Genomic DNA, 57,671 nt, shown 5'->3' on the forward strand with positions numbered 1-57,671 from the left:
AGAAGCTTAAAGAAGAAATATGTACAAAGAATTAGAAAAATTTAAGGCAACAAACAGTTTTACTTTTACTGTAAACGATAGTTTAGAAGAAGCTTGCAACGCGCCAGAAGGTAGTGCAGGAATTTTTGTTGTTTATGCTGTTGAAGGTGGTGTAAAAGAATTGATCATGGTTGGTTCTACAGGAACTGTTCAAAATGACGGAACTTTAAAAAGTAAAAATGGCGGACTTTACGACAAAATCGTAAATGGGCATCAATTTGCTAAAACAGGAAGAAAATATTCTTGGCCAGCTCAAATGAAATTAGAAAACATTTCTGAGCTTGAAGTAGTTTGGTACGAGACTTTCAATGCAGATGCAAAAGCAATTCCAACTGCTGTTGAAGGACAGGTTTTACAAAATTTCTTAGATGAAAATGGCAAACTTCCTAGATGGAATGTAGCTTTTTAAGCAATTAAAAAAACGAAAATAAAAACCTTACTGAAAACAGTAAGGTTTTTTTGTTTCTAGTCAAAATGGAATTTTTCTAGTTTTACGCCGTAAGTTTAAAGCACTTTAGTTAAATAAAATTTAAATTACAGTAAATTTAAGTTTAATCAAAAAATGAAGGGTAAATACTGGTAAATTTAGAAAAATAATGAAATTTTAGAGAATTATTGGTTTTTGATTATTTGCTTTTCTATATTTATCACACAAAAACAAGTAATAATGTTAAAATTTGATTCTTTTTACGACTAATAATTACCATCCATATGTAAAACACTTGTTTAATTTATGTTAAATTTGAGTTTGCGAAATTTACTTTTAGTTGAAGAAAAAACAAATTTAAAATACAATTTAATCTTACGTAATAAATCGATTTTTTAAGAAGTATTCTTAAATGATATGATTTTTACGCCCCAAAGTATTTTTATATGAGCCAAATTTTAAAGAACAAGGTTTTAGATGATTTCATTCTATGGAATAATTTAAAAAACGGGAACGAAAAATCGTTCTCTTTACTTTTTGAGAAATATTACAGAGACTTAATCAATTATGGTAACTCACTTTGTCCATTTGAAGAAAAAGTTCAAGATTGTATTCAAGATGTTTTTGCCGATATCTGGCTTTATCGTAATTCTTTGCAAGATAATGTGATTGTTAAGGCGTATTTGCTTTCTAGTGTTAGAAAAAGAATTGCGAGATTGCATGAAAGAGATCATGTATTTAGAAAAACAACAACGACCGATGTTTTAGAGTTTCTTTTCGACTTTTCTATTGAGAACGATTTGGTTGAGGACGAAGTAACAGCCGAACGTGTTCTGTATTTGAATAAATTATTAAATGATTTGCCTGGCCGTCAGAAAGAAGCTTTGTATTTGCGTTATCATCAAGGATTAAGCGTAGATCAAATAGCTGATTTACTAGACGTAAACTATCAGTCAGCCAGTAATCTTTTGCATCGTGGTTTATTAAGTCTTCGCAAAGAATGGAAAGGTAGTATTCCGCTTTTAGTCCTTATATCTTCAGGGGTTTTTTAAAAATTTAAGGAAAAATCAAAAAAAAATCTTAAATAGATGAGTATATAATAAAAAAACTGTCCTCTATGTTTTTGTAACCCTAATAGTGTGATGCAAAAACGTAATAATTATATTGAAATAGAAGATTTCTTAGCTGATGAATCTTTTCAATTATGGATTTTATCTAAAGTTGATGAACAAGGCTGGGAGGAATGGACTTTAGAAAATCTTCAAAGAGCCAAACTCGTCGAAGATGCAAGACTTGCATTGTTGGCAATGCGAGTTCCAGAATCTAAGTTGTCTTCGAATGAAGTTCACGAAGCCTTACAGCAAACTTGGCGAAAAATTGAACAAAGAGAAGAACTTTCTCAGCAAACTTCAAAAATTAAAAAATTAAAAGCACAGAGATACTGGATTAGCGGTGCTGCTGCAGCTATTCTAGTTGGCATTTTCTCTGTATGGTTTTTTAGAACTGAATTGACTGCAAATGATAATGTAGTTACTTACAACGAACTGGTTCAGGAAAATGATGAAGGTTTGGTAGAACAAACCAACAATACTGAAAAATCTCAGACCATTACTTTATCTGATGGAAGTTCCGTCTTATTACAGCCTAATAGTAAATTAAGTTACCCTAAAATCTTTACCGGAAACAAAAGAAAGGTGTATTTATCCGGCGAAGGTTTCTTTGAAATTAGTAAAAATCCTAAAAAGCCTTTTTTTGTTTATGCTAACGAAATTGTGACTCGCGTTGTGGGTACAAGTTTTCGAATAAAAGCTTATCCAGATCAGCAAAATGTTGAAGTTCTTGTTCGCACCGGTAAAGTTAAGGTAAGGTCTAATGATTTAGTTCGAAATAACGAAAACAAAGAAATTGTCCTGCTTCCTAACCAGGCACTTCGATTTGCTCGTAAAGAATTGGTGTTTAATAAAATAACCAATATTACACAAGATCCGATTCTAGTAAGCAGCATTAGAAACATCGAGCAATTAAGTTTTGAATTTACTGATATTCCTGTGGCACAAATTCTTGAAACTATAGAGCAGGCTTATTTAGTAGATATTGATTTCCCTCACGATAAATTGAAAGACTGCCGATTAACGACCTCATTAAGCGATCAGCCTTTGGCCGAAAAGCTGAAAATAATCTGCAAAAGCATCGGCAATGATACCAATTATGAAATGAATGGAAATCAGATTGTAATTACGACTTCTGGCTGTAACTAGAATTCTTAATTCAATTAAAATAAAGAAAAAAACATCCAAAATTTTAATTAATTCAAAAACTAAAAAAATAATTTGTAATTGCCTATGTGAAAAATGAATGCATAAAAAAAGTGCCGAGAATGCTGTAACATTATCGACACTTAAATCTGAATAAATAACCCTCTGTAAAGGGTGATTTATGATGTTTCTTAAAATACACGTGAATAGTATTAATCAAAACAAACCAAAATTATGAAAAAACCTGTTGTCAAGCAACGATTACTTCACCAAATCATGAAAATAACGCTGTTTCAGTTTGTGTTAGCGCTTGTGTTTTCAAGCGTTACTCTCGCAAATAATGTAAATGGGCAGAAAAAATTAGATACTAAAGTTACTATTACAGTTTATAATCTAACTTTAGACAATGCTTTATCAAAAATCGAAAAGTCTGCTCATGTAAAATTTTCCTATAATTCAAGACTTCCTCAACTAGGAGAGAAGGTTAGTATAGAAGCAAACCAAGAAACTCTGTCAAGTTTACTTAGCAGAATATTGGTTCCTTTTAATATTACTTTTTCTGAAGTAAGCAATCAGATTGTTCTTCAAAAGAATACGATTAATACTTTTTCTTATGGAAACAATCATGATTCTTTGTTTGAGATTTTAACTTTTGGCCCTATTATTAAAGGAAAAGTTACAGACCAGTCAGGAAGTCCGCTACCTGGTGCTACTGTAATGGCAAAAGGCACAAAAACAGCTGTATTAACAGATTTTGACGGAAATTTCACGATCGAAATGCCTGCAAACGTAGACCGTTTGGTTATTTCTTATGTTGGTATGGAAACAAAAGAAATAGGAATTGATAATACTTCTCCAACGGTTGTTTTAACTGAAGCTGGTCAGAACCTAAAAGAGGTTGTGGTTACCACTGGATACGAGAAAACTTCAAAAAGAACATTTACAGGAGCTATTAGTAAAATTTCTGGCACTGAATTAAAAATAGATGGTGTAGTTGACGTAAGCCGAATGATCGAAGGTAAAGCGGCTGGAGTTACCGTACAGAATGTTACAGGAACTTTTGGTACAGCTCCTAAAATTACCGTTCGTGGATCTTCTTCAATTTTTGGAGATACAAAACCATTATGGGTTATTGATGGTGTTGTTCAAGAAGATATTATCAATATGTCTTTTGCAGATTTGGCATCTGGAAATTCAGAGACCTTATTAAGTTCATCTGTAGCAGGCTTAAGTGCAAACGATATTCAAAGTATTGAAATTCTTAAAGATGCATCGGCTACGTCAATTTATGGTTCAAGATCATTAAACGGGGTTGTGGTTGTAACAACAAAGCAAGGGCGTAGAGATTCTCCATTAAAAATTAGCTACGGATTGGAGCAGACTGTAAGAACAGTTCCGAATTATAGCCAATTTGATATTCTAAATTCTCAGGAATCGATGAGTATTTTTAAAGAAATGGAAGCTAAAGGTTATTTGGACTTGCCAACTACTGTAAACGGAAGATATGGAGGTGCTTATAATATTTTAGGAAGAGCTATAAATACCTATAATCCTGAAACTGGAACTTATTTGGTTAATAATGATCCTGTTAGCCGTAATAATTTTTTGAAAAAGTACGAACAGGCCAATACAGATTGGTTTAGCGTTTTGTTTAGACCATCTATTACGCAAAATCACTCTTTGAGTTTTTCTGGTGGAGGTAAAAACAATACGTTTTATGCTTCATTGGGATATTATACAGATCCAGGATGGACTATTGCTGATGATGTAAAACAAATCTCTAGTAACATTAAAGGTACTTTTTATGTAAACGATAAGTTGAATATAACCTTATCTACATTGGCTTCTATTAGAGATCAAGGCGCTCCAGGAAGTTACGAAAGTGAAAAAGATGTTGTATTCGGAAAAGTAACCCGTGATTTTGATATCAATCCTTTTAATTATGTGTTAAACACAAGTAGAACTTTACGTCCGTATGACGATAATGGAAATTTGGAATACTACCGAAACAACTGGGCTAAAATGAATATCGTAAACGAATTGGCCAACAATTATATGGAAATTGAGGTTAAGGATATTCGTTTTCAATTGGATTTAGATTATAAGATTAATCCGCATTTAACTTATAATTTAACAGGTTCAGCTCGTTATGCAAATACAAGTCGTGAGCATAAAATTTTAGAAGGTTCAAACGTTGTTGGGGCATACAGAGCAGGAACAGCAATTGGCGAAGATGGGGTAAACACATTAGTTAGAGATCAAAATATCTTTTTATACCAAGATCCAAACGATCTGACAGCTCCAAAAGAATCAGTCTTGCCAAATGGAGGATTCTTAAGAAAGTTTACAAACGACATGACATCTTACAATTTAAGAAATAGTGTTAGCTATAGAAATATATTTAGCGATAAGCACGAACTAGAAGGTTTGTTTGGGACTGAAATGAGAGTTGTCGATAGAACTAGTGATCAATTTACGGCTGCAGGTTTGCAATACGATAGAGGTTTAACTGCTTTTACAGATCCGAGAATTATTGAGAAAATAATTAATGCTGGAGATTCATACTACGGTTTTAATGAAGAAAAAGAAAGAACGGTAGGTTTCTTTGGTAAAGTAGGTTATACTTATGATAGACGTTATACTGCTTCTGTTACAGGACGTTATGATGGGTCTAATAGACAAGGAGATAGCGATTCATCAAGATGGCTGCCAACTTATACTTTTAGTGGAAAATGGAATGTGGCTGAAGAAAGCTTCATGAAAGATGTTCAATCAGTTAATACTTTAGCATTAAGAGCCTCATATGGTTTAACAGCTACTGCGGGACCTGCAACAAACTCTTTGGCAATTTACAAAAGCGCCATTACAGATCGTTTCGGACTTGATGATAGAGAATCAGGAATTAGAATTGAAGAGTTGCAAAACGGAAATTTAACTTGGGAAAAACAGTTTGAAACTAATATCGGACTTGATCTTGGAATGTTTAATAACAGAGTGCAGCTTACAACAGACGTTTACCGTCGTAAAGCTTTTGATCTTGTAGATTATGTAATTACTTCTGGTATTGGAGGTCAAAGAATTAGACAAGGTAACAATGCCGATATGGAGACTAAAGGTTTGGAGGTTGGTATTACAACTAAAAATATTAATGGTAAAGATTTTAAATGGTCAACAAATCTTAATTTTTCTGTTTATCATCAAGAGATTACAAAATTGCAGAACACGCCAACGGCATTCGATTTAGTTGATTCAAACGGAGGAAATACAGTTGGACACCCAAGAAATTCATTATACTCATACCAATTTACAGGTTTAAACAACCAAGGTCTTCCTACGTTTATATTGCAAGACGGAGCAGAGAATAATATTACAGATGCTAATTTTCAGGATAATTTAAATGTTACTAAATATTTGAAATATGAAGGGTCAATCGAGCCTAATAAATCATTTGGTTTTGCCAATACATTTACCTACAAAAACTTGTCTCTGTACGTATTCTTTGTAGGTTCAGGAGGAAATAAAGTTCGTTTAAATCCTGTATACGATAGTACTTATGATGATTTAACTGTATTTACAAAAGACTTTACAAACCGTTGGATTAATCCTGGTGATGAAAATTATACAAATGTGCCAGTTATTGCAGACAGACGTTTAAATGCTAATTATGGCGGAGACCGTACATTGGCAAGAGCTTATAATACCTATAATTATTCTGATGTTCGTATTGCAGATGGAGATTTTGTCCGATTAAAAAATATCTCATTAAGCTGGGAATTTCCTGCTGATTTTAAAAAGAAAATCGGTGTGAGCACTTTTACATTAAAAGGCTCAGCGGTAAATCCTTGGTTAGTTTATTCTGACAAAAGATTAAATGGACAAGATCCTGAGTTTCGTAATTCTGGAGGAGTTGCTTTTCCTGTAACAACTCAATACACATTTACTTTAAACCTTTCATTATAATAGTCAAAATCATGAAAAACTTAAAAATAGCATTATCCCTATTAATACTTATTTGTATTACTAGCTGCGATGATTTCCTGTCGGAGAAACCAGATAATAGAACAGAAATTGATACGCCAGAAAAAATAAAAGAATTATTAGTAGAAGCTTATCCTCAAATGAGTTATTTCGAGATTGCTGAAACTATGTCTGATAATGTTTTTGATAGCGGATTGCCTACTACGATTATTAGAAATGAGCAAAATTACAATTGGGAAATTAATACAGATGCAACTGATATTGATACTCAAGCTTATTACTGGGATGCTTGTTATAAAGCAATTGCTCACGCAAATAAAGCATTGGAAGCAATAGAAGAATTAGGAAGTCCGGCAAGTTTGAATCCGCAAAAAGGTGAAGCATTGATGGCTAGAGCTTATTCGCACTTTATGCTGGTTTCATTATGGTCAAAACGTTACAATCCAGCAACTGCTGATACAGATTTAGGGGTTCCGTATGTAACAAAACCAGAAACGGAATTGATGACTAAATACAAAAGAAATACACTTGCTGAAGTGTATGCTTTTCTTGAAAAAGATATAGAAGAAGGTTTGAAATACGTGACAAACGATTATAAAGAACCAAAATTTCACTTTAATGTAGCGGCTTCAAAAGCTTTTGCCAGTAGATTTTATTTAGTAAAAGGAAATTGGGATAAAGTAATTGAATTATCTAATGACTTAGGTTCTAGACCGTCAGCAATAAGAGATTTTTCAGTTTACGAACCTTTAAGTGTAGAAGATCAGCAGTTAAAATACGGTGCGAGTGATGTTGGAACCAATCTTTTGATCGTTTCTGCAAATACTATCGTAAGTAGAGTATACCATTTAAACCGTTTTAATTTATCAGGTTTACGTCGTCCAGAAATTTTTGGAACAAGCACAAATCTTTTCGGAAAAGCGTACTATTATAATTTCTATTCTTCAAATGGAAGTATCACATTGTTTCTTCTTAAGTTTTATGAATACTTTAAATATTCTAACGTAACAGCCGGAATTGGAGATCCTTATGTTGCTGAAGTGTTATTAAGTAATGACGAGTTTTTCTTAAATAGAATAGAAGCTCATGTAATGAAAGGAGAAATAGCAACAGCTACAGCAGAATTAGAATATTTCTTAGCAACAAGAACTCCAACATACAATCCGACAACAGATAAATTGACTGAAGCAAAAGTAGTGGCTAAATTCCCTGTAATTGCAGACGAATATACTCCATTCTATACAATGACTCCAGTGCAGACCTCTTATGTAAAAGCAATTGCAGAAACAAGAAGAAGAGATTTTATACACGAAGGACTTAGATGGTTTGATATTAAACGTTTTAATCTAGTGGTGAAACATGAGACATCAAACAAACCAGCTAATATTTTAGCAAAAGACGATAACAGAAGAGCATTGCAAATTCCGTTGCACGCTTCAAGTGCTGGTATCGAACTAAATCCTAGATAATCTTAAAAATGAAAATTATGAAATTATTAAAATATAATAAAATTGCGGTTTTAGCTCTAGTTTCGATAACTCTATTTTCATGTGGAAACGATGATTTGCCAGGAGAAAGCCAATTAGATTTTACCCAACCAGAAAAAACAAGTTTAGATAATTGGATAGACGTTACGTATTTAAACCCATACAATATTAACGTTCAATATAAATGGAATCAAAACACGGTAGACAACAGCCGTTATTTATTTCCGCCAGAAGTTGATAAAGTAAAACCTGCTCTTGAAATAGTTGAAACAATTTGGCTAAAAAGTTATGCTGCAATTGGAGGTCCAGATTTTGTAAAGAAAATTGCTCCAAGAGAAATTGTTTTGGTTGGAGGAGTTAATTTAAATAGTGTGGGAACTAAAACGTTAGGTTTAGCTGAAGGAGGACAGAGAGTTACCTTGTTTGAAACAGATTATGTTGATAAATCGGATCGCGATAACGTAGCACAGTTTATACACACAATTCAGCACGAATACATCCATATTTTAAATCAGAACAAACCTTTTGATGAAAAAACTTGGAAAACGCTAACACCAGGAGGTTATACTGCAGATTGGTACAATTTTGAAATTGAAGAATCAAATGAACTTGGATTTATTACAAGTTATGCAAGATCAAATATTAACGAAGATTTTGCAGAAACAGCAGCAATGATTCTGATTTATACAAAAGAAGAATACGCGGCATTTTTGGATGGTATTGAAAATCCTTTTGCCCTTCAGGCTTTAAAAGCAAAAGAAGCTATTGTGGTTAAGTATTTCAAAGAAGCATTCAATATGGATTTTTATGCTTTAAGAGATGAAGCAGAAAAAAACACAACATCTGTAATAAATTAAAATAAGCATTATGAAAATGAAACAACTATATAAGTATTTATTTGCAGCTGTTTTAATACTGCAATTGACTGCCTGTAATAACAATACAGATGCGGAACAACTATTTCAAGATACGCCAACAGCTCGTTTAAATAAACAAAAATCGGAGTTAAATGATGCGTTACTATCATCACAATACGGATGGAAAACCGTTTATTTTACAGATAATACGGTTTTGGGAGGATATACCCATTTATTTAGATTTGCTGACGATGGTACTGTGCAAATGGCATCAGATTTTGATGCTGATACAGCAACCTATAAAAGTGAATATGCAATTCAAGTAGGAAGCACAGTGAGTTTAACTTTTACTACAAAAAATAGGATTCACCTTTTATCAGATTCAGACAATTATCCAATTCCAGCATTGCGAGCAAAAGGTTATTTAGGAGATTTTCAATTTTTGTACTATGGACAAGAAAATGGAGAAATCATTTTTAGAACCAACAGAAGTAATCAGGAATTACGTTTTGTAAAAGCAACTGCAGAAGATTGGACCGAATTGCCTAAAAATCTTCTGATGGAAAAAAATGTTATTGGAGGAGAAGAAAGACCGCTTTTTAGACTATTAGAAACAAATGATGGTACAACTACACATAAATTTGATTTTTCATTTACAGCAGTAACGCGTTTTGCAAACTCAAATTCTATTGAAAATGGTTATTCTGTAAGCTATGACATGGGAATTGGATATACTCCAACCGGAATCGTTGTAAGTCCAGCAGTTGAAGTAGGCGGACAGAAATTATCAAATTTCACGTACAATGATGCCGATGGAAGTTTTACAGCGACAGGAACGGGTGGTGTGTCCGCAGTTATAGAATACACAGATAAACCCTTGGTTCTTACAGATGACTATAAATTTTTGCTTCCTGGTAAGCCACTTTCTTGGTTCGGATTCTTTGTAGATGATTACACGATAGATTCTCCTACAAACTCACCATTATTCTATGCTGAATTAGAAAAAGTTAACGCAGCATTACCTGCAGGACAGAGAATTGCCTCAATAGAAATATATGCAAATCATTCTATCGGAACTTTTGTTTATTACACTTTCGTGGGAAGAGGAGCTTTGCAACATCATGTAACAGTTCAAGAAGATGCTGCAGGCAAGAAAGCAATCTTGAAACATAAATCATGGAACGGAAATACGACGGTAGCAACACCAGCTTTCTTAGCAAGTATTGATAAATATTTTATGGATCCTGAAGGAATTTATGTAAAAGCAGAAAGCTTCAGGTTATTCTACTCAGATCCTGTTTATACCTTTACAAGTGCTTCAAGTCCATTTAGAATGACAACTTGGAAACTTAATTAATTTTAAAAAGCAGCTCATTTTTTGAGCTGCTTTTATCCAGCATAATTTCTGAATCAAGTATATAACTTCTTAATTTATAGATATTATGATTAAAAAAATAATGACACCTGCGACTATAGCAATATTCTTTTGGCTCATAGGGTTGCTTATTGTAAATGACTATTATTATTCATATTTAAGACCTTATTTATACCTCTCAATAGTAATTGCGATTGCGTGTGTAGTTATTGATAAGATTAAAGAAGATAAAGACGATTAAATAAAGCCAATGAATTTTAAGGCTATGAAAAATATAGTATTGGTACTAATTGCATCTTGAAAAAGATGGTAGAACCACATTAAAGATTTTTAGTTTTGTTTTTTTATTTTGGGGGAAACAGCTCATTTTATGGGCTGTTTTTTGTTTTTTAAGTTTAATCTTTCTTTATGTGAAATTATAATACTTTTTTTCTTATATTTAGGATCGAAATTAATTTTTTTCAAGTCTGAAAACTCAACAGACAATAAAGGATTGAGTTGCCAAAAAACCAAAAAAACTAATAATTATGTTAAAATCAATTTTAAATTTTCAAGGAGTTGAGATTTTGAACCGCGATGAGCAAAGAAGTATTAAAGCTGGAGAGTTAACTTGGGATTGTCAAACAGGAGATGGAGCCGTAATGGGGCAATATATTCATCCTTGTATTGATCTGCCAGTTGAAATTATTCCAGTTCCAGAGTTTGATTTACCTTAATTATATTGTTAGGTAAACTTTTAAGTAATGAAGCCGTTTCGTAATTGGAAACGGTTTTTTTGTTTTATTCTAAAGAAAGGCCCTTATTCACAAATTACACTATTGCTATTTTTTTTAAAAAGGGAAATATTATATATTTGACAAGTCATTTATAGCGTAGATAAAATTTATGAAATTTTCTTTTTTAATAGAAAATGTAAATAATTGATAAAATAAGCTATGAAGAAATATTAACATTAATTTTGAATATGAAATTACTAGAAGGAAAAGTTGCAATTATTACTGGTGCAAGCCGTGGAATTGGAAAAGGAATTGCTGAAGTTTTTGCTAAAAATGGAGCAAATGTTGCTTTTACATATAGCTCATCTGCAGCATCTGCAGAAGCTTTAGAAGCAGAATTAAATGCTTTAGGAGTAAAAGCTAAAGGATACCAATCTAATGCAGCAGATTTTAACGAAGCGCAGACTTTTGTTGATGCTGTTTTAGCAGATTTTGGAACTGTTGACATCTTAATCAACAACGCTGGAATTACAAAAGACAATTTGTTAATGCGTATGTCTGAGGCAGATTTTGACCAAGTAATTGATGTGAATTTGAAATCGGTTTTTAATATGACAAAAGCGATTCAGAAAACTTTCTTGAAACAAAGAGCAGGATCTATCATTAATATTAGCTCTGTTGTTGGAGTTTCTGGAAACGCAGGTCAAACCAATTATGCAGCTTCTAAAGCGGGTGCAATCGGATTTACTAAATCTGTAGCTCTTGAGTTAGGTTCTCGTAACATTCGTTGCAATGCAATTGCTCCAGGTTTTATCGAAACAGAAATGACTGCAAAATTAAGTGAAGATGTAGTAAAAGGGTGGAGAGAAGGTATTCCGTTGAAACGCGGAGGAACTACAGAAGACGTTGCAAACGCTTGTCTTTTCTTAGCTTCAGACATGAGTGCTTACATTACAGGACAAGTTCTTAATGTTTGCGGAGGAATGCTAACATAAGGTACTGAGGTACTAAGTTGCAAAGGTTCAAAGGTTTTAGTATTCAGTCTATTCTGATTCTAGATAGCTGAACTCCCTTAGTCAAATTATTGACTTTTTTAAATCTGACAACTGTAAACTGATACTGAATACTAAATTAATATGACTACAAACACAATTCTTTTATTATTGCTTTCTTTAGTAATTGCTGGTGGGTTGTCGTATTTTCAATATTTTTTCAAAGCCAAAAGTAAATCCAATGTGATTATACTTTTGGCTTTTTTACGTTTTCTAGCTATTTTCGGATTATTGGTTTTATTGATAAATCCTATTATTTCAAAAAAATCTCTCGAAATTACCAAAACGCCTTTCGCAGTTGTAGTCGATAATTCGAGTTCTATTGCCGCTTTAAAATCAGACCAGAAAGCAGTTGAATTGTATCAAAAACTGGTTTCAAACCCAGCTTTAAAAGAAAAATTCGATGTTCAAACCTATCAGTTTGATAATGATTTTAAAACTTCAGACCAATTTGATTTCAAAGGAAATCAGACTAATTTAGACGAAGTTGCCAAAAATCTAAAAAGCATCCACAAAAATCTGATTTTTCCAACAGTGATCATTACTGACGGAAATCAAACTACAGGAAACGATTATGTATATCGTTTTGATCCTGTCAATAAAGTTTATCCTTTGGTTGTGGGAGATACAACTACTTTTTTTGATTTAAAAATCAATCAGTTAAACGTAAATAAATACGCTTTTCACAAAAATAAATTTCCAGTCGAAGTTTTTCTGCAATATGCAGGAGACAAAACCACAAATGCAGAATTTACCATTTCTCAGGGAAACACTGTTGTCGCAAAAGAAAAACTTTCTTTTTCGCCATCAAAGAAAACAGCTTCGCTAAATTTATTGCTGCCTGCCGATAAAGTGGGATTGCAGATTTATAAAGCTAACATTCAATCATCTGCAAAAGAAAAAAATAGTTATAATAACGTCAAAAATTTTGCAGTTGAAATAATCGATCAAAAATCGACTATTGCCATTGTTTCGGCTATAAATCATCCAGATATTGCAGCATTAAAACGTTCTATTGAAGTTAATGCACAACGTAAAGTTATATTGGTTAAACCAAATCAAATTAATGATTTAGATGATGTTTCTGTTTTGGTTTTGTATCAGCCAACGACAGCTTTTAAAGCTATTTTTGACAACAATAAATTAACAGGAACAAATGCCTTTATTATAACAGGAAACAATACCGATTTCAATTTTTTAAATCAGCAGCAGAACAATCTGGTTTTTAAAATGAGTAATCAACGAGAAGATTTTTTATGTGAATTCCAATCAGCTTTCAACTTGTTTGCAATAGATAATATTGGTTTTGAAAATTTTCCGCCTTTGCAAAATCCGTTTGGAAATATCAGCACTAATGGAAATGTGTCTATTTTGCTTTCTTCAAAGATTAGAAACGTTTCTACGAATGCACCTTTATTGGCTTTCGTCGAAAATCAAGGAAAAAGAACCGCTTTTCTTTTAGGAGAAAATAGCTGGAAATGGCGTTTGCAAAGTCATGTTGATAATCAGTCTTTTGAAAAATATGATGTTTTTATAGATAAAATTATACAGTATTTAGCATCGTCGACTTCAAAGAAATCTTTAGTAGTAACACACGAAAGTTTCTATAATTCAGGAGAAGAAATCATTATCAATGCACAATATTTCAATAAAAATTATGAGTTTGACGAAAAAGCCAGACTTACAATTACTGTTGTAAATGCGGCGACCAAACAGACTAAAAATTACGATTTACTAAAAGGAAGTAATTCTTTTTCTGCTAATTTAGAAGGACTTCCAGCAGGAAAATATAATTTTTCAGTAAAAGAATTAAATTCAAATACTTCATACGCAAGTCATTTTGAGATTTTAGATTTTGATATCGAAAAACAATTCGTAAATCCAGATGTTGTCAAATTAGAGCAATTGGCGCAACAAACAGGAGGAAAAGCTTTCTTCGAAAACCAAGCCGATCAATTGATTAATACACTTTTAGAAAACAAAGAATACAAATCAATTGAAAAAAATATCTCAAGCAAAACTCCAATTATTGATTGGGTTTGGTTGTTGATTTTGATTGCTACTTTATTAACTACGGAGTGGTTTGTTAGAAAGTACAATGGATTACTTTAAGTAAGATGCAAAGGTTCATAGAGACAAAGGTTCAAAGGTTATGAAACGTATAACTTGAAACTTTAAACATGAAGCAAAATAAACTATAAACATGGACTTTAGGCTAAAAGTATTTTACACCGTTGCGCTCCGCCTTAATTTTACTAAAGCGGCAACAGAATTGTATATTACACAGCCAGCAGTTTCCAAACACATTCAGGAACTTGAAGAAACCTACAAAACCAAACTTTTTGAACGAAACGGTTCTAAAATAGCCTTAACACCAGCTGGGAAAATTCTATTAAAATATACTAAAAGTATTTTTGATATCTACAGAGAAATTGACTTTGAAATGAGTTCTTTCAACAAAGAACGCCAAGGTTTATTACGATTAGGAGCGAGCACAACCATTTCACAATATATTATTTCACCTGTTTTGGCGAGTTTTCATCAAAAGCAAAAAGATATAAAAGTCAATTTGTTGAATGGGAATACAGAACAAATCGAAAATGCCTTAATTAATAAAGAAATCGAAATCGGAATTGTTGAAGGGCAATCTAAAAATCAATCCATAAAATACATTCCGTTTCTTAAGGACGAGTTGGTCTTAGTCTGCAGCAGTAAAAATCCGTTGGTGCAACAAAATGAAATTTCAGTAAACGATTTAAAATCAATGAAATTCATTACAAGAGAACGTGGATCTGGAACACTTGAAGTTATAGAATTTGCATTGAAAAAAGCAAACTTAAAACTAGCAAATCTACATATTGAAATGCAGTTGGGAAGCACAGAAAGTATAAAATCGTACTTATTAAATTCAGATTGTTTTGCTTTTATGTCAATTCATGCCGTTAGCAAAGAATTGAAAAATAAGGAATTAATTGTTTTGGATATCGAAAAATTAGCAATAGAACGATATTTTTACATTATAACTTTACAGGGGAAATCGGATTCGTTATCAGAATTGTTTATTCAAAATTTAGCCTCTCATTATAACTTGAAGTTATAGCCAATTGCAATTTACGATTGGCGTTTTCAATATAAACAACGGAACTTTGCTACATAATATCAATGCCCATTTATTTTGAAAACAAAAGAACAAACAACAGCACAATTATTTGAAATTAATCAGCCATTACAGCAAGTCCTTTTTCTTGCCGTAATTCTTTTATGTTTATTTTCGATTATTTCTCCGCCGGTTGCACTTTTATTAGGCGTTTTAATTGTGAATCTTTTCGGAAATCCATTTGTCGAATTCAACCACAAAGCGATCACATTTTTATTGCAATTCTCAGTAGTCGGTTTAGGATTTGGAATGAATGCCAATAGTGCAGTTTCAGCGGGAAAAGAAGGATTTGTTCTAACTGTCTTTTCAATCTTTAGCACTTTATTTTTTGGATTATTGTTGGGAAAATGGCTTAAAACAGAGAAAAAAACTTCTCATTTGATTTCTTGCGGAACAGCAATCTGCGGAGGAAGTGCGATCGCTGCTATTTCGCCAGTTATCAAATCAAACGAAAATCAGACTTCAATTGCTTTGGGAGTTATTTTTATACTAAATTCAATTGCTTTATTCGTTTTTCCTTTTATTGGCCATCAATTAGATTTGTCACAAAAAGATTTCGGTCTTTGGTGTGCTATTGCCATTCATGACACTAGTTCTGTAGTGGGTGCGGCAAATAAATATGGTTCAGAAGCACTTCAAGTTGCTACAACAGTTAAATTAGCCAGAGCTTTATGGATTATTCCAATTTCTATCTTGACTGCTTTTTTCTTCAAGAATAAAAATTCAAAAATCAAGATTCCTTATTTTATTGGGTTGTTTGTAATCGCTATGTTGGTCAATACTTACATTCCGGCAACAAGCATTTTTACCTCACATCTTGTTGGTATTGCAAAAATAGGTTTGACTATTACTTTGTTCTTAATTGGTGCGACTTTAAACTTTTCAACGCTAAAAGCTGTAGGGGTAAAGCCATTGCTTCAAGGTGTGTTTCTATGGGTTTTTATCGCTGTTTTAGCTTTAATATCAATACTTTATTTAGGGTAAGACTATTTTATATTGGAGAATTTTACAATTGGCTTGTCAAGCATTTTGTAAAATTTTCCTTTGAATGAGAAGCGTCTTTCAATCTCAAAACTAAATGATTTTTTGTTTTTTGCCATTGTAGCAATTTCTTCAGGAAATTCAACATCAAAATCATCTTCAGTTCTTGCTTTTATATTGTAAGTTCCTTTTGTGGTAATAATAATATCTCTAAAATGTTTCTTAGAATTATCATTTACAATCTTATATGATCCGGACCAAGAGATAAATGAAGAATTGGTCAACTGATAATTATTGACTTCCATAATTGGCTGGTATTGACCTCCAAAACCGGCTACGAGATATAAATAACCTTCATAAGCACCTCCAGCTCCGCCATTTGCATGTATTAAAGTAAAAGCAAATTGATCTTCTCCAATTTCAACTAATTTAGGAGTCGGACATCGCGCAAAAGCCCCAAATGCAGCTACTGCAGGTTGAAAAGATCTCATTTCCCAAACATTATCATTTTTTGCAAATTTAGCAATGCCCAACAATCCTCCAGAAAAACGCCCTGTCTGAAGTCCGTCTTCGTCATGAACAGAATGATTAAAAGCTAAAATTTTAAACTGATTTCCTTTTGAATCGCTATAATCAATATTAGCGATAAGTCTTGTGGCAACGCCTTCTGTGTATGGAAACATTTGATCGCCTTCTACGCCATTTACATCAAGAAAAGGAGAAGGTTTACACGATTTGCATTTCCAGCTTATAAAAGTATTTTTATCAGCAAGATGATATAAGTTGCCAGGAAACAGTTTTTGCATTGTTTTCTCACCGTTTAACGGATCGGAAACTTTAAGGATTCTTTTTGGGTTTAATAGGGTGTCGCTAATATTTTTTAGCTGTAAATCAGTTTCTTGTGCAAAACAAAAAGCAGAAAGCAATAGAAATAAATTTAACGTAATCTGGCGCATAAAATTGAATTTGGTTAGTAAAGCAAATGTATAAAGAAAATTAGTGTTAATATAAGCTTATGTTGTTTTTACAGCTTAAAATCTCAAAAAATTAAAATTGTACAATCTTATTGATAGTATATTTTGCGTATTCTTTAATTAAAGCTAAATTTGCTCCCTCTAATAAAAAAAACAAATGAAAAAAATCCAAATGAGACCAAAATTAATCGCTTTCGGTGCATTAATTATTGGCTTTATTACTCTATCATGGGGAAATGTAGGCCATGAGCGTATTAACAAAGCTGCTGTAATGGCTTTACCAAAACAATTACAGATATTTTTCTACAATCACATTGATTTTATTACACAAGAAGCTTCGGTTCCAGATATCCGTAAGTATGCTTTAAATTATAAAGAAGAAGGTCAAAGACACTATTTTGATATGGAAAACTTTGGCCCTGCTGAAACTTATCCAAAAACATTAGAAGAAGCTAAACAAAAATACGATGCTAAATTCTTATCGGATAACGGAATCTTGCCATGGTATATGGAAGAAATGATGGCAAAACTGACTAAAGCTTTTAAAGAAAAAAACAAAGCTGAAATCTTATTCCTAGCGGCAGATTTAGGTCATTACGTTGGTGATGCGCACATGCCATTACATACATCTGCAAATCACGACGGACAATTGACAGACCAAAAAGGAATTCATTCACTTTGGGAAAGCAGATTACCAGAGTTATTTGTTAAAAATTACAAATTAAATGTTCCTGAGGCACAATATTATCCAGATGTTCACAAAGCAATTTGGGATTTGATCAACGATACTCACAGTTTAGCACAGCCTCTATTGGATATCGATAAAAAACTGAGAGTCGCAACTCCGCAAGACAAAGTGTTTAAAATGGATACCGAAGGAAATGTGTTGAAAACGAAATACAATACAGCTGTTTTCTCTGAAGACTATGCCAAAAAACTACACGAACAATTGAACGGAATGGTTGAAAGCCAAATGAAAAAAGCTATTGCAGCAACTGCAAGTTTTTGGTATACGGCTTGGATAAATGCTGGAAAACCAGATTTGAGCGATTTAGATGCACCAGCCGTAACTCAAAGAAACTATCAATTTTTACAAGATGATTTGAAAATGTTCCAAAAAGGAGATTTGTTTGGAATGAAAAATCAAAACGATTAAGTTTTTGTTTCAAATTTCATATTGAAATAGAACTTAAAAAAAGCCGCAAATTCTAGAATTTGCGGCTTTTTTAATTATTTATGTTTCACAATCTCATTGGCATAAAGTTTAGTGTTTTTTACGGCCAAATCTTTACGTTGATATTCTTTTTCTTTTAATACGTATGAAGCGGATTGATAATACGAAATGGTCTGATCGAGTAAATTTTGATTTCCGGATTTCAAGGGGATTTCGTCGTAATGAATTTGAAACTCAGGTGCAACATTCGGCGTCGGATTTAGTTTTAATTGAAACTGTTTTATCTGTTGTTTTGGAGATAAAATAGTCAAAACATTATCTTTTATTAATCCTAAATCCTGATAGGTAGCAATAAAAGCTCTTGGCTGATAGTCTGGTTTGAAAACATCACATCCAAAGAATTTGCTTTGATAATCAAAATTTAAAAGACCAAATAATGTTGGCATAACATCTATTTGAGACATCAATTTCGTGTATTTTTCAGGCTTCATATCTGGGGTGTATATTAAAGCTGGAATTCTGTATTTATCTAACGGAAGTTCTGTTTTTCCTGCGCTCGAAGCACAGTGATCGGCTACAATTACAAAAACCGTATTTTTAAACCATGGTTGGTTTTGAGCTTGCTTAAAGAATTGACTTAAAGCATAATCGGTATATTTTACACCGCCATCACGAGATTTAATATTTCCGGGAATATCAATTTTATTATTAGGATAGGTAAAAGGCCTGTGATTGCTTACAGTCATAATATGATTGAAGAAAGGTTTGTTTTCCTTAGCTTCAGCATTCATGATTTTGATTGCTTTGTTGTACATGTCTTCATCACAAACTCCCCATACATTAGAAAAAGTGATTTCGTTTTCTGAGAAGCTCGATTTATCAATAATTTGGTAACCATTTCCAGTATAGAAATCCTGCATATTATCAAAAAAGGCATCTCCTCCGTACATGAATTTTACATTGTAACCTTTTTGAAGAAAAACAGATCCAGTTGAAAATTTATTTTTGTTATCCTCTCTTTTTACAACACTTTCTCCAGCTGTTGGAGGAAGACATAGAGTTACGGCTTCTAGACCGCGTACAGTTCTGTTTCCGGCCGCATATACATTTGTAAAGAGCAAGCTTTTTTGAGCAAGACTGTCTAAAAATGGTGTAATATTTTGTTCGTTTCCGTACATTTTCATGAAATCAGCACTTAAGCTTTCAATCGTAATTAACACTACATTTTTACGTTGTTCAAGCGAATCTTCTTTTATTTCATGCAAAGTGTTTTTCCCTGAAATAGTAGGGATTTCTTGTTTTAATATTGCAAAGGCTTTTTCGTTTGGAATTGTTTTGTAGAATTTAAAATAATCTAATTTGTTGTTCTGAAAAGCCAAATAGAACTTATAAATGCCATTCGATTGCAATTCGTTAACGAAAATATTTTTAGAATTTTCCGTTTTAGCCAAACTAGGAATCGCCAATAAGGAAAAAACAAATAAAACGGCATAAATAGCTGTAATTTTTAATTTCTCATTGAAACTCGGAATTTCGTCAATATAGTTTCTTGATTTTTTTATGATGAAAAACGTAATAATTCCAGTGATAATAAATAATGCAGAAAAAATAGGAACTACAGGATAAGACTGCATAATATTTCCAATTACTTCGTTGGTGTAAATCAAATAATTGACAGCGATGAAATTGTATTTTACACCAAACTCATTCCAGAAGAAAAATTCACTAATTGCATTTTGTAAAATCAATAAAACGTAAAGAAAAATTACAAAAGCAAAAAGCCAAAATCTAAGCTTATCTCTGTGTTTTGGTAAGAAAAGAAAAAGCGCAAAAAGAAGTGTTTTTATCGAAACGAAAATCAAAACGATTCTAGGCAAAGCGCCACCATATTCATCAAAAATACTTTTTCCGGAAGCAATATATAGTACAAGTGCTAAAAAAGTGGCCAGTATAATATATCCGTACGGTTTATTATATTTTGAATTTGAAATAAAAATAAGATACAACCACAAGAAAGCCAGAGCTATAGAAAAAACAAAAAAGTCTGATACTAAGCCCAATGAGAAGATTTTTAAGCCCTCAGAAAAGGAAAATGAGCTTTGAGTGATCGGATGAAAAAGCAATACTATTCTAAGTATGAAACTTACAATAAAATAAAGTAAGCCAAGATTGTAAAAAGGCGAAAGTTTTTTGGAAAAATTCATCAGATTTATTTTTCTACAAAATTACTTTCGATTGATTAATGCCAGATTAAGTTCCACTTTTACCTTACTTAACGTTAGCTTAAAGTTTGCTTAAGATACTGGTTTTCTTTATTTATTAAAGTTTGGAACTATATCTCAAAGTGAAATTATTTATCTTTGAATAGCAAAAAATGAAATTCGAATTTTAAAAAGATACTATAAATGCATATTTTAATAGTGGAAGACGAAGTAGGAATTGTCCAATTTCTAAAGCAAGGTTTACAAGAAGAAGGTTATCAAATTACAACCGCAGCCGATGGTTCTAAAGGCTTTGAATTGGTTCAGGAACAAAAGTTTGATTTAATTCTTTTAGATTGGATGCTGCCAAAAATCAACGGTCTTGATCTCTGCAAGGCCATTCGAGTTAAAGATCAGACAACGCCAATCATTTTTTTGACTGCAAAAGATACTGTTCAGGAAACGATAGAAGGGTTAAAAGCTGGAGCAAACGACTACATTAAAAAACCTTTCAGTTTTGAGGAATTGGTAGAACGAATTAAAGTTCACTTTAGAAGTAAAAAGCAGACTGAAACCTTAACACTCGGAAACATTACGATGGATTTATCGAGACATATCGTTTTAAAAGGAGATGAAGAAATCTCGCTAACCCAGCGTGAGTTTGAACTATTGGCCTATTTAATACAGCATAAAGGAAAGGTTTGTACAAGAAATCAGATTTTGAGAGACGTTTGGGAAATCAACTTTGAATACGACACGGGTGTTATTGATGTTTTTATGAATGCAATTCGAAAAAAACTCAATCTTAAAATTGAAGAAGATTATATAAAAACCATCCGAGGCATTGGATATATCGCCAATGATTAATAAAATGACTTCATTATCCTTTAGAAATAGAATTGCATTAAATTATATTGTAGGAACAGGATTGTTGGTTCTTGCGGTCTTTTCAGCCATTTATTTTATTGTAAGACTCACCGTTTACAATCATATCGACGAGAATTTAAATATAGAAGTTCAGGACCATTTTAAAGAACTAAGAATAGAAAAAGGCGCTGTAATTTTTATGGATGCCGAAGAATGGGAGGAAAGAGAACATAATTCAGTAGATGTAAACCCTATTTTTGTTCAGTTTTTGGATTTGAACAAGAAAATTATCGAAAAATCGCCTAATTTAAAAAATGAAAAACTCGTTTTTCATGGTAAGAAAGAGGAATTTCATCCTTTTGATACGAAATTATTAGGAAATAAAATTCGCCAGATACAAGTTCCTCTTCATGTACAATCTAAAAAAGTTGGTTATTTGATTATTGCAATGTCGCTTTCTGATTCTTCAAAAGTTTTGGATAATCTAATGGACACTTTATTGATTACTTTTCCAATCATCCTTTTTATTTTATTTTTTCTAGCTAGATTTTATGCTGGTCGAAGTATTAAGCCAATAAATAATATTATTCAAACTTCGAAAATTATTACTAAAGACAATCTGAAAGCAAGAATTCCGTTGCCAAAAACTAGGGATGAATTGTTTACACTTTCGAAAACAATTAATAATTTATTGAATCGAATTGAAGATGCAATTGAACGTGAAAAACAATTCACATCTGATGCTTCACATGAATTAAGAACGCCCTTAACCGTAATTAAAGGAACACTTGAAGTGCTTGTCCGTAAACCTCGCGACAGCAAGGAATACGAAGAAAAGATTAATTACTGTATTAATGAAGTTGACCATCTAAATTCTCTTGTTGATCAGTTGCTTATGATGGCTCGTTTTGAGAATCAAAAACAGAACATTCTAAAAGAAAATGTTTATTTGAATGCAGTAATTTTAGATGTACTCACATTAAATACAGAGAAGATAAAGTCTGGAAAAATAAATGTGATTTTGGATGCTCAAGAAGAATTTTATATTTATTCTGATAATTATTTAGTGGTAACTATTCTTCGAAATATTATTTCAAATGCTGTAAAATATTCCAAACCGAATAGTGAAATTAAAATTTCATTGTCAAGAGAAAATCATAAAATTTCGTGCATTATTTCAGATCAAGGAATTGGAATTGCGAAGAAAGATTTAGAATCTATTTTGAATCCTTTTTTTAGATCAGATTCCTTAAATCACTCCGAAATAAAAGGAACAGGGCTTGGTTTGTTTATAGTAAAACGAATGACAGATCTGCTCCAGATTAAATTTAAAATCGAAAGCGAAATCGGGAAAGGAACCAAGGTATTGTTGGTTTTTGAAGAATATGATAATTCGTTAAAGTAATTTTAAAATCATCAAGTAAAATGCAGTTGAAAATGATTTTTAACAATAAAGTATCGTTAAGTTAAAATAAAAATTGCTTTTTAATTATTTTATCTAGTATATTTGCAACCGAATCAAAGAAGTAAAAAACAAAACCTATCATGATTTCAATTCAATTACATCATCATCATTTACATTATTGCTCTCAAGCGATGTGTTAATGGTATGTGTGTAAATCATCATATTTTAAAACCCGTTTGAGTACATCAAACGGGTTTTTTAATTCTAACTCTCTTTGTACTCAAACTATTAATCCAACAAACAACTAAAAAAATGAGTACTTTAAAAATTGCAATTCAAAAATCTGGTCGTTTAAACGAAGACAGCATCCAAATTCTAAAAGACTGCGGTATTTCAATCAACAACGGAATCGATCAGTTAAAAGCTGAAGCTTCAAATTTTCCTCTTGAAGTTTTGTATCTTAGAAATTCAGATATCCCTCAATATTTAATAGACGGAGTAGTAGATTTAGCCATTGTTGGTGATAATCTTTTGGTAGAAAAAGGAAAAGGAATCGAAGTGGTACAGAAATTAGGATTTTCAAAGTGTAAAGTTTCTGTAGCTGTTCCTAAAGTTCTAGAATATAACTCAATACAAGATTTAGCGGGATTGCGTATTGCAACTTCTTATCCCAATACAGTTAACGAATATTTTAATAAATTTGGTTTAACTGTCGATATTCATCAAATTTCTGGTTCTGTAGAAATCGCACCAAACATTGGTCTTGCCGATGCAATTGTAGATATTGTTTCAAGCGGAAGCACTTTATTCAAAAACAACCTTAAGGAAGTTGAAGTGATTCTAAAAAGCGAGGCCGTTTTAGCTGTTTCGCCAAAAGTTTCTCCAGAAATTCAAAAGCACATTGATACTTTAAAATTTAGAATTCAGGCGGTATTAAGAGCTAGAAATTCAAAATATATTCTAATGAACGTTCCAAACGATAAAATCGAAGCAGTTGGAAAAATCCTTCCAGTTTTGAGAAGTTTAACGGTTCTTCCTTTAGCTCAAGAAGGTTGGAGCAGCGTTCACTCCGTAATTGACAAAGATACTTTCTGGGATGTAATTGACCAGTTGAAAGAAGTAGGAGCAGAAGGGATTCTAGTTTGCCCAATTGAGAAAATGGTTCTGTAGGGCTTTGCCCGCTTTAGGTAATCACCCTAAAATCAGAAAAAAAAAACACAAAGTTAATTAGCTTATAGCCTACAGCTTAAAGCTTAAAGCAAAAAAAATAATGAATAAAATAGATAATCCAAAACCAGAAATATGGTCTGAAATATTAAAAAGGCCAACTAAAACTGTTGATGATATTGAGATTACAGTAAAAGAAATCTTCAAAGAAGTGCAAAGAAAAGGAGATGAAGCTGTAGCAAAATACACTTCGATTTTTGATGGAATTTCACAAGACAATTATGAAGTTTCAGAAGAAGAGATAAAAGAAGCGATTAGTTTGATTCCGAGTGAATTAAAAGAAGCTATTGAATTAGCAAAAGAAAATATTTATAAATTCCACAACGCTCAGAAAACAGAAAGAGTCGAAGTTGAAACAATTGAAGGAGTAAATTGTTGGCAAGAGAAAAGACCGATTCAAAAAATTGGTTTGTATATTCCTGGCGGAACTGCGCCTTTGTTTTCTACTGTTTTAATGTTGGCGGTTCCGGCTGAAATTGCTGGTTGCAAAGAAATTGTATTGTGTTCTCCACCAGATAAAAAAGGAAAAATTAATCCAGCTATTTTATATGCTGCTAATTTATGCGGAGTAACGAAAATTCTAAAAGTTGGAGGAATTCAGGCTATTGCGGGAATGACTTTTGGAACCCAGTCGATCCCTAAAGTATACAAGATTTTTGGCCCAGGAAATCAGTTTGTAACAGTAGCAAAACAACTGGCAACTCAGTTTGGTGTTGCAATTGACATGCCAGCAGGGCCATCAGAGTTGTTAATTGTGGCTGATGATACAGCGGTTCCGGCATTTGTGGCTTCAGATTTATTATCTCAAGCAGAACACGGTACAGATAGCCAAGTGATTTTAGTTTCGACTTCAAAAAAACTAATTGAAGAAGTAGAGAAAGAAGTACAATCTCAGTTAGAAGTGCTTCCAAGAAAAGCGATTGCAGAAAAAGCGATTGAAAATTCGAAATTGATTTATGTGGAAAACGATCAAATCGCTTTAGATTTAATCAATGAATATGGGCCAGAACACTTTATAATCTGTTCAGAATATGATGATTTCTATTGTAATGGAATCGTAAATGCGGGTTCTGTTTTTATTGGAAATTATACGCCTGAAAGTGCCGGAGATTACGCCTCAGGAACCAATCATACTTTACCAACAAATGGTTATGCGAAGAATTACAGCGGTGTAAACCTGGATAGTTTTATGAAATCGATGACTTTTCAGAAAATTACTAAAGAAGGAATTCTGAATATAGGAAGCGCTATCGAAACTATGGCTGAAGCTGAGGGATTACAAGCGCATAAGAATGCTGTAACATTAAGATTGAAGAGTTTAGAATAAAAAAATAGAACACAGAATATAGAAAATAGAAGAAAGAAGATAGAATAGAAAATAATAGGTAGTTTGGAAAGTCTATTCTCTTTATTCTTTTCTCTATATTCTAAAAATTAAGGTAATGAAATTCGATATAAATACAATAACACGTGAAAACGTAAAATCATTAAAACCATATTCTTCGGCTAGAGACGAGTTTGAAGATTTTGATACAGCCGAAATGATTTTTCTGGATGCCAATGAAAATCCGTTTCAAAATGGAGTAAATCGTTATCCAGATCCTCAACAGAACTCGGTTAAAGCTATTTTGGCTAAGAATAATTTAGTAAAGCAAAGTCAGATTTTATTAGGGAATGGAAGTGATGAAGTTTTGGACTTGCTTTTTAGAGCTTTCTGTGAACCCAGTAAAGATAATATCATTTCGCTTCCTCCAACATACGGAATGTATGGCGTTTTAGCGAATATTAATGCTGTTGAAAATAGAGAAGTTCTGCTATCGACAGATTTTCAGCCTCAAGTTGAAAAGATCTTAGAAGCTGTTGATGAGAACACAAAAATCATCTTTTTATGTTCGCCAAATAATCCAACCGGAAATTCTTTTTCAGATGAAAGTGTGGTCAAACTGCTTCAAAATTTTAATGGTTTAGTGGTAATTGATGAAGCATATATTGACTTCTCAGAAAAAGAAAGCTGGTTGACCGAAATTGACGAATATCCAAATTTAGTGATTACACAAACACTTTCAAAAGCGTATGGTTTGGCTGGAATTCGTTTAGGGATCTGTTATGCTTCTGAAGCTGTAATTTCGGTTTTAAATAAAATAAAACCGCCTTATAACGTTAATGAATTAACACAGCAAAGAGCTAAAGAACGTTTAAAAGATTCTGAAAAGATAAAACAAGAAATAGCTTCAATTATTGAACAAAGAGAAGAGTTGCTTAAAGTTTTACTTGAAGTAGGTTTTGTAGAAAAAGTATACCCAACTGAAGCTAATTTTATTCTGGCAAAAGTAGATGATGCTAACAAAAGATACAATCAATTAATTGAAAAGGGAATCGTTATCAGAAACCGAACCACACAGCCTTTATGCGAAAATTGTCTTCGTTTTACAATTGGGACAAAAGAGGAAAATGCTGTTGTAATTAGAGAATTGAAGTTGTTGAAATAGAAAAAATAGAATATAGAAGAAAGAATATAGAATATAGAAGAAAGAATATAGAATATAGAATAAGAATATAGAAGAAAGAGAAAAATGTAAGAACTTTAGAAGTAGGATCAAAAGTCCATCCTCTTTACTCTATTTTCTATACTCTTTATTCTCAAAAAATAAAACATGAAAAAAGTACTTTTTATCGATCGTGACGGAACGATTGTTTTAGAACCTGAAAATTATCAATTAGATAGCTTAGAGAAATTGGAATTTTATCCAAAAGCTTTTCAATATTTGGCTAAAATTGCTAATGAATTAGATTATGAACTGGCTATGGTAACCAATCAGGACGGATTAGGAACGGATAGTTTTCCGGAAGATACCTTTTGGCCAACGCAAAATTTCATTTTAAAAGCTTTTGAAAACGAAGGGGTTGTTTTTGACGAAATCTTTGTAGACAGAACTTTTCCAGAAGAGAACGCACCAACACGCAAACCCAGAACGGGAATGTTGACTAAATATTTGAACAATCCAGAATATGATTTGGAGAATTCTTTTGTTTTAGGAGATCGTTTAACAGATGTGGAATTGGCTAAAAACCTTGGTGCCAAAGCTATTTTTATGAATGATACAGATGGGATTGGCAGTAATGAAATTTCATCAAAACGTGAAGAATTGAACGAAACGATTGTTTTGCAAACTATGGATTGGAAGAAAATCTATGAGTTTTTAAAATTAGAAGCACGTTCGGCTTCAATTACTCGTAAAACAAACGAAACGGATATTTATATCAAATTAAATCTTGACGGAACAGGAAAAAGCAAAATTGATACTGGAATTGCCTTTTTCGATCACATGTTGGATCAAATCTCACGTCACGGCCAAATGGACTTAGAAATCCTTGTGAAAGGTGATTTAGAGGTTGATGAGCATCATACAATCGAAGATACTGCAATCGCTTTAGGTGAAGTTTTCGCGAAAGCGCTAGGAAACAAATTAGGAATTGAGCGCTACGGATTTTGTCTTCCAATGGATGATTGTCTAGCTCAGGCAGCAATTGATTTCGGCGGTAGAAACTGGCTGATTTGGGAAACCGAATTTAAACGTGAAATGGTTGGTAAAATGCCAACAGAAATGTTCTATCATTTCTTCAAATCGTTTACAGACGGCGCAAAAGCCAACTTAAATATCAAAGCAGAAGGAATCAACGAACATCATAAAATCGAAGCAATTTTTAAAGCATTCGCGAAAGCGATAAAAGTTGCCGTAAAAAGAGATACCGAGAAAATGATTTTGCCTTCGACGAAAGGAATGCTTTAATTAAGTCAAAAGTTGAAAGTCATAAAGTCAAAAGATTTCAATATTGTGGATATTCAAAATGACTTTAAGACTTTTGACTTTTGACTTTAAGACTAAAACAAAATGAAAATAGTAATTATAAATTACGGAGCAGGAAATATTCAGAGCATTATGTTTGCTATTGAAAGATTGGGATTTAAGGCCGTTTTGAGCAATAATCCTGATGAAATTAAATCGGCTGATAAAGTGATTTTTCCTGGCGTAGGCGAAGCAAGTTCGGCTATGGAAAAACTTCGAGAAAGTGGTTTGGACAGCTTAATTCCAGAATTAAAACAACCTGTTTTGGGGATTTGTCTCGGAATGCAGTTAATGTGCAATAAAACTGAAGAAGGAGACACCGAAGGTTTAGGAATTTTTGACGTTGATGTTGTGAAATTTTCAAACAACGTAAAAGTGCCTCAAATGGGATGGAATCAGATTTATGATTTAAAAACCGATTTGTTCAGCGGAATTTCTGAAAATGAGTTCATGTATTTAGTTCATAGTTTTTATGCGCCAAATTGTCCAGAATCTATTGCTACAACAAATTATGACGTTGAATATGCATCGGCTTTGCAAAAAGATAATTTTTACGGAACCCAATTCCACCCAGAAAAAAGCGGCGACGTGGGAGAGAAGATTCTTGGAAACTTTTTGAAACTAAAATCCAAAGATTAAAATCTAAATTCCAATATCAAAATCAGTTTCAATCAAAACATCAATTTTAGAAATTACTAATTCAATACTATTTTTTGAATAATCTAAAATCTAAAATCAACAATCTAAAATAGAAAAATGAGAATAATACCAGCCATAGATATCATTGAAGGAAAATGTGTTCGTTTGTCCAAAGGTGATTATGATACCAAGATAATTTACAACGAGAACCCGCTTGAAGTGGCGAAATCATTTGAAGCGCACGGAATTGAATATCTGCATTTAGTAGATCTTGACGGTGCAAAATCGAGCAAAATTGTTAATTACAAGATATTAGAACAAATTGCAACGCAAACGAGCTTAAAAATTGATTTTGGAGGCGGATTAAAATCGGATGACGATTTGAGAATTGCATTTGAAAGCGGTGCAAATCAGATTACAGGCGGAAGTATAGCCGTAAAAAACAGAGAAATCTTCGAAAAATGGATTTCAGAATACGGATCAGAAAAAATTATTTTAGGTGCTGATGCTAAAGATGAAAAAATCGCGGTTTCTGGTTGGTTAGAAGAATCAAATGAAGATTTAGTGCCTTTTATTCAGGATTATCAGTCAAAAGGAATTGAGTATGTTATCTGTACCGATATTGCAAAAGACGGAATGCTTCAAGGTCCAAGTTTTGATTTGTACAGCAAAATTTTAGAAGAAGCAAAAGGAATAAAATTAATTGCTTCTGGCGGAATTTCAACCTTCGACGAATTGCCAAAATTAGCGGAATTAGGCTGTGAAGGAACAATCATAGGAAAAGCGATTTACGAAGGAAGAATCACATTGAAGGAACTTGAAAATTATATTTTAAATAAATAGATATTTCGCAAAGATTCGCAAAACAAAACGCAAAGATTTACAAAATTTTGCGTAGCTCTGAGAATCTTTGTGAATCTCTGTGAAACAACAAAGATAATGTTAGCAAAAAGAATAATACCTTGCTTAGATATAAAAAACGGAAGAACCGTAAAAGGCGTCAATTTCGTTGATTTGCGCGATGCTGGAGATCCTGTGGAATTAGCTGAAATTTATTCGAGAGAAGGAGCAGATGAATTGGTTTTCTTGGATATTTCGGCAACAGAAGAAAGACGCAAAACACTGGTAAATATGGTGCGAAGCGTAGCAGAGAAAATCAATATTCCGTTTACAGTTGGCGGCGGAATTTCGTCTGTTGAAGATGTTGATATTTTGCTCAATAATGGTGCAGATAAAGTCTCTATCAATTCATCTGCAGTAAAAAATCCGCAATTGATAAATGATTTGGCGCAGAAATTTGGAAGTCAGTGTGTTGTAGTCGCAATAGATGCCAAACAAATTGACGGACAGTGGATTGTACATTTAGTTGGCGGAAAAGTACCGACAGAATTGAATTTATTCGATTGGGCTGTTGAAGTTGCAGAACGTGGTGCAGGAGAAATTTTATTTACTTCAATGGATAATGACGGAACTAAAAATGGGTTTGCAAATGAGGCTTTGGCGAAACTTTCCGAATTAGTTAATATTCCGATCATTGCTTCTGGAGGAGCAGGAAATATAAAGCATTTTGTTGATTCTTTTCAAGTAGGAAAAGCAGATGCGGCTTTGGCAGCAAGTGTTTTTCACTTTAAAGAAATCGAAATTAAAGCTTTGAAACAAGAATTAAGAAATAATGGCATTGAAATAAGGCTTTAATTGTAACAAGAGGCAAGAAGAAAGACCTTGTTTGATCTAAAATAACAGGATATCAGAAATCTAAAATCTGAAATCAAAAATCTAAAATTAATTATGGAAATCGATATCAAAAGCGCACACGGATTAATTCCGGCGATCATTCAGGATTCAGAAACAAAAAATGTTTTGATGCTGGGTTATATGAACGAAGAATCGCTTCAAAAAACAATAGAAACTCAAAAAGTAACTTTTTTCAGCCGTTCAAAACAAAGACTTTGGACAAAAGGCGAGGAGAGTGGTAACTTTTTGAACTTGGTAAGTATTAAAAATGACTGTGATGGCGATACGCTTTTAATTCAGGCAAAACCTGTAGGACCAACTTGTCATACAGGAGCAGATACTTGTTGGCAAGAACCAAATGACGCGAATTACGGTTTTATTTCTCAATTAGAAAACACAATCAAAACCAGAAGAGAAAATGCAGATTCTGAGAAAAGTTATATAGCTTCTCTATTTGAAAAAGGAATCAATAAAATTGCTCAAAAAGTAGGCGAAGAAGCTGTAGAAGTGGTTATTGAAGCAAAAGATGACAACGATGATTTGTTCCTTAGCGAAAGCGCCGATTTATTGTTTCATTATTTGATTCTCCTTCAAGCAAAAGGATATCAATTGAATGATGTTGTAGAAGTTTTAAAAGGACGCCAGAAATAGTTTATTGGCTTTTTCTCATGAAAAAAAAGTATTATGGTGTCATAATACTTTTTTTTATGTCAGGTATCTAAAAAAAAAGTATTTTTAGTTTTTAATAAGAGCTTTTATGAGATTCAATTTTTGTTTACTGTTTTTGTTCTATTCTGTGTTTAATTACGGGTTTAAGAAAGCTGTAATGCCATATTCGATGGTTGTTTCTAAGGCTAGTTTGATTGTTGATGGAACTATTTTTAAAGTTTCTAAAAATGAATATGAGTTCACGATAAGTGAGTTCATAAAAGGAAAATCAAGCTCAAAAATTAAGGTAGCAATCTGGAAAGAATGGCTATGTGATCCCAGAAATAAAGAGTTAAAAAAAGGACAAAGATTAATTTTATTTTTAGAAAGATCGTCTTATGGAAATTTTTATCCAATTAATGAAAGTACTGGAGAATTGTATGTAGACAATAATACTTTTCTCAATATATTCTTGCCTAAAGCTTTTTTAAATCCAACAGTTTTAAAAAAAGGGATTTCTATGTTTTTGGACACCTATACATTTTATGGAAATTTTAATGATAGATTTTATCAAAATATAAATTTCATGCGCAATAAGTCTATTTTTGAAGTTTATAAATTGACAAAAACGAATACGGCTTTTAAGTTTTTAGTTGATGATGCGGAGTATTATAAGCCAACAGAAGTACAATTTATGCCACTTATATAATTACCTCACAAATTCAAAAACTGCAAATTCCTGAGGCTGATGAAAACCAAATTTCAAACTCTTATAAGGCTGTAAAGCAAGATATTCGGTTGTGTTACCATAATCAATTCTAAAAGCATTTCCATTCCATTTAGTTCCGACTTTAGGTTTTGAAAAACTGCCATTTTTAATTTTTTTAAGACTGGAAAAAGGAACTTTTATTTCTACAGTGTATCCGTCTTTATTGATTTTACTGACAGTTTCTAAGCCTTTAATATCAAAATCCATTGCTGTATTCCATCCGCCACATTCTTCTGAGATGCATTTTAAAAGTAAATCGTAGTTTGTAGAAAATGCATTTACACCAATTTCAATATAGTTTTGACTGTCTCCATCGGGATCAAGAAAGATTTCGACCAAATCGTCAGTATTAAATATCTGCGAATCTTTCTTTTGTAAAGAACCGATAATTTGAGAATCATTGCATTTATAAGCGATGTATAAGTTTTCATCATTCCACGAAAGTGAAACAAAAGTATTTTGAGAAGCTTTGTCTCCGGAATTATGAATTACAAACGGACCGAGAAAAGGTGTTTTCCATTCTGATAAATCGCCGTCAATACTGATTTTTTCATTTGTTTTATAAATTGGAAAGGTTTGCGCATCAGTTGAATTTGTCCAAATAAGGCAAAAAAAGGCGGCGTATAGGTGAAATTTCATTTTTTCTGTTTTAAAAGACTAAAATAACGAAGAATAAATGAATATCTCGGTTAATTCTTTTGATGGGAAGTAAGACAAAGATTTAAACACTGAAAAAAACAGCTTTAACTGTAGATAAAAACTTTTATGTTATTGAATCTAAAATTACAAATTAATCTTTGCAGCTATTTTAAATGAAACCCCATAAATTTCTTATTTATTTGGGGTGTTTTTTATGAAGAAATCATAAAATTTTAGAATTCTTAATCCTAATGTTTACATTTGTGACAGATTAAGTTCGAATACTTTATTTATATTATAATTCTAACCAATGAAAAATTACTTTGGAAGCATTTTAACTGCTTTTCTAATTGGTTTTACTGCCAATGCTCAGGGACTTTTGAATAAGTCGGAAACCGTTTTTACACATCAGGATACTTTACGCGGAAGCATCACAAAAGAGAGAGTCTGGTGGGATTTAAAATATTATCACCTTGATGTAAAGGTTAAGCCTTCAGAAAAATTTATTTCAGGTTCAAATACTGTTCGTTATACTGTTTTAACAGAGAACAATCGTATGCAGATTGATTTGCAGGAACCAATGAATATTACGAAAGTGACTCAGAATGGTAAAGATTTAAAATTTGAAAGAAATGGAAATGCTTTCTTTATTACTTTAATAGAAAAACAAAAAGTTGGTGCAGTAAAAGAAATCGTAGTTTTCTTTGAAGGAAAACCAAAAGAAGCTGTTAGAGCTCCTTGGGATGGCGGTTTCTCTTGGAAAAAAGATAAAAACGGAAAAGATTTTATTGCTACGTCTTGTCAAGGTTTAGGCGCGAGCGTTTGGTGGCCATGTAAAGATCATATGTATGATGAAGTGGAGAATATGCTAATCAGCGTAAATGTTCCAGGAGATTTAACAGAGGTTTCTAACGGAAGATTACAAAGCGTTAAAAAAGAAAAAGATGGAACCAAAACCTTCAATTGGTATGTTGCAAATCCTATTAATAATTACGGCGTAAACATTAATATTGGTGATTACGTTAATTTTTCAGAAGTTTTTAAAGGCGAAAAAGGAAATTTAGACTGTAATTATTATGTTTTAAGAGACAATCTAGCTTTAGCAAAAGAGCAGTTTAAAGATGCTCCAAAAATGCTGAAAGCTTTTGAAAGCTGGTTTGGTCCTTATCCATTCTACGAAGACAGCTATAAATTGGTTGAAGTTCCGTATTTAGGAATGGAGCACCAAAGTTCTGTAACTTACGGAAATCAATATAAAAATGGTTATTTAGGACGTGATTTGAGTGGAACTGGCTGGGGATTAAAATTTGATTTTATCATCATTCACGAATCGGGACACGAATGGTATGCCAACAATATTACTTATAAAGATATTGCTGATATGTGGGTTCATGAAAGTTTTACAAACTATTCGGAAAGTTTATTTGTTGAATATTATTACGGAAAAGAGGCTGGAGCTGAATATGTAATTGGATGTAGAAAAAATATTCAAAATGATATTCCAATTATCGGGCATTATGATGTGAATAATGAAGGTTCTGGTGATATGTATCCAAAAGGAGCTTCAATGCTGCACATGATTCGTCAGGTAATCAATGATGATGCAAAATGGAAATCGATTTTGAGAGGTATGAATAAGACTTTCTATCACCAAACGGTTACTGGAAAACAGATTCAGGATTATATTAATGAGCAATCTGGAATTAACTTCAACAGAGTTTTTGCGCAATATTTAACTACAACTCAGATTCCAGTATTTGAATATATGTTTAAAAACGGAACTTTTGGCTACCACTGGACAAACTGTGTTTCTAAATTTGATATGCCAGTAAGAGTAAAATTAAATGGTGTTGAAACTTGGCTAAAACCAACAACAGAATGGCAATCAGTTAAAACAACAAACGAAGATAGGAAACTAGAAGTAGATAAAGATTTCTATGTAACGACTTCTAATATTGTAGAATAAAGTTTTTTAAAATTTCAAAATAAAAAATCCCAAATTCCAATTAAGTGGCGTTTGGGATTTTTTATTTTAGTTTTTTATATTAAACCCGGCAGGTTTTTAAAACCTGTAGCGTTTGTTTTCGTAACATTTTGTGATTTCGAAGGGAGAAATCGCGGTAATATTTCCAAACAGATAATCGCCAATCTTTATGGAGTTTCTAGTGTGATTTCTCCCTTCGGTCGAAATGACAAAAAGGTTTGAAAAACTTATTGTTTTTTAAACCTTTTTATTGGAATTTGGAATTTTTCTATTGAAATTTAAATAAATTATCGATTATTCAATTTCGCTTTCTCCTTTATAATATCAGCAATTTTTCTATTTTCGATTTTGCTTTCCAACCACGAAATAATATCAAGATATAAGAAAGCTCTTTTTTCGTAGGTATTCTTTTCAAGTTCTACGAAACGAGCATGCATTTTTTTGAACTCCTTTTTGATGTCAGCAGGGTAGAAGTTGTTTAAGTTTCTTAAAAACTTGATAATCTCTTTTTGAACCTCGTGCAAATCGTTCATTTTCAATAAGAACTTATAGGTGCTTTTTAAATGATTTTCTAAGTAATAATCTTTTCCAAGCTCATAATGCGCAATCAGAGACAATAATCTTGCAAAACACATTAAATCTTCACGCATAGTCAAGTTTTTGTTGTTGATGATCTTATCTAAGTAATTAATGCATTCATTGTATTTTTCGTTACCAAAATAAATAGAAGCAATTTTATAGAAAAACAACATTTCGTGATGCTCATCAAGATGTTCGCTGTGTACTTTCAGTTTATTTAAAATCTCAGGAATCAAGTATTCGCTTTCCGCGAATGTGCCTTCTAAAATATGCAGGTTTAATTTATTGTTGTATACATATAAGAAAGATAATGATGCAAGATTATCATTCGAAGGAAACTTAGGGTCTGCAATGGTTTCTTCTAAAAGATTTAAATATCTCTTGAAATTCGATGTATATTTAAGCATATAAAGCGATTCCAGAAAATAGTGGTTTCCTTTTAGAAAAAATACCGGATTCAGATAAATCATATTTGGATTATCATAAAAAAGCTGAACCCATTTATAAGCAAATTTATAACTCGCTAAGAAATCTTGTACCAGAAAGCTTCGCCAAAGATTAGCATTATAAAACCAGTATTTTTCGCGGAAACCAAACTTGCTTTCGTCTAGTTTTGCAATATGTCTGTTAAAATAGTCGTCTATATATTTATACTCTTCGTCACTTTTTACATACCCTGTTTTTAGCATGATGCCGTACAACTGCAGCGATAAGTTAGACAATTTGCTTGAAATTGTATTTCTATAATTTAATTCTTTGGCCTGAACAACCAATTCATCAGCGCGTCCTTGAATACTTCGTGTAATATATTGCGATTCGATTAGTTTTTCGAATTCAACAATTTCATACGCCATATATTTTTCGTCATTTTCTAAAGCCTGCTGTTTTGTCTTGTCTAGAATTTTTAAACTCTGTTTGTATAATCCTTTATTATATAGAATAACAGCAAAATCCATTTGCTCTCGAAGCTGATAGCGAATGTTCTGGCTAGGGATATTTAATCTTATACTTACTAGAATCTGTTTGTATAAGTATGATTTTAAGTTAGATAACTGTACTTTTTGGATAATACCACTTTTAAGAATGAGTTTTTCATCATAAACTTCAGATTTATCTAAAATATTGAATAATTCGATAAATTTTGTGTTTGAACTCGTTTCTAATCGGCTTGCAAAAATTTTAAACTGCCTTTTTTCTGATTTCGAAAGTGATTTGATTAGAACAAATAAGAAATCTTTTTGATGGTTAGCCATTGTAAAAAATAATAATATAACTTATTGATTATAAGTTAGTTGATGTAAGATAAAACGTTTTATGAACAGTATAATTTCATTAAAATGAATTTCATACTGTAATAGTACAATATATATTTGTTATCAAGATGTGAAATTACATTAAATTAATGAATATGAATAGAGAGAAAGTTCAAATTTTTGACACCACTTTGCGAGATGGTGAACAAGTTCCAGGATGTAAGTTAGATACTAAGCAAAAATTAGTTATCGCAGAACGACTTGACAAAATGGGAGTTGACATTATCGAAGCAGGCTTTCCTGTGTCAAGTCCAGGCGATTTTTTATCGGTCTCTGAGATTTGTAAAATTGTAGAAAATGCAACCGTCTGCGGACTAACAAGAGCCGTAAAGAACGACATTGATGTTGCTGCAGCTGCCTTAAAGCACGCTAAGAAACCTAGAATCCATACTGGAATCGGAACCTCAGAATCTCACATACTCCACAAATTACAAACTACGCCTGAAGATATTATTGCAAGAGCAAAATTCGCAGTAGCACATGCAAAATCATATGTAGAAGATGTTGAATTCTACGCTGAAGATGCAGGAAGAACTGATAATGCGTTCTTAGCAAAAGTTTGTGAAGAAGTTATAAAATCTGGAGCAACTGTATTGAATATTCCTGACACTACTGGATACTGTCTTCCAGAAGAATACGGAGCAAAAATTAAATACTTAAAAGAAAACGTAAAAGGAATCGAAAACGTAATCCTTTCATGTCACTGTCATAATGATTTAGGAATGGCAACTGCAAACTCAATTGCAGGAGCTATAAATGGAGCAAGACAAATAGAATGTACTATTAATGGTATTGGTGAGAGAGCTGGAAACACTGCACTTGAAGAAGTGGTAATGATTTTCAAACAACATCCTTACTTAAATTTAGATACAAACATCAATACAAGAGAATTGAACGAAATGAGCCGTTTAGTTTCTGAAAGTATGGGAATGATTGTACAGCCAAATAAAGCGATTGTAGGAGCAAACGCTTTTGCGCATAGTTCTGGAATTCACCAAGACGGAGTAATCAAAAATAGAGCGACTTACGAAATCATGGATCCGCTTGATGTGGGTGTGAATGAATCTTCAATCATTTTAACAGCAAGAAGCGGAAGAGCTGCGTTGGCTTACCGCGCTAAGAAAGTAGGTTACGAATTGACAAAAACCCAATTAGATATCGTTTACATCGAGTTTTTGAAATTTGCTGATATTAAAAAAGAAGTTGTAGATGCAGATATTCACCAGATTATCGAAGCTTCTAAAATAGAAGGAGAATTAATTAGAAGTTAATATTTCAAAATAAGAATTTAAGGAACAATAAGGATTTAAAGACATAAATAGCGAGAGATTATGAATTTAAAAATTGCAGTTTTACCAGGAGATGGAATTGGACCTGAAGTAATATTACAGGCTAAGAAAGCTTTGTACGCCATTGGCGAAGTGTATAATCATGAATTTGTTTTTGAGGAAGCGCTGATGGGAGCGGTTGCTATCGATAAAACAGGAACTCCTTTACCGGAACAAACTCTGAATCTTTGTTTAAATACAGATGCAGTTTTGCTTGGTGCTATTGGAGATCCAAAATACGATAACAACCCAAACGCAAAGGTTCGTCCTGAGCAAGGATTATTAAAACTGCGTAAAGAATTAGGATTGTTTGCTAATATTCGTCCTATAAAACCTTATAAAGCCTTAATTGAAGCTTCTCCTTTAAAGAGAGAAATTATTGAAGGAGCTGATTTTACCATTTTTAGAGAATTAACAGGTGGTGCTTATTTTGGTGCAAAAACACTAAATGAAGAAGGGACACATGCTTCGGATCTATGTGAATATTCAGAAGAAGAAATTACTAGAATTGCACATTTAGCTTTTAAATCGGCACAAAAACGACGCAAAAAGCTAACAATGGTAGATAAAGCTAATGTTCTGGAGACTTCAAGATTGTGGAGAAAAGTAGTTCAGAAAGTGAGCGAAAATTATCCAGATGTTAAGCTTGATTTCTTGTTTGTGGATAATGCAGCAATGCAGCTGATTTTAAATCCGAAACAGTTTGATGTGATTTTGACTGAGAATTTGTTTGGAGATATTTTGTCTGATGAAGCCAGTGTAATTACAGGTTCAATTGGTTTATTGCCTTCAGTATCTCTAGGCGAAAAAAATGCTTTGTTTGAGCCGATTCACGGATCATATCCGCAGGCAAAAGGAAAAAATATTGCCAATCCTATTGCTTCGATTTTAGCAGCAGCACTTTTGTTAGAACATTTTGGATTAACTAAAGAAGCAAATGTAATCTATAAAGCGGTAGAGAAAGCAATTGAATACAAAGTGGTTACAGTTGATTTAAAACCAGATTCAAAATTCGGAACAAACGAAGTAGGAGAGTTCGTTTCTAATTTTATTTTCAGCAAAGACGATTTGCTGTATTTTAATAATGATAATGTAAGTATTGGACAATCTACAATTGTTTAATATTTTTTGTTAAAACGTGAAGATAATAACAAAAAGTCTTTGAAATGTTGAGATTTTATTTTTTTACCTCCAGAAGTTTGCTTACTTTTGTGACACTAAAAAAATAAATGATGCAAATCTCAATTATTATTACTTCTGTCGTTGTTGTCAATGTGATTCACACATCTGCATCGGGAATGTTATAAATATAATTGAAAAACTATATTACAAACCTTCCAAATACTGGAAGGTTTTTTTTTGAATAAAATTTTAAAATAAATAAAAAGCAATAATGGAATTAAATAAGTACAGCAAGACCATCACACAAGATCAAACACAGCCTGCGGCGCAAGCGATGTTGTACGGAATTGGTTTAACTGAAGAAGATTTAAAGAAAGCACAAGTTGGTATTGTGAGCATGGGTTACGATGGTAACACTTGCAACATGCACCTTAATGATTTAGCAAAAGATGTTAAAAAAGGTGTTTGGGATGCGGATCTTGTCGGACTTATTTTTAATACCATTGGTGTCAGTGACGGTATTTCTAACGGTACTGAAGGAATGCGTTACTCGTTGGTTTCTCGAGATGTAATTGCAGATTCTATCGAAACTGTTGCCGGAGCGCAATGGTATGATAGTATTATTGCAATTCCTGGTTGTGATAAAAATATGCCAGGTGCATTAATTGCAATGGGAAGATTAAATCGTCCATCGATGATGATTTACGGTGGTTCTATTCACTCTGGAAAATGGAAAGGAGAATCTCTTAATATCGTTTCTGCTTTTGAAGCTTTAGGTAAAAAAGTAAAAGGTGAAATCACTCCAGAAGATTTTAAAGGTGTTATTCAGAATGCTTGTCCGGGAGCTGGTGCTTGTGGTGGTATGTATACTGCAAACACAATGTCTTCTGCAATTGAAGCATTAGGAATGAGCTTGCCTTACAGTTCTTCTAACCCTGCTTTGAGTCAAGAAAAAAGAGACGAATGTTTAGAAGCTGGGAAAGCAATCAAAATATTATTAGAAAAAGATATCAAGCCAAGAGACATTATGACTCGTAAAGCATTCGAAAATGCTATTACAATCGTAGCTGTTTTAGGTGGTTCTACAAATGCTGTTATGCACTTAATTGCAATGGCACATTCAGTTGGAGTTACAATTACATTAGACGATTTTCAGGCTATTAACGATAGAACACCAGTATTGGCAGACATGAAGCCAAGTGGTAAGTATATGATGGAAGATATTCATGAAGTTGGAGGTATTCCTTCAGTTATGAAATACTTGCTGAAAGTTGGACTTATTCACGGAGACTGTTTAACCGTAACAGGAAAAACAGTTGCAGAAAACTTAGCTTCAACTCCAGATTTACAAGACGGACAAGAAGTTATTCATGAAATTCAAAAAGCGTTAAAACCAACAGGAAATATCCAAGTATTATACGGAAATCTTGCTTCTGAAGGTGCTGTGGCAAAAATCAGCGGAAAAGAAGGAGAATATTTCGAAGGACCAGCTGTTGTATTTGAAGGTGAATTTGAAGTAATTCCTGGTCTTCAAGCAGGAAAAATTAAACCAGGTAATGTAGTCGTCATCAGGGGTTGTGGGCCAAAAGGTGGTCCGGGAATGCCTGAAATGCTGAAGCCTACATCTGCCATAATCGGTGCTGGATTAGGAAGCAGTTGTGCACTAATCACAGACGGTAGATTCTCGGGCGGTTCGCACGGTTTCGTGGTAGGTCACGTTACACCAGAAGCATATGACGGTGGAGGTATTGCACTAGTAAAAGATGGAGATTTAATCGCGATCGATGCTGTGAAAAATACAATCGACTTGAAGATATCTGACGAAGAATTTGCAGCAAGAAAAGCGGCATGGGTTCAGCCGGCTTTAAAAGTTGACAGAGGGGTTTTACTTAAATACGCTAGATCGGTTTCGAGTGCATCAACAGGATGTGTTACCGATAATTAATTATAAAAATAAAAATATCAATTACAATAGCAATGACAATGTCAAATTCGGGTGGAAATAGAAATGAAAGATTACCACTGAATTTTGAAATTGAACTTTGATATTGATTTTTGAAAAAAAGATATACTATGAAAATATCAGGGGCAGAAGCCGTTATAAGATGTTTATTAGCAGAAGGAGTAGATTTAATTTATGGTTACCCAGGTGGAGCTATAATGCCAGTTTACGACGAATTATATAAATTTCAAGATCAATTACACCATGTTTTAGTACGTCACGAACAAGGTGCAACACACGCAGCTCAAGGTTATGCAAGAGCTACAGGAAAAGTAGGGGTGGCAATTGCTACTTCTGGACCAGGAGCTACAAATTTAGTAACTGGTATCGCAGATGCTCAAATCGACTCAACTCCATTGGTTTGTATTACAGGGCAGGTTGGAAGACATTTATTAGGATCTGATGCATTTCAGGAAACAGACATTATCGGAATTTCGACTCCGGTAACAAAATGGAACTTTCAAGTAACGGAAGCTTCTCAAATTCCTGAAATTATTGCAAAAGCATTTTACATTGCTCGTTCTGGTCGTCCAGGACCTGTATTGGTAGATATTACTAAAAACGCTCAGTTTGATGAGTTCGAATTTAGTTATGAAAAATGTACAGGAATTAGAAGTTATGTTCCAGTTCCAAAATTAAATTTAGATAAAGTTGCCGAAGCTGCAGCTCTAATCAATAGTGCAAAAAAACCTTTTATTGTTTTTGGACAAGGAGTTATTCTTGGTCAGGCTGAAGCAGAATTTAAAGCGGTTGTTGAAAAAGCTGGAATTCCTGCAGCTTGGACAATTTTAGGACTTTCGGCTTTGCCTACAGATCATCCTCTAAACGTTGGAATGCTTGGAATGCATGGAAATTATGCGCCCAATTTACTAACTAACGAATGCGATGTTTTAATTGCATTCGGAATGCGTTTTGATGATCGTGTTACAGGTAAATTAAGCACTTATGCGAAACAGGCAAAAGTAATTCATTTCGAAATTGACCCTGCAGAGGTTGATAAAAATGTGAAAACAGAAATTGCTGTTTTAGGAGATGTAAAAGAATCTTTAGCTGCCTTATTACCACTTCTTGATGCAAAATCACATGATTTATGGCATAATGAATTCAAAGAATTGAGTAAAATTGAGTATGATTCAGTTATAAATGAAGAATTAAACCCAACAAATGGTAAAGGAATTTCGATGGGAGAGACTATCGAAATGATCAACAAACACTCAAAAGGAGATGCGATTATTGTATCTGATGTTGGACAGCACCAAATGTTTGCTTGCCGTTATGCTAAATTCAATTCGACTAAAAGTAACATTACTTCTGGCGGATTAGGAACTATGGGATTCGCATTGCCTGCTGCAATTGGAGCAAAAATGGGAAAACCAGAGCGTGAAGTAGTAGCGATTATTGGTGATGGAGGCTTCCAAATGACAATTCAGGAACTTGGAACCATTTTCCAAACTCAAGTTCCAGTGAAGATTGTTATTTTAAATAATGAATTCTTAGGAATGGTTCGCCAATGGCAAGAATTATTCTTTGATAATAGATATGCTTCAACAAAAATGATTAATCCAAATTTCATTGCAATTGCCGAAGGGTATCATATCAAATCTAAAAAAGTGACACAGCGTGAAGATCTAGATGCAGCGGTCGCTGAAATGCTAGCTTCAAAAGATTCGTATTTCTTAGAAGTTGTTGTCGAAAAGGAAAACAACGTTTTCCCAATGATTCCGACAGGAGCTTGTGTGTCAGAAATTAGATTAAGTTAAGAAAAGGTTTCATGTTTCAAGTTCCAAGTTTCAAGTTCTGCTGAGAACATGAAACTTGGAACCTGAAACAAATAAAACTAAAAAAACAACATGGAAGATAAAACATTTACCATATCGGTATACTCAGAAAATAACGTGGGTTTGTTAAATAGAATATCGGGAATATTCTTAAAACGTCACATTAATATATTAAGTCTAAATGTTTCAGAATCAGAAATAGAGAATGTTTCAAGATTTATCATCGTAGTAAATACGACAGAAAAATGGGTTCAGAATATTGTTGGGCAAATTGAAAAACAAATTGAAGTTATAAAGGCATTTTATCATACAGATGAAGAAACAATTTTCTTAGAAAATGCTTTGTTTAAAATCGCATCAAGTTTGTTGTTTGACGAGAAGCAAATTCAGAATATCATCAAAGAAAGCCAGTCTACAATTGTGACTGTTTCTCGTGATTTCTTTGTGATTTCAAAATCAGGAAGACGTTCTGAAATTGAGGAATTATACCAAAAGTTCAAACCATACGGAATTATGCAGTTTGTGCGTTCGGGAAGAATATCAGTTTCTAAACAAAAAATGGAGATTTCTGCATTATTAGAAACCTTTAAATAATAAATCTTAGTTATATATAATCAATATTAAATTTCATTTCATTAAATATTAAAACAAAAATGGCAAATTATTTCAATACATTACCACTTAGATTACAATTAGAACAATTAGGAGTTTGCGAATTTATGGAGCAATCTGAATTTGCAGACGGAATTGCAGCATTGGCTGGAAAAAAAGTTGTAATTGTTGGTTGTGGAGCACAAGGTTTGAATCAAGGTTTAAACATGAGAGATTCTGGTTTAGACATTTCTTATGCATTGCGTGCAGATGCAATTGCAGAAAAAAGAGCTTCTTATAAAAATGCAACTGAAAATGGTTTCACTGTAGGAACTTATGAAGAATTGATTCCAACTGCAGATTTAGTTTGTAACCTTACACCAGACAAGCAGCACACTGCTGTGGTAACTGCCATTATGCCATTAATGAAACAAGGTTCTACTTTAGCTTATTCTCACGGATTCAACATTGTAGAAGAAGGAATGCAGATTCGTAAAGACATCACTGTAATTATGTGTGCTCCTAAATGTCCAGGCTCTGAGGTGCGTGAAGAGTATAAAAGAGGATTTGGAGTTCCAACTCTTATCGCAGTTCATCCAGAAAATGATCCAAACGGATTTGGTTTAGATCAAGCAAAAGCTTACGCTGTAGCAACAGGAGGACACAGAGCAGGAGTTTTAAGATCATCTTTTGTAGCTGAAGTAAAATCAGATTTAATGGGTGAGCAAACTATTCTTTGTGGTTTATTGCAAACAGGATCTATTTTATGTTTCGACAAAATGGTTGAAAAAGGAATTGATGCTGCATATGCTTCTAAATTAATCCAATACGGATGGGAAACTATCACTGAGGCTTTAAAACACGGTGGTATTACAAATATGATGGATCGTTTAAATAATCCTTCAAAAATTGAAGCTTACGAATTGGCTGAAGAATTGAAAGATATCATGCGTCCGTTATTCCAAAAACACCAAGACGATATTATTTCTGGAGAATTCTCAAGAACTATGATGGCTGACTGGGCTAATGATGATGTGAATTTATTAAAATGGAGAGCTGCAACAGGAGAAACTAATTTCGAAAAAACAGCTCCGCAAGAAGCTCCAATCTCTGAGCAAGAATATTTTGATAATGGAGTATTAATGATTGCAATGGTAAAAGCTGGTGTTGAATTAGCTTTCGAAACAATGACTGAAGCTGGGATTATCGAAGAATCTGCTTATTATGAGTCACTACACGAATTGCCATTAATTGCTAATACAATTGCAAGAAAGAAATTATTCGAAATGAACCGTGTAATTTCTGATACTGCTGAGTACGGATGCTACTTGTTTGATCATGCGTGTAAGCCATTATTGACTGAATTCATGAAAAAAGTAGAAACTAATATTATTGGTAAACCATTTTCAACTTCAAACGGAGTTGATAATGCAGTACTTATCGCTGTAAACAAAGAAATTCGTCAACACCCTATTGAAGAAGTAGGTGCTTGGTTGAGAGAATCTATGACAGCAATGAAAAAAATTGGATAATTAAAAAATTGGGAATTCCCGCAGAATTCGATTTTGCGGGATTTGCACTGTATCAATGATTTGTAATATTTTGAATTAGTAAGCACTTATTAAGATAAAAGATATAGATGCATATTGCATTCACTTAACTTCAGTGAGAGAGTTAAGTGAAGCGGATCCCTAATAATGGGGTATATTTTTATAAATATACTTGTTGAAATTTCTATTTTAATTAATAATGATGCTGCTATTTTCAAAATAGAGAAAAGTCTCGCAGTGCGGTTTGCAAAAATTAATTGTTATTGAAATTTGTTAAATTAAAAAGGCATAATATCTATTTATTATGCCTTTTTTGCCTTAAGTGATAATAAAAAATAAAGTTTTAAAATAATTTCAGACAATTATCATATTTTATTAAAGAAATGTTTTTTTTTAATAAAATTTATGAATTAAATTATTTCACGAATACGTTCAGATTTAATACATTTATAAAAAAATTCAACAAACGATGAGCTATTACAAAATTGAAAATTTAGAACAATACTTTAAACATTACAATAAGTCAATAAGAGAGCCAAGAAAATTTTGGGGAAAAATAGCTGAGGAGAATTTTACATGGTACCAGCAATGGGAAAAAGTTGTTGATTTTAATATGGCTGAAGCAGAAGTAAAATGGTTTACAGATGCTAAAGTTAACATTACCAAAAACTGTATAGATAGACATTTAAGCAAAAGAGGAGAGAAGACGGCAATTATTTTTGAACCGAACGACCCTTCTGAAGAAGCTTTACATATAACGTATAATGAATTATACGAAAGAGTTTCAAAAATGGCAAACGTTCTTCGCGAGCAAGGCGTTCGTAAAGGAGACAGAGTTTGTATTTATTTGCCAATGATTCCAGAATTGGCCGTTTCTGTTTTAGCTTGTGCTAGAATTGGAGCAATTCACTCTGTTATTTTTGCAGGATTTTCTGCCTCTGCAGTATCTGCAAGAATCAACGATTGCGAATGTAAAATGGTAATTACATCAGATGGAGGTTATAGAGGAAACAAAACAATTGACTTAAAAGGAATTGTTGATGAAGCTCTAGAAACTTGTCCTTCTGTTACAAAAGTTTTAGTATCTAAAAGAACTAATACTGATGTAAAAATGAAAGATGGCCGTGATGTTTGGTTGCAGCCATTATTAGACGCAGCTCTAGATAATAGTGTTGCCGAAATTATGGATGCTGAAGATCCGTTATTTATTTTATATACTTCAGGATCAACTGGAAAACCAAAAGGTATGGTTCATACTACTGCTGGTTATATGGTTTATACTGCTTATACTTTCAAAAATGTTTTCAATTACGAAGACAATGATATTTTCTGGTGTACAGCAGATATAGGATGGATTACAGGTCACTCTTATATATTATACGGACCATTGTTGAATGGTGCGACAACAGTAATTTTTGAAGGAGTTCCTTCTTATCCAGATTTTAGCCGTTTTTGGGATATTATCGAAAAACATAAAATTACACAATTCTATACTGCACCAACTGCAATCCGTTCATTAGCAAAAGAAAGTTTAGATTATATTCAAAAATATCCACTTAAATCACTTAAAGTTATTGGATCTGTTGGAGAGCCAATCAACGAAGAGGCTTGGCACTGGTTTAATGACCACGTGGGAGATAAGAGATGTCCTGTTGTAGATACTTGGTGGCAGACAGAAACTGGAGGAATCATGATTTCGCCAATTGCTTTTGTAACACCAACAAAACCAACTTATGCTACTTTGCCATTACCTGGAATTCAGCCTGTTTTAATGGATGAAAAACGTAATGAAATTGAAGGGAACCAAGTAGTTGGAAGTTTATGTATTAAATTTCCGTGGCCAGGAATTGCCAGAACAATTTGGGGTAATCACGAACGTTATAAAGAAACGTATTTCTCTGCTTTCCCTGGAAAATATTTTACAGGAGACGGGGCTTTGAGAGACGAGGTTGGATATTACAGAATTACGGGTAGAGTAGATGACGTAGTAATTGTTTCTGGCCATAATTTAGGAACTGCACCAATTGAAGATGCGATCAATGAGCACCCAGCTGTAGCAGAATCTGCTATTGTTGGATTCCCTCACGATATTAAAGGAAACGCTTTATATGGATTTGTTATTCTTAAAGAAACGGGAGAAGTTAGAAATAAAGAAAACCTGACAAAAGAAATTAACCAATATATTGCTGATCACATTGGACCTATCGCTAAATTAGATAAAATCCAATTTGTTTCTGGTTTGCCAAAAACACGTTCTGGAAAAATTATGCGTAGAATTTTGCGTAAAATCGCCGAAGGAGATTTTTCTAATTTCGGAGACACTTCAACTTTATTAAACCCTGAAGTGGTTGAGCAAATTATGAAAGAAAGAATTTCTTAAGTAAAAATAAAAAAATGCCTCTTAAATTTAAGAGGCATTTTTTTATTCTATTGTAATTTTTTAATTTAAAAATGTAGATTTTTTTCTATTATTCTGCAATTTTTATGTTTACATCGTTTACAAAAACAAGAGTTTCAGAATTACTTAAGTTAGTAAGAGATAAAATTCCATTTTTTTTCTCATTAACTCCATTTATTTTAAAACAAAATTCATTACCATCTTTATCTCGTAAAGTTACATATTCAGTATTGTTATCTGAATAATTCTGACAGCTGCGTGAGACAGTATATTTGTACATCACTTTCATTTGGTTGTTGTCATAATTGTAAACATTCCCATCTTGATTAAAAACCCATTTAGTATTCACATTTGTTTTAGAATACCAGCTTCCTAAGATACGCTTAGATGAGGGATCTTGTTTTTGTGCAAAAATTATTGTTGCAAAAAATAGCATGGGTAAAATAAATAATAGTTTTTTCATAGAATTTAAATTTAAAGTAGATTTTCTGTTTGTACTCCAGAGATGATTTATAACAAAGTTACAAGGGGCTTTTTTGTAGTGTTAGTAATTGATTTTTTTTAAAAATTTATTTAATTCCCAATCTAGATTTTAGTTTTAAGAATAAAAGACCAATTCGGTATGCATCTTCAGAAGAAGAATTGCGATCACTTTTTGGAATTTTATAAATTTCGCATAAATCGTCAAGCGAAAACTGTTTATCGTTTATATCAGTCAATTTTCTATACATCACATCGACATCTAAGGCTTCATTTTTTAATCGGCCACAATTCAAGCGTTCTAGGGCAGCATTCAGCATTTCAATATCGAAATTGATATGATGTCCAACTAAAATTGAATTCCCGATAAATTTTACAAAAGCTTCAAGAGCATCGGGTTCAGGCATTTTCATCATTTTGCTTTCAATGATAAATTCATTAGAAAGTCCGTTATCCTGCAGATATTTATATTGTAATAAGACTGTTTCGAAACTTTCCTTAATAACAATGCTATCGTCAATAACTGAGAAAGCTCCAAGAGACAAAACAACATCTTTATCCGGATTTAAGCCAGAAGTTTCAGTAGACAAAACAACAAACTTATTAGGTTTGGTTTCGAATTTAGTTAAATAGTCTTTCCAGAACTCTGGATAGTCTTTGTTAATGTTTTTTAGCCAGTCTAGCATATTTATGAGAATTGTGTCAATTGAAATTTACTCTTAATAAGTTCCTCCAGGTCTTTCATTGGGGATAGTGCATTTTTTAATTTCTCTTTGTCAGTTTTTGACATTTCTCTTAAATTAATATATTGGCCAGAGTCGTCATTTTTTAATCCTTCAACAGTTCTAAATTTAGAAAGCGTTAAGAAAGCTTCTGCACAGCTTAAATAAATTTCAGCATTTTTAGAATCTGTAATTGCCAATTGTTTGAATCTTAAATAAGTATTTTGAATTCCTTTAATATTTGCATTTAATATCAATAAGCGAGCACCATCAATTAATGGCATCAAAGCTCTTGTCTTAATATCAAATTTATCTTTGTTAGGGCCGTCTTCTTCGACAATGAATTTCTTGAAAAAGCTTAAAGGTGAATTTCTTTTCAAAGCATCATTTCCTAAAAAATCAAAGAATAAAGTGTTGTTAACGGCATTCTTAAAAATAACGTTTTCAATAGCTTCTTCAATTTTTGGTTCTCCAAAAACAATTTCATAATCAAAGAAAATACTACTCAAATCATTACTGTTTTCACCTGGAGTATTCATCCAGCCGTTGTATTGTTTTGTCCAGTCACTCAATGATTTACACCAAAGCATATTGCTTCCCATATGTCCATTTGGACAATAATCGTAACCCACTTTTTCTAATATAGAAGTAGTGCGTTTTGCCAATCTTAAGAAATAATCTTTAACTTCTCTATATTTTTCTGGCGTAACATCTTCAAAAATTAAGATACTATCTTGATCTGTGAGCAATAATTGCTCCTTACGCCCTTGACTTCCAATACTTAACCAAGCGAAACGTGCAGGAGGGGAGCCTAAATCTAAAATTGATAATTCGACTGCTCTCTTAATAATAGCTAGGTTAATCTCACTTGCAATATTGCTAACATGCGAGATTGGAATATTTTTTTGAATCGAATTCTGAATCAAATCTGATAGACGATCACGTATTTGTTTTAAATCTTTTGGAAGCTGAGAACGCTTAATCTCTTTAATTAATACACCTGGGTTACTAGCTTGTGCTACAATAAGATCGTGCTCAGAAATAATTCCCTTAACTACAGATTTGCTAGTGCCATCTTTAGTAACACATAAATGCGTTACATTGTGCTTCAGCATTAATAATTGAGCCTCTGCCAAAGACACATTTTCTAAAACTGTAACAACTGGAGACGACATAATTTTATCGATAGTTTCAGTAATAGGAAAGCGTCCTGTTGCAATTTTTGACGATAAATCGGCATTGGTGACGATACCAATTGGGTGATTCTTTTCACCACAGATTATAATGTTATCTAACATAGAATCTGTCATTAAATTGGCAACGTCTTTAATTATGGAATCTGCTTTTGTGGTTAACGGCGAATTATTGTAGTTAAGTGACTGAATGTATTGCATTTCTGTCTGCTGATCTATATAATCAGAATCAGAAACTAATTTGCCGTTAGAACTCATGCTGTCTTTGGTATGGCGTGAATTTACAGCGAAACTCTCTAGAAGAAAGTTTAATACATCAGAATTATTGGCTACAAAAGGTCTGAAAACAGCTATTGGAATAGCATATACAATACTTTCCTCACGCGCTTTAGCGGTCATCATGTAGTTGTTTTTCGCAAAAAATGGGCGTAAACCAAAAATATCGCCTTCATGACATTTATTTATAATAGTTTCCTCGGCATCAGCAATAGTCGTAAGATTAATGACACCAGAAGCTACAACATAAAAATTCTCGTGAAGCGGATCATTATTTTGAAATAATACCGCATGTTTTTCTAAATTAATGACACGAATATTCGTAGCAATATCTGATAATTCCTGAAAAGTTAAATTATCAAACGGTTTGTATTCTTTTAAAAAATCTGCAATATGTTCAGCAACTGTATTCATATATGTGATAATTTATTTTTAAAGTATCGAATGTAAAAATAGTAAAATAAACTCTTACAATGAAAGTTCTTTAGTAGAAACTAATTATTTTAAAGAAATGTTAAAAGATAATGACAATAAGACTTGCAAAAACTTTTAGGTTTTGAAATTTTAAGCATTTATGATTGGTAAAAGATGATTTATTATGAGCTGCGCCAATTAACCAGTTTGATAATACTGCGATATTTGAAATTATTTTAAGTAAAAAATCATACAGCGCATTTATAAGCGATTTCAATTTAATAAAAATGTTTGAATTGAAAAAACTATAATCGGCATCGTAAATTTTCAATATTTGAGAGTTTTTAAAAATAAAAATCATTTTTCAATATTTGAAAATTTTTGAAAATAAAAATCATACAGCGTATTTATAAATGATTAGAATTTAAAAAAATGTTTGAATTGAAAGCAAACTACAATATTAATGGCAGTCTAAATTTTTAATATTTGAAAATTCTAAAAAATAAAAATCATACAGCATATTTTGAGAGATCAGTTCTAGAAAGAAAAATAAAAATGTTCAACCAAAAATACAACTCTAGAAGCAAGGATGGTAAATTGGTCATAAATGAAAACATCTTAAAGTAAAACTGATACAAGAAAATTTAAGGGCGGTTTCTAAAACATTCTATTTTACATAATATAAATTATAGGTCAAAAATGGATAATTGAAAAGATGCTGTTTTGATTTGGATTTTATATTTTTCTTTACTTTTTAACCAATACTTAATTGATCATCAATAGTTAACTGAAATAATACCTGCCCATTTAAATCAACATTTTTGTAACCTCCATCAGGTTCAAATTCGACAAACTCTAATTTCATTGCTTGCCAATGCACTTGGTTTTCAACACTTGCATGTATGTAAATTTCGTTTGAAAAATCTCCACTTTTTATGATTATTTGAGGATTCCAGTTTGTTCTAACATCAAGTTTTTCAGCAATAAACTTTGATGCTTCCATAGTACATTCCATGAAATCAATTTTGCCATATGTATTATGCATTATTACAATTCTATTTCGCAAAAATCTAACAGTTGCATCATGATTTCTTTCAAACATTGTAGAAACATCTATAGTTGATCTTCGTCCTTGATTTCTCAAATTATTAGCTCCATGTTTTATAGAATCAGCTAAATCATGAAGAATTTCATAGGATCTATTTTCTAGAGCTAAATTGTAAGGTTTTGCTTGTATTAGCGCTTCAGGTAAATGCTTTATTGAAATTGTTAATGCATTTGCAGAAGTAATAAAGTCGTTTATCGCTGGATTCATAGATAAAGCTGTTGAAAATTTTATATTAAGAATTTCCCAAGGTTTTACGATCTCAGAAATGAATTTTATAGCTTCTTCTTTCATAATTGTTTTATTGTATTAATTTCAAGTATTTATAAAATTAAAAGTATTCTATTTGTCTGCCTGTTTACGTAATTCATACAGTTTTTCTCGTATGTCGACAATCATAGCTCCTGAAATAGTCGGTTTCTTTTCTTGTAAATCATTTAGAACTTCTGCGATATCTACATTATCTACCACTTTTATGCTTAAAACATCATCTTTTGTTAAATGATTGAGGCAACTTTTGATACATTCTATTACTCTACTTAAATTTGGAATATCATCTGTTTCGGTATAAAATGATACCGCTAAACAATAATCTCTAAAAGCTTCTTTATACTTTTCATTTTGAAATAAACTATTGGCCTGTAATTGCATAATTTGCCCATTTAAACTTAACGTAGCTTTTTCCAGCTTTTGTTCATGTTCAGCTAATTTACTTTCAAGTTTTGCAACCATTTCAGTTGCAATAGCTACTTTTCCAGCTTCAATTTTTAGATTAATTATGCTTTCTAACTCTTTTTAACTTGCCTTTAAAGTTAAATGTTGAATAAAAAGAGGTACAATAACTCCAAAGATTGTAAATGAACCTGCTAAAACGGATATTAATTTTGTCCAAGAGGAATCATAAAATTCATTTACTTTACTTAGAATTTCCAAGGTGTCACTTGTATTATTAACGGATGCATCAGCAATAGGTTTTACCGCTTCAATAATTATTTGAATCATAATTTTGATTTGTTTTTGGTTGTTTGCGAATATAAATTATCCAAAGATCAAATAATTACGGAAAGCCGTAAAGAGCTTAAATTTTAAAGAGTTAATTCCTTGTACGCTTTGTAGCTTTCCTTTTACTTGGAATAATTTAGAAATAACATTTATTAGCATGTCTAAATTATTTTAAGTAAAAATCCTATATTTGACATTTAGGATACATATCAATATGACAGAGAAAAAAATACATCAAGGTAGAAATATAAAGCGTTTCCGTGAAATGCTTGGCATAAAACAAGAAGCCCTTGCCTATGAATTAGGTGAAGATTGGAATCAAAAGAAAATTTCTCTTTTGGAGCAAAAAGAATTGATTGAAAATGATATTTTAGATCAAGTTGCTAAAATTCTTAAAGTGCCGGTTGAAGCTATCGAAAATTTTGATGAAGATTCTGCGATTAATATTATTGCAAATACTTTCCATGATAGTGCTGTCGCTAATACTTTTACTGAAAGTTCACAGGCAAACTTTAATTGTAGTTTTAACCCTCTTGATAAGATGGTAGAACTTTACGAGCGTATGCTTGAGCAACAAAAAGAAATGATTGAGAAATTAGAAAAACTGATAAAATAAAGAAACTTATTCATATAATTTGTTCAAAATCATATCTTTTGGTACAATATCGCCTCCGCCATTTTTATTAAATTGCAATACTTCATCTTTTACAAATAAAACTGCGCTAGATGTAACTCCGTTTTTATCTTTCAATTTTATTTGAGCTTTATCGCCATGCGGATAAACATGTCCGGAAACTTCCAAAATTCCTGAGTTTAATTCTTTATGATTGCTTGTAACTTCGGCGGTTCCAAAAATCTTATAATTGGATTGTGCAATCGTAATTGTAAAAATATATTCTTTCTTGCAGTCTTTGCATTTTTGGTTTCCCCAAGTTCCTGAGAATTTATTTTGCTGTGAGAATGCTTGCAAGGAAATTAAAAATGCCAGGAAAAGAAATTTTTTCATTGTAGTTTGTTTTATTAAAATCTGAATCAAATATAAATCAAAAAAGCATCACAAATTTGCGATGCTTTTTCTAAATCTTTTAAAATTTACAATTTTTTCAAATAAACCGATTTTCCATTTAATGATACGTCAATTTGATTCGTTTTTTCATTAAAAGTTGTTCGCAAAGCATTTCCGTTAAAAATAGTAACGTCACCATATACATGGCCCGCTTCACTAGAAGTATAATCAAATTTTACTTTTTTGTTTCCTGGCTCAATTCCTAATTTGTAACTTGAAAATTTTGTTCCCCTTAAATCAAAATCCTGCTGAGAATCAATGACTTTTCCGTCAGCGTAAAAATTGGTAACCGATTTGCTTAATGTAATGTCTGGATAATATTGATTTACTTTTTTTAGAAGTTCATACTGCTCGATACTGGCATCTTCTTGTTTTGATGTAATAGTTTGAGCAAATGAAATGGATGTAAATAAAACTGCTAATAACAAAAGGTACTTTTTCATACTGTCTTAATTTAAAGATTAATAGATAGTTACGCGAAATTATTTCGCGATTACTTTAATTTATTGTTATAAACTTCTTCAAGTTCTATAACAAGGTATGAAATCTTTACCTTTGCAGAAAATTATAAGCCCTTTTTTAATATAATGACAACAAAAAAATATATTCAGCTCATTCTGATATTAGGTTCTTTAACCGCTCTTGGTCCTTTTTCAATAGACATGTATCTGCCTGGTTTCTCCGGAATTGCAAAAGATTTAAATACTACTGTCGCAAAAGTTTCTATGAGTTTATCCAGTTATTTCATCGGAATTTCTGCTGGGCAATTGCTTTATGGACCTTTATTAGACCGCTTCGGACGTAAAAAACCGTTGTTTATTGGACTTTTGGTATACATTCTCGCTTCTTTAGGATGCATTTATGTTGCTGATATAGATTCATTTATATTTCTTCGTTTTATTCAGGCTATTGGAAGCTGTGCTGCCACAGTTGCTTCTGTAGCAATGGTTCGTGATTTATTTCCTGTAAAAGATATTCCGAAAGTGTTTTCGCTTTTAATGCTTGTTGTTGGACTTTCTCCAATGCTAGCGCCAACTGTTGGCGGTTATGTTACAGAAGATTTAGGCTGGCACGCTGTATTCTTTATTTTGATGTGCATGGGAATTGTGATTTTAGCAGCTTCACAATTCGGACTGCCAGATACGTATAAACCAGATGCCTCAATTTCTTTAAAACCAAAACCGATTATATCTAATTTCTTGTTGGTTATAAAGGAACCTCAATTTTATACTTACGCATTTACTGGGGCAGTCGCATTTTCGGGATTGTTTTCTTATGTAGCAGCTTCGCCTCTAGTTTTTATGGATATTTATAAGGTTGATGCTAAAACATACGGATGGATTTTTGCGCTAATGTCTGTTAGTTTTATTGGTTCGAGTCAGTTAAATTCTATGTTGCTGAAGCGATTTACAAGCGAACAAATGATTTTTGGGGCTTTAATTTCACAATCTATTATTAGCATCATATTCTTGATTTTGGCTTTAAATGATCTTTTAGGATTATACCAAACTATCGGAATGTTATTTTTATTTCTAGCGTGTTTAGGAATCTCAAATCCAAATACTGCTGGGTTAACGCTTGCTCCTTTTGCTAAAAATACCGGCAGTGCTTCTGCTTTAATGGGCGCAATTCAGCTTGGAATCGGAGCTTTGGCCTCCTTTGCAGTTGGTGTTTTTGTAAAAAGTTCTGTGACACCTATGGTAGCAATTATGACCACGACAACAGTTACCGCATTTATTATTTTAAATGTTGGAAAACGATTTATAAAAAAGAAAGTTGAGTTATCAGATAGCGACGATATTATGATCGGACATTAAAAAAGGGAAAATCCCAATTTTTGAAATTCCAAATTCCAAAAAAAAAGAAGCCGAAATCTAATGATTTCGGCTTTGTTGTATATAATCCAATTGGATTTTGGAATTTTTAAAAATCATTGGAATTTAAACTACAAGTTCTAATTCTGTGTCTTTTTATCTGGCCTAATAATCATTCTAAGTGATTGATCTTTTGCGAAATAAGCAACCATCCAATTCCAGAATGTGTTTAATCTGTTTCTATAAGTGATCAAAGAAATTAAGTGTATAAACAGCCATATGATCCAAGCAAAGAAACCTTTAAAATGCCATTTTGGACTAGGTAAATCTACAACCGCTTTTGCTTTTCCTATAATAGCCATAGATCCCTTATCTTTGTAAGCAAATGGTTTAAGAGGCTTATTGACAACCATGGCTTTGAAATTTTTAGCCAGATTTAAACCTTGTTGAATTGCAACCTGAGCAACCTGTGGATGTCCATCAGGGAAATTTTTGTCTCCTGTTGCAATTGCTGTATCGCCAATTGCATAGATATTCTCTACACCGTTAACTTTATTATATTCATCCGTTGCCATGCGTCGGCCGCGTCCATAACTTTCTTTCGGAATTCCCTCAAATATTTTTGCAGAAACACCGGCAGCCCAGATTAAGTTTTTCGTTTTAATGGTTTCTCCATTTTCAAAAACTACTGTATCATCTACGTAATCAACAACTTTAGTGTTTAATTTTACTACAACTCCAAGTTTTGTGAGTGCCTCTAGAGTATCTTTTTGCGAATCTTTGCTCATTGGAGATAAAAGTGCATCTCCACCATCAACCAAATAAACATTGCTCGCAGAAGTATCTAATTCTGGATATTCTTTAAGGAGAATATTTTTTCTCATTTCAGCAAACATTCCCGAAACCTCCACTCCTGTTGGCCCCCCTCCTGCTACTACGATTGTAAGTAATTTACGTCTTTTTCGCATATCCTTACAAATGGCTGCTTTTTCAAGGTTTTTAAGCAATGTGTTACGCATTACGATGGCATCATTTAAGGTTTTCATCGGAATGGCATTTTTCATTACGTTTTCCATACCAAAATAACTCGTTTCTGCACCAGTGGCAAAAACAAGATAATCGTATTCAAGTTCTCCGTTGCTTAAAGTGATTTTCTTTTCAGCAGGAGAAACAGATAATAATTCGCCAAGACGAAAACTTAGATTTTTTTTACCTGCAAAAAATTTTCTAAAAGGATAACTAATGCTCGAAGGCTCTAAAAACGCCGTAGCAACTTGATATATAAGTGGTGGGAAAAAGTTATAATTATTCTTGTCGACAAGCGTTACTTGTATTTGAGGCTGATTTACAAGTTCTTTTGCTAGGTTAATCCCTGCAAATCCCCCTCCAATAATGACTATTCTCATATATGTTGTATTAAGTAGGATTATAAAATAATTCCTTATAAATATACAACTTTAATATGCAATGACAATTGTCATATTTATTACTTTTTGAATTTTTTAACTGTTTTTTCAACTACATCGATTTTGTTCTGTAAGACATAACTTGCCATTAATTTCTCGATTAGTTCGTCTTTTGTCAAATGATGGAAAACGGTTTTTACTCTCGTTTTTAAATCTTGCGAAAGCTCATGATTTGGCTTTGTTTTAAAGATTTGTTTTGCCCACAAAAGCATATTGTTTTCTTCAAGACTTGCCGCTGAAGGTTTTTTAAATTCAGAGAATTTAATTCCTAATTCTCTTTCAAAATCAGCAATTTCAAAAACTTCTTCTTGCTGTAAAACCGTCAAAGAAAGCCCTTTTGCCCCTGCCCTTGCCGTTCTTCCGCTTCGGTGAACGTAGTTTTCGTAAGTATCAGGCAAATGATAATTAATCACATATGAGATTTCTTTTACATCGATCCCTCTTGCAGCCAAATCGGTTGCAACCAAAATATTGATATGACCTTCACGAAACTGTTCCATAATTCTGTCACGAATCCCTTGTGACAAACTTCCATGAAGTGCTCCCGAAGAAAATTTATTGATTGCCAGATTTTTAGCCAATTTATTAACAGCAGCCTTCGTTTTACAGAAAATAATTCCTCTTTCGCCCTCTCTAGAATTCAAGAAATGCATTAAAACTTCCAATTTTTCAATCGGATCTACCACAATATATTCATGATCGATTCCTTCGTTTCCTACGATTTCCATACTGGCACTTATTTGAACTACATTTTTATTCAAATAATTCTGAATCAGCTGTTTTATTGTTCCAGGAAGTGTTGCTGAAAACAATAAAGTACGATGCTTTTTAGGGAGTTCCGCAACAATTTCGTCTAAGCTTTCTTTAAGAATGGCTACCATTTCATCGGCTTCATCCAAAACCAGATATTCTGTTTGTTTTATATCGATTGCTTTACGTTGAATTAAATCGATTAAACGCCCTGGAGTGGCCACTACGATTTGCGCGCCTTCTTTTAATCTTTCGATTTGTGGTTTTATTGGAGTTCCTCCGCAAATTG

The 57,671-nt window shown here is 32.6% G+C and carries 48 protein-coding genes (1 of these 48 only partly in view); 34 read left to right on the forward strand and 14 right to left on the reverse strand.

Annotation, left to right across the window (positions count from 1 at the left end):
• Positions 1–19: 19 nt before the first annotated feature.
• From M0M44_RS17125 to M0M44_RS17180, 12 genes are all read left to right on the forward strand, one after another.
• Positions 20–448 carry a hypothetical protein gene (locus tag M0M44_RS17125; protein ID WP_248726769.1) on the forward strand — a complete coding sequence of 143 codons (429 nt, stop codon included), beginning with the start codon at positions 20–22 and terminating at the stop codon, positions 446–448.
• A gap of 464 nt (positions 449–912) precedes the next feature.
• Positions 913–1,518 (forward strand): RNA polymerase sigma factor, encoded by a 606-nt coding sequence (locus tag M0M44_RS17130; RefSeq protein WP_248726770.1) that lies wholly within the window; start codon positions 913–915, stop codon positions 1,516–1,518.
• 90 nt (positions 1,519–1,608) lie between these two features.
• Positions 1,609–2,724 carry a FecR family protein gene (locus tag M0M44_RS17135; RefSeq protein ID WP_248726771.1) on the forward strand — a complete coding sequence of 372 codons (1,116 nt, stop codon included), beginning with the start codon at positions 1,609–1,611 and terminating at the stop codon, positions 2,722–2,724.
• 231 nt (positions 2,725–2,955) lie between these two features.
• Positions 2,956–6,681 (forward strand): SusC/RagA family TonB-linked outer membrane protein, encoded by a 3,726-nt coding sequence (locus M0M44_RS17140; protein WP_248726772.1) that lies wholly within the window; start codon positions 2,956–2,958, stop codon positions 6,679–6,681.
• 11 nt (positions 6,682–6,692) lie between these two features.
• Entirely contained in the window at positions 6,693–8,168 is a 1,476-nt protein-coding gene (locus M0M44_RS17145; RefSeq protein WP_248726773.1) for a RagB/SusD family nutrient uptake outer membrane protein, read from the forward strand.
• A gap of 17 nt (positions 8,169–8,185) precedes the next feature.
• The gene (locus M0M44_RS17150; RefSeq protein ID WP_248726774.1) at positions 8,186–9,043 is read left to right on the forward strand and encodes a substrate import-associated zinc metallohydrolase lipoprotein; all 858 of its coding nucleotides are present in this window, start codon (positions 8,186–8,188) and stop codon (positions 9,041–9,043) included.
• A 16-nt stretch (positions 9,044–9,059) separates the two neighbouring features.
• Positions 9,060–10,400: a DUF4302 domain-containing protein gene (locus tag M0M44_RS17155; protein ID WP_338030071.1), complete on the forward strand. Its 1,341-nt coding sequence runs from the start codon at positions 9,060–9,062 to the stop codon at positions 10,398–10,400.
• A 545-nt stretch (positions 10,401–10,945) separates the two neighbouring features.
• Positions 10,946–11,134, forward strand: coding sequence for a hypothetical protein (locus M0M44_RS17160; RefSeq protein ID WP_248726776.1), 189 nt, complete (start codon positions 10,946–10,948; stop codon positions 11,132–11,134).
• Positions 11,135–11,382: 248 nt separating this feature from the next.
• Entirely contained in the window at positions 11,383–12,129 is a 747-nt protein-coding gene (gene fabG / locus M0M44_RS17165; RefSeq protein WP_248726777.1) for a 3-oxoacyl-[acyl-carrier-protein] reductase, read from the forward strand.
• A 141-nt stretch (positions 12,130–12,270) separates the two neighbouring features.
• Positions 12,271–14,298, forward strand: coding sequence for a hypothetical protein (locus M0M44_RS17170; RefSeq protein ID WP_248726778.1), 2,028 nt, complete (start codon positions 12,271–12,273; stop codon positions 14,296–14,298).
• A gap of 91 nt (positions 14,299–14,389) precedes the next feature.
• Positions 14,390–15,286 (forward strand): LysR family transcriptional regulator, encoded by an 897-nt coding sequence (locus M0M44_RS17175; protein ID WP_248726779.1) that lies wholly within the window; start codon positions 14,390–14,392, stop codon positions 15,284–15,286.
• Positions 15,287–15,361: 75 nt separating this feature from the next.
• Positions 15,362–16,327 (forward strand): YeiH family protein, encoded by a 966-nt coding sequence (locus M0M44_RS17180; protein ID WP_248726780.1) that lies wholly within the window; start codon positions 15,362–15,364, stop codon positions 16,325–16,327.
• 2 nt (positions 16,328–16,329) lie between these two features.
• Here M0M44_RS17180 and M0M44_RS17185 read toward each other — a convergent pair whose 3' ends face one another.
• A complete protein-coding gene (locus M0M44_RS17185; protein WP_248726781.1) occupies positions 16,330–17,280 on the reverse strand; it encodes a hypothetical protein in 951 nt (316 codons plus the stop codon).
• A 175-nt stretch (positions 17,281–17,455) separates the two neighbouring features.
• Here M0M44_RS17185 and M0M44_RS17190 point away from each other — a divergent pair, with 175 nt between their 5' ends.
• Positions 17,456–18,454, forward strand: a complete 999-nt coding sequence (locus tag M0M44_RS17190; protein ID WP_248726782.1) for a zinc dependent phospholipase C family protein — start codon at positions 17,456–17,458, stop codon at positions 18,452–18,454.
• Between the two features lie 74 nt (positions 18,455–18,528).
• On the opposite strand, the gene M0M44_RS17195 is transcribed toward M0M44_RS17190, so the two are convergent.
• The gene (locus tag M0M44_RS17195; protein ID WP_248726783.1) at positions 18,529–20,676 is read right to left on the reverse strand and encodes an LTA synthase family protein; all 2,148 of its coding nucleotides are present in this window, start codon (positions 20,674–20,676) and stop codon (positions 18,529–18,531) included.
• A 201-nt stretch (positions 20,677–20,877) separates the two neighbouring features.
• Here M0M44_RS17195 and M0M44_RS17200 point away from each other — a divergent pair, with 201 nt between their 5' ends.
• The 11 genes from M0M44_RS17200 to M0M44_RS17250 all read left to right on the forward strand — a co-directional run bounded on the left by M0M44_RS17200 (position 20,878) and on the right by M0M44_RS17250 (position 31,750).
• Complete coding sequence (locus tag M0M44_RS17200) at positions 20,878–21,540, forward strand: response regulator transcription factor (protein ID WP_248726784.1); 663 nt, start codon at positions 20,878–20,880, stop codon at positions 21,538–21,540.
• 4 nt (positions 21,541–21,544) lie between these two features.
• Positions 21,545–22,945, forward strand: coding sequence for a HAMP domain-containing sensor histidine kinase (locus M0M44_RS17205; RefSeq protein ID WP_248726785.1), 1,401 nt, complete (start codon positions 21,545–21,547; stop codon positions 22,943–22,945).
• 312 nt (positions 22,946–23,257) lie between these two features.
• Complete coding sequence (hisG, locus tag M0M44_RS17210; protein ID WP_248726786.1) at positions 23,258–24,115, forward strand: ATP phosphoribosyltransferase; 858 nt, start codon at positions 23,258–23,260, stop codon at positions 24,113–24,115.
• 100 nt (positions 24,116–24,215) lie between these two features.
• A complete protein-coding gene (gene hisD / locus M0M44_RS17215; RefSeq protein WP_248726787.1) occupies positions 24,216–25,499 on the forward strand; it encodes a histidinol dehydrogenase in 1,284 nt (427 codons plus the stop codon).
• Positions 25,500–25,614: 115 nt separating this feature from the next.
• A complete protein-coding gene (gene hisC / locus M0M44_RS17220) occupies positions 25,615–26,661 on the forward strand; it encodes a histidinol-phosphate transaminase (RefSeq protein WP_248726788.1) in 1,047 nt (348 codons plus the stop codon).
• 165 nt (positions 26,662–26,826) lie between these two features.
• Entirely contained in the window at positions 26,827–27,963 is a 1,137-nt protein-coding gene (hisB, locus tag M0M44_RS17225) for a bifunctional histidinol-phosphatase/imidazoleglycerol-phosphate dehydratase HisB (RefSeq protein ID WP_248726789.1), read from the forward strand.
• Between the two features lie 102 nt (positions 27,964–28,065).
• Positions 28,066–28,659, forward strand: a complete 594-nt coding sequence (hisH, locus tag M0M44_RS17230; RefSeq protein WP_248726790.1) for an imidazole glycerol phosphate synthase subunit HisH — start codon at positions 28,066–28,068, stop codon at positions 28,657–28,659.
• Positions 28,660–28,776: 117 nt separating this feature from the next.
• Entirely contained in the window at positions 28,777–29,502 is a 726-nt protein-coding gene (hisA, locus tag M0M44_RS17235) for a 1-(5-phosphoribosyl)-5-[(5-phosphoribosylamino)methylideneamino]imidazole-4-carboxamide isomerase (protein ID WP_248726791.1), read from the forward strand.
• 96 nt (positions 29,503–29,598) lie between these two features.
• A complete protein-coding gene (hisF, locus tag M0M44_RS17240; protein ID WP_248726792.1) occupies positions 29,599–30,354 on the forward strand; it encodes an imidazole glycerol phosphate synthase subunit HisF in 756 nt (251 codons plus the stop codon).
• A gap of 93 nt (positions 30,355–30,447) precedes the next feature.
• Entirely contained in the window at positions 30,448–31,044 is a 597-nt protein-coding gene (hisIE, locus tag M0M44_RS17245; RefSeq protein ID WP_248726793.1) for a bifunctional phosphoribosyl-AMP cyclohydrolase/phosphoribosyl-ATP diphosphatase HisIE, read from the forward strand.
• Positions 31,045–31,150: 106 nt separating this feature from the next.
• Entirely contained in the window at positions 31,151–31,750 is a 600-nt protein-coding gene (locus M0M44_RS17250) for a hypothetical protein (protein WP_248726794.1), read from the forward strand.
• Here the strand turns inward: M0M44_RS17250 and M0M44_RS17255 are convergent, their stop codons facing one another.
• Positions 31,751–32,449, reverse strand: coding sequence for a carbohydrate-binding family 9-like protein (locus tag M0M44_RS17255; protein ID WP_248726795.1), 699 nt, complete (start codon positions 32,447–32,449; stop codon positions 31,751–31,753). It abuts the gene before it with no gap.
• Positions 32,450–32,759: 310 nt separating this feature from the next.
• Here M0M44_RS17255 and M0M44_RS17260 point away from each other — a divergent pair, with 310 nt between their 5' ends.
• On the forward strand, positions 32,760–34,415 hold the full coding sequence (locus M0M44_RS17260) for a M1 family metallopeptidase (protein ID WP_248726796.1): 1,656 nt from the start codon (positions 32,760–32,762) through the stop codon (positions 34,413–34,415).
• Positions 34,416–34,720: 305 nt separating this feature from the next.
• Here the strand turns inward: M0M44_RS17260 and M0M44_RS17265 are convergent, their stop codons facing one another.
• Positions 34,721–36,265, reverse strand: coding sequence for a hypothetical protein (locus M0M44_RS17265; RefSeq protein ID WP_248726797.1), 1,545 nt, complete (start codon positions 36,263–36,265; stop codon positions 34,721–34,723).
• A gap of 155 nt (positions 36,266–36,420) precedes the next feature.
• Between M0M44_RS17265 and M0M44_RS17270 the strand changes: the two genes are divergently transcribed.
• From M0M44_RS17270 to acs, 7 genes are all read left to right on the forward strand, one after another.
• Positions 36,421–37,596, forward strand: coding sequence for a 2-isopropylmalate synthase (locus tag M0M44_RS17270; protein WP_095929340.1), 1,176 nt, complete (start codon positions 36,421–36,423; stop codon positions 37,594–37,596).
• Positions 37,597–37,656: 60 nt separating this feature from the next.
• Positions 37,657–38,775: a 3-isopropylmalate dehydrogenase gene (leuB, locus tag M0M44_RS17275; protein WP_248726798.1), complete on the forward strand. Its 1,119-nt coding sequence runs from the start codon at positions 37,657–37,659 to the stop codon at positions 38,773–38,775.
• 271 nt (positions 38,776–39,046) lie between these two features.
• Entirely contained in the window at positions 39,047–40,720 is a 1,674-nt protein-coding gene (ilvD, locus tag M0M44_RS17280; protein ID WP_248726799.1) for a dihydroxy-acid dehydratase, read from the forward strand.
• A gap of 128 nt (positions 40,721–40,848) precedes the next feature.
• The gene (ilvB, locus tag M0M44_RS17285; protein WP_248726800.1) at positions 40,849–42,537 is read left to right on the forward strand and encodes a biosynthetic-type acetolactate synthase large subunit; all 1,689 of its coding nucleotides are present in this window, start codon (positions 40,849–40,851) and stop codon (positions 42,535–42,537) included.
• Positions 42,538–42,627: 90 nt separating this feature from the next.
• The gene (ilvN, locus tag M0M44_RS17290; protein WP_111291077.1) at positions 42,628–43,149 is read left to right on the forward strand and encodes an acetolactate synthase small subunit; all 522 of its coding nucleotides are present in this window, start codon (positions 42,628–42,630) and stop codon (positions 43,147–43,149) included.
• Between the two features lie 59 nt (positions 43,150–43,208).
• A complete protein-coding gene (gene ilvC, locus M0M44_RS17295; protein ID WP_248726801.1) occupies positions 43,209–44,678 on the forward strand; it encodes a ketol-acid reductoisomerase in 1,470 nt (489 codons plus the stop codon).
• Between the two features lie 487 nt (positions 44,679–45,165).
• The gene (acs, locus tag M0M44_RS17300; RefSeq protein ID WP_248726802.1) at positions 45,166–47,076 is read left to right on the forward strand and encodes an acetate--CoA ligase; all 1,911 of its coding nucleotides are present in this window, start codon (positions 45,166–45,168) and stop codon (positions 47,074–47,076) included.
• A gap of 88 nt (positions 47,077–47,164) precedes the next feature.
• Here acs and M0M44_RS17305 read toward each other — a convergent pair whose 3' ends face one another.
• The 6 genes from M0M44_RS17305 to M0M44_RS17330 all read right to left on the reverse strand — a co-directional run bounded on the left by M0M44_RS17305 (position 47,165) and on the right by M0M44_RS17330 (position 52,286).
• Positions 47,165–47,557, reverse strand: a complete 393-nt coding sequence (locus tag M0M44_RS17305) for a hypothetical protein (RefSeq protein ID WP_248726803.1) — start codon at positions 47,555–47,557, stop codon at positions 47,165–47,167.
• Positions 47,558–47,663: 106 nt separating this feature from the next.
• Positions 47,664–48,260 (reverse strand): 3'-5' exonuclease, encoded by a 597-nt coding sequence (locus M0M44_RS17310; protein WP_095929311.1) that lies wholly within the window; start codon positions 48,258–48,260, stop codon positions 47,664–47,666.
• A gap of 2 nt (positions 48,261–48,262) precedes the next feature.
• Positions 48,263–50,179: a DUF294 nucleotidyltransferase-like domain-containing protein gene (locus tag M0M44_RS17315; RefSeq protein WP_248726804.1), complete on the reverse strand. Its 1,917-nt coding sequence runs from the start codon at positions 50,177–50,179 to the stop codon at positions 48,263–48,265.
• Positions 50,180–50,933: 754 nt separating this feature from the next.
• Positions 50,934–51,578 (reverse strand): hypothetical protein, encoded by a 645-nt coding sequence (locus M0M44_RS17320; protein ID WP_248726805.1) that lies wholly within the window; start codon positions 51,576–51,578, stop codon positions 50,934–50,936.
• A 48-nt stretch (positions 51,579–51,626) separates the two neighbouring features.
• Positions 51,627–52,016 (reverse strand): hypothetical protein, encoded by a 390-nt coding sequence (locus M0M44_RS17325; protein ID WP_248726806.1) that lies wholly within the window; start codon positions 52,014–52,016, stop codon positions 51,627–51,629.
• A 63-nt stretch (positions 52,017–52,079) separates the two neighbouring features.
• Positions 52,080–52,286, reverse strand: a complete 207-nt coding sequence (locus M0M44_RS17330) for a hypothetical protein (RefSeq protein ID WP_248726807.1) — start codon at positions 52,284–52,286, stop codon at positions 52,080–52,082.
• A 214-nt stretch (positions 52,287–52,500) separates the two neighbouring features.
• Here M0M44_RS17330 and M0M44_RS17335 point away from each other — a divergent pair, with 214 nt between their 5' ends.
• Positions 52,501–52,902 (forward strand): helix-turn-helix transcriptional regulator, encoded by a 402-nt coding sequence (locus tag M0M44_RS17335; RefSeq protein WP_248726808.1) that lies wholly within the window; start codon positions 52,501–52,503, stop codon positions 52,900–52,902.
• Positions 52,903–52,908: 6 nt separating this feature from the next.
• Here M0M44_RS17335 and M0M44_RS17340 read toward each other — a convergent pair whose 3' ends face one another.
• Both M0M44_RS17340 and M0M44_RS17345 read right to left on the reverse strand, forming a co-directional pair.
• Positions 52,909–53,292 (reverse strand): hypothetical protein, encoded by a 384-nt coding sequence (locus M0M44_RS17340; RefSeq protein ID WP_248726809.1) that lies wholly within the window; start codon positions 53,290–53,292, stop codon positions 52,909–52,911.
• Positions 53,293–53,378: 86 nt separating this feature from the next.
• Positions 53,379–53,795, reverse strand: coding sequence for a hypothetical protein (locus M0M44_RS17345; protein WP_248726810.1), 417 nt, complete (start codon positions 53,793–53,795; stop codon positions 53,379–53,381).
• Between the two features lie 144 nt (positions 53,796–53,939).
• Here M0M44_RS17345 and M0M44_RS17350 point away from each other — a divergent pair, with 144 nt between their 5' ends.
• Complete coding sequence (locus M0M44_RS17350) at positions 53,940–55,169, forward strand: multidrug effflux MFS transporter (protein ID WP_248726811.1); 1,230 nt, start codon at positions 53,940–53,942, stop codon at positions 55,167–55,169.
• A gap of 137 nt (positions 55,170–55,306) precedes the next feature.
• Here M0M44_RS17350 and M0M44_RS17355 read toward each other — a convergent pair whose 3' ends face one another.
• Together M0M44_RS17355 and M0M44_RS17360 are read right to left on the reverse strand one after the other, a co-directional pair.
• Positions 55,307–56,572 (reverse strand): NAD(P)/FAD-dependent oxidoreductase, encoded by a 1,266-nt coding sequence (locus tag M0M44_RS17355; protein WP_248726812.1) that lies wholly within the window; start codon positions 56,570–56,572, stop codon positions 55,307–55,309.
• A gap of 80 nt (positions 56,573–56,652) precedes the next feature.
• A protein-coding gene (locus tag M0M44_RS17360; RefSeq protein ID WP_248726813.1) for a DEAD/DEAH box helicase crosses the window boundary here: on the reverse strand, positions 56,653–57,671 show its 3' portion. Its footprint extends 316 nt past the window's final position; only the last 1,019 of its 1,335 coding nucleotides appear in the window; its start codon lies beyond the right edge, outside the window — the gene reads right to left on this strand; its stop codon occupies positions 56,653–56,655.

The sequence above is a fragment of the Flavobacterium humidisoli genome, assembly GCF_023272795.1.
Taxonomy (GTDB): domain Bacteria; phylum Bacteroidota; class Bacteroidia; order Flavobacteriales; family Flavobacteriaceae; genus Flavobacterium; species Flavobacterium humidisoli.

Excerpts from the sequence above, each read along its gene's own strand:
- M0M44_RS17125 (WP_248726769.1), top strand. The coding sequence starts at position 20 with ATGTACAAAGAATTAGAAAAATTTAAGGCAACAAACAGTTTTACTTTT.
- M0M44_RS17130 (WP_248726770.1), top strand. The coding sequence starts at position 913 with ATGAGCCAAATTTTAAAGAACAAGGTTTTAGATGATTTCATTCTATGG.
- M0M44_RS17135 (WP_248726771.1), top strand. The coding sequence starts at position 1,609 with ATGCAAAAACGTAATAATTATATTGAAATAGAAGATTTCTTAGCTGAT.
- M0M44_RS17140 (WP_248726772.1), top strand. The coding sequence starts at position 2,956 with ATGAAAAAACCTGTTGTCAAGCAACGATTACTTCACCAAATCATGAAA.
- M0M44_RS17145 (WP_248726773.1), top strand. The coding sequence starts at position 6,693 with ATGAAAAACTTAAAAATAGCATTATCCCTATTAATACTTATTTGTATT.
- M0M44_RS17150 (WP_248726774.1), top strand. The coding sequence starts at position 8,186 with ATGAAATTATTAAAATATAATAAAATTGCGGTTTTAGCTCTAGTTTCG.
- M0M44_RS17155 (WP_338030071.1), top strand. The coding sequence starts at position 9,060 with ATGAAACAACTATATAAGTATTTATTTGCAGCTGTTTTAATACTGCAA.
- M0M44_RS17160 (WP_248726776.1), top strand. The coding sequence starts at position 10,946 with ATGTTAAAATCAATTTTAAATTTTCAAGGAGTTGAGATTTTGAACCGC.
- fabG (WP_248726777.1), top strand. The coding sequence starts at position 11,383 with ATGAAATTACTAGAAGGAAAAGTTGCAATTATTACTGGTGCAAGCCGT.
- M0M44_RS17170 (WP_248726778.1), top strand. The coding sequence starts at position 12,271 with ATGACTACAAACACAATTCTTTTATTATTGCTTTCTTTAGTAATTGCT.
- M0M44_RS17175 (WP_248726779.1), top strand. The coding sequence starts at position 14,390 with ATGGACTTTAGGCTAAAAGTATTTTACACCGTTGCGCTCCGCCTTAAT.
- M0M44_RS17185 (WP_248726781.1), bottom strand. The coding sequence starts at position 17,280 with ATGCGCCAGATTACGTTAAATTTATTTCTATTGCTTTCTGCTTTTTGT.
- M0M44_RS17190 (WP_248726782.1), top strand. The coding sequence starts at position 17,456 with ATGAAAAAAATCCAAATGAGACCAAAATTAATCGCTTTCGGTGCATTA.
- M0M44_RS17195 (WP_248726783.1), bottom strand. The coding sequence starts at position 20,676 with ATGAATTTTTCCAAAAAACTTTCGCCTTTTTACAATCTTGGCTTACTT.
- M0M44_RS17200 (WP_248726784.1), top strand. The coding sequence starts at position 20,878 with ATGCATATTTTAATAGTGGAAGACGAAGTAGGAATTGTCCAATTTCTA.
- M0M44_RS17205 (WP_248726785.1), top strand. The coding sequence starts at position 21,545 with ATGACTTCATTATCCTTTAGAAATAGAATTGCATTAAATTATATTGTA.
- hisG (WP_248726786.1), top strand. The coding sequence starts at position 23,258 with ATGAGTACTTTAAAAATTGCAATTCAAAAATCTGGTCGTTTAAACGAA.
- hisD (WP_248726787.1), top strand. The coding sequence starts at position 24,216 with ATGAATAAAATAGATAATCCAAAACCAGAAATATGGTCTGAAATATTA.
- hisC (WP_248726788.1), top strand. The coding sequence starts at position 25,615 with ATGAAATTCGATATAAATACAATAACACGTGAAAACGTAAAATCATTA.
- hisB (WP_248726789.1), top strand. The coding sequence starts at position 26,827 with ATGAAAAAAGTACTTTTTATCGATCGTGACGGAACGATTGTTTTAGAA.
- hisH (WP_248726790.1), top strand. The coding sequence starts at position 28,066 with ATGAAAATAGTAATTATAAATTACGGAGCAGGAAATATTCAGAGCATT.
- hisA (WP_248726791.1), top strand. The coding sequence starts at position 28,777 with ATGAGAATAATACCAGCCATAGATATCATTGAAGGAAAATGTGTTCGT.
- hisF (WP_248726792.1), top strand. The coding sequence starts at position 29,599 with ATGTTAGCAAAAAGAATAATACCTTGCTTAGATATAAAAAACGGAAGA.
- hisIE (WP_248726793.1), top strand. The coding sequence starts at position 30,448 with ATGGAAATCGATATCAAAAGCGCACACGGATTAATTCCGGCGATCATT.
- M0M44_RS17250 (WP_248726794.1), top strand. The coding sequence starts at position 31,151 with ATGAGATTCAATTTTTGTTTACTGTTTTTGTTCTATTCTGTGTTTAAT.
- M0M44_RS17255 (WP_248726795.1), bottom strand. The coding sequence starts at position 32,449 with ATGAAATTTCACCTATACGCCGCCTTTTTTTGCCTTATTTGGACAAAT.
- M0M44_RS17260 (WP_248726796.1), top strand. The coding sequence starts at position 32,760 with ATGAAAAATTACTTTGGAAGCATTTTAACTGCTTTTCTAATTGGTTTT.
- M0M44_RS17265 (WP_248726797.1), bottom strand. The coding sequence starts at position 36,265 with ATGGCTAACCATCAAAAAGATTTCTTATTTGTTCTAATCAAATCACTT.
- M0M44_RS17270 (WP_095929340.1), top strand. The coding sequence starts at position 36,421 with ATGAATAGAGAGAAAGTTCAAATTTTTGACACCACTTTGCGAGATGGT.
- leuB (WP_248726798.1), top strand. The coding sequence starts at position 37,657 with ATGAATTTAAAAATTGCAGTTTTACCAGGAGATGGAATTGGACCTGAA.
- ilvD (WP_248726799.1), top strand. The coding sequence starts at position 39,047 with ATGGAATTAAATAAGTACAGCAAGACCATCACACAAGATCAAACACAG.
- ilvB (WP_248726800.1), top strand. The coding sequence starts at position 40,849 with ATGAAAATATCAGGGGCAGAAGCCGTTATAAGATGTTTATTAGCAGAA.
- ilvN (WP_111291077.1), top strand. The coding sequence starts at position 42,628 with ATGGAAGATAAAACATTTACCATATCGGTATACTCAGAAAATAACGTG.
- ilvC (WP_248726801.1), top strand. The coding sequence starts at position 43,209 with ATGGCAAATTATTTCAATACATTACCACTTAGATTACAATTAGAACAA.
- acs (WP_248726802.1), top strand. The coding sequence starts at position 45,166 with ATGAGCTATTACAAAATTGAAAATTTAGAACAATACTTTAAACATTAC.
- M0M44_RS17305 (WP_248726803.1), bottom strand. The coding sequence starts at position 47,557 with ATGAAAAAACTATTATTTATTTTACCCATGCTATTTTTTGCAACAATA.
- M0M44_RS17310 (WP_095929311.1), bottom strand. The coding sequence starts at position 48,260 with ATGCTAGACTGGCTAAAAAACATTAACAAAGACTATCCAGAGTTCTGG.
- M0M44_RS17315 (WP_248726804.1), bottom strand. The coding sequence starts at position 50,179 with ATGAATACAGTTGCTGAACATATTGCAGATTTTTTAAAAGAATACAAA.
- M0M44_RS17320 (WP_248726805.1), bottom strand. The coding sequence starts at position 51,578 with ATGAAAGAAGAAGCTATAAAATTCATTTCTGAGATCGTAAAACCTTGG.
- M0M44_RS17325 (WP_248726806.1), bottom strand. The coding sequence starts at position 52,016 with ATGGTTGCAAAACTTGAAAGTAAATTAGCTGAACATGAACAAAAGCTG.
- M0M44_RS17330 (WP_248726807.1), bottom strand. The coding sequence starts at position 52,286 with ATGATTCAAATAATTATTGAAGCGGTAAAACCTATTGCTGATGCATCC.
- M0M44_RS17335 (WP_248726808.1), top strand. The coding sequence starts at position 52,501 with ATGACAGAGAAAAAAATACATCAAGGTAGAAATATAAAGCGTTTCCGT.
- M0M44_RS17340 (WP_248726809.1), bottom strand. The coding sequence starts at position 53,292 with ATGAAAAAATTTCTTTTCCTGGCATTTTTAATTTCCTTGCAAGCATTC.
- M0M44_RS17345 (WP_248726810.1), bottom strand. The coding sequence starts at position 53,795 with ATGAAAAAGTACCTTTTGTTATTAGCAGTTTTATTTACATCCATTTCA.
- M0M44_RS17350 (WP_248726811.1), top strand. The coding sequence starts at position 53,940 with ATGACAACAAAAAAATATATTCAGCTCATTCTGATATTAGGTTCTTTA.
- M0M44_RS17355 (WP_248726812.1), bottom strand. The coding sequence starts at position 56,572 with ATGAGAATAGTCATTATTGGAGGGGGATTTGCAGGGATTAACCTAGCA.